This is a genomic window from Haemophilus sp. HMSC066A11, assembly GCF_001811665.1.
Classification (GTDB): domain Bacteria; phylum Pseudomonadota; class Gammaproteobacteria; order Enterobacterales; family Pasteurellaceae; genus Haemophilus; species Haemophilus influenzae.
Window position 1 is genome coordinate 388,440 of sequence record NZ_KV805866.1, and the last position, 44,689, is coordinate 433,128.

The following is a 44,689-nucleotide window of genomic DNA, read 5'->3' on the forward strand; positions in this document are numbered from 1 at the left end:
AATAAAATTGATACGATGAGCGATGAAGAAGCTGAAGAGCGGGTTCGAGAAATCACTGAACAATTAGGTTGGGAAGAAGACTATTACCTGATTTCAGCTGCAACAGGGAAAAATGTTCCACCACTTTGTCGTGATATTATGGACTTTATCATAGCAAATCCACGCGAAGCTGAAACACAACAAGTTGCACCTGAAGAAGTAAAATTCAAATGGGAAGATTATCATCAGGAACAACTAGCGGAGTATCAATTTGATGATGACGAAGATTGGGATGATGATTGGACTGAAGAAGATGATGAAGGAATTGAGTTCATCTATAAACCTTAAGAAAGTCTAATTTTGTAAGCATTAAAACTTTAAAAGCACCTAAAACTTTTAGGTGCTTTTTGCTATCAATTAACGCTCAAAAATTTCACAATCAGTAAAGAAATAAGCAATTTCACGATTTGCATTTTCTATACTATCTGATCCGTGAACCGAATTCTCACGCTGACTCAATGCAAACTCTTTACGAATTGTCCCTTCTGCGGCAGTTTCTGGATTCGTTGTACCAATCAAAGTGCGGTAATCTTTCACTGCATTTTCTTTTTCAAGAACAGAAACCACTATCGGCGAAGACATCATATATTCAACTAAAGGAGCAAAAAATTCTTTGCCTTGATGCTCTGCATAAAAGCCTTCAGCCTGCTCACGAGTTAAGCGTACCATTTTAGAGGCTATGATTTTAAAGCCATTTTGCTCAAAACGAGTTAAGATTGCTCCAATAAGATTACGCTTTACCGCATCAGGTTTAATAATCGAAAAAGTTCTTTCTGTCATCATATCTCCTTACTTCAATGATTTTGATAACATTAAATTTGCTAAAGTTTGCACACCAATCCCTGTCGCCCCAACAGCCCATAAATCACTACTAGATTTACGATAAGTTGCGGAACAATCAATATGCAACCAATTTTGTTGATAATTTTTTACAAAATACGATAAAAATGCCGTTGCTGTACTTGCCCCCGCCCCAACTGGAACAGAACCAATATTAGCAATATCTGCAAAAGATGAATTAATTTGTGAGCGATGAAAATCTTCAAATGGTAAACGCCAGAAAGGTTCATTTTCTTCTTTTGCTGATTGGAAAAGATTCTTCAAGAGATCATCATCCATAGATAATACCGAATGATAGTCATTTCCTACTGCCATTTTTGCTGCACCAGTTAAAGTTGCACAATCAATAATAAAATCTGGATTTTGGCTGTCCGCTTCAATCAATCCATCAGCTAACACCAAACGCCCTTCAGCGTCAGTATTCAGCACTTCTGCTGTCACGCCATTTTTATAAGTAATAATATCGCCTAGTTTAAAGGCATTATTGCTTATCAAATTCTCTGCGCAACATAAATACAGTTTAACGCGTTGATTTAATCCACGAGCGATAGCGAAACCTAAAGCCCCCGTTAATAATGCTGCCCCACCCATATCAGTTCGCATTGTGCTCATTCCATCACTTGGTTTGATACTGTAGCCGCCACTGTCAAAAGTAATCCCCTTACCAACTAAACAAGCTAACACTGGCGCATTCGGATCTTGTGTTGGATTGAAATCAAGTTGCAACATAGCTGGCAAGTTAGCAGAGCCTTTACCCACAGTCCAAATTCCGTGATAACCCTGTTGTTCAAGATCTTCTCCAGAAATAATCTTAAAACTTACCGCACTTTTTTCATTATAAATATCAGCTTGGTTTAAGATAAATTCAGCCGCTCGTTCTGCTAATTTTACTGGTGTTAGGCTTTGTGCTGGCTCATTAATAATCCCACGCACAAAATCGCCACATTCAATACGCGCTAATAATTCATCTTGCGGTTCATCATCTAAATGCGGAAACTCAATCCCGTAATCTTGTTTTGCGGTATAAAAACCTTGATAAAACGCCCAGCAAAATTCCAAATCCCATTCTTCACCGACTAATTCCACATTTTTAATTCCCTGCCCACGCAATTTACGAGCAGCTTGTTGAACTAAAGTGCGGTCAGTTTTTTCATTATTTTTTAAATGAATTATTGCTTTATTAGAGTCAAAGCTCAAAATAGCATTTTTTCCCCAAGCATCATTCGCTAAGTTATTTGAAAGTGTAATTTGCATATTTATTCCCCCATGTATAAACAAAATAAATTTAGAAACTATACCAGCTTTATACCTAATTTCACATCATTCAATCATAAATAACAAGCATTTTACAAATATTTAAGGTAGAATCTACTCAATTTAAGTTTGCACATGCTTTTATTCGTATGATTCAAGAAAAACATCTAACGTTTACAATTAACTTCTTAGTTTCTCTATTTTTCTTAACTGTTTTAATCGTTCCAAAGGGCTATAACTATGCACCAATAATATTAAGCGCGATTGGATTGATTTATTTCATACCATTAAAGAAAAAACTATCTTTTAGCTCTGAAGATAAAAAACTGATTTTTTCTTTTTTATTTTATTTCTCCACATTCTTATTATCTATCATTATCAATAAAGATGGGATTAGAGAAATAGATAATCCAAGCCGACTTCTATTATTCATTCCTCTACTACTTTTATTCAAAAACTTTCCAATAAAAAGGAAAACAATTTTATACGCAATTCCTTCTAGTGCATTAATTACTGGATGCGTTGCGTTATTTCAGAAGTTTGTATTAGGGTATGAAAAACCATTTCCTGAAATAATGCACATACAAATGGGCAACATTGCGATCTCTTTAGCCACATTCACCCTTGTTATCACTCTTCACTTCTTCATCAAAAAACAATATAAGTCTACATTATTTGGGTTTGTAGCCATTATACTTGCTATCATGACTAGTGCATTATCTGGGGCTAGAGGTGGATGGATTGGCTTACCCGTTGTAATTGGTATAATTTTATTTCTATACAAAGAAGACATTAATAAGAAACTTATTATAACTTTAGTTACAGTTATTACCATTGGATTAACCGCACTCATTGCCAATCCTAAATTCGGAATTGAAAAACGATATAACGCAGCAAAATCAGATATTGTTAGCTATTTAGAAAAAAACAATAGAAACACCTCATTAGGTGCGAGATTTGACATGTGGGAAAATGCCTTAATTGCTATAAAGGAAGCGCCTATCTTTGGCCATGGGAGTAATGGATACGAGGAGTTTAGACATAAACAAGTAAAATCTAAACAAATGGCTAAAACCACTTTACATTTTGGAAGTTTACATAATCAATATTTAGAATCTTGGGTGAAACGTGGTTTAGTTGGATTTATAGCATTAATCCTGATTATTCTAACTCCAATATTTTTCTTTATTAAAAATTTAAACACCCATAATTTAGAAACAAAATGTATTTGTATTTTAGGAATTATACATATTGTTTCCCATATATTTTATTTCACAAGCCAGTCATTCTTGGCTCATAACTCAGGCAATATTTTTTACTTCTTCAACTATCTTATATTTTATTGTCTAATAAAAAGAGAAAAAATCACAAGATAGATAAACATTCTTATCTTTTACCCTATTTAAGAAGATTAACTGTTAAACAAATACCATTGTACTGTCTGGCTAAGTCCTCGTTCAAAGGTTATTTTCGGTTGCCAACCTAATTCTGCATGAATTTTGGAACAATCCAATGAATATCGCACATCGTGACCAGGTCGGTCTTTTACAAAAATAATTAAATCATCGTAATACTTAATATTATTAGGCTTATTTGGTGCAAGTTCTTCGAGTAATTGACAAATTGTTTTAACCACTTCAAGGTTTGTTTTTTCACAATTTCCACCGATATTATAGTTTTCCCCGACTCGACCTTTTGTTAAAACTAAATATAAGGCTTGAACATGCTCTTCCACAAATAACCAATCGCGAATCTGCTGCCCATCACCATAAATTGGCAAAGGCTTCCCCATCAGTGCATTTGAAATCACTAAAGGGATGAGTTTTTCCGGATGTTGGTAAGCTCCATAGTTATTGGAACTGTTTGTAATAATCACCGGCAAGCCATAAGTGCGATGCCAAGCATAAACTAAATGATCACTCGCTGCTTTTGATGCTGAATAAGGGCTGCTTGGATGATAAGGAGAATATTCGGTAAAAGCAGGTTCTGAAAGAGATAAATCACCATAAACTTCATCAGTAGAAATATGGTGGAATCGAAAGGTCGTTTTTTTAGCTTCGTCTAAGGTATGCCAATAATTCTTAGCAACCTCTAACAACGTATAAGTACCAACAATATTGGTTTGAATAAAATCAGCTGCTCCAGAAATAGAACGATCGACATGACTTTCTGCCGCCAAATGCATCACTGCATCAGGCTGATATTTCTCGAAAACGCTTTCTATCGCCTTAAGATCACAGATATCAATTTGCTCAAAAGCATAGCGAGGATTATTTTCAACCTCTTTCAAAGCTGATTGATTTGCCGCATAGGTCAGTTTATCAATATTGATAACGGAATCTTGAGTCTGATAAATGATATATCGAATAAGAGCGGAACCGATGAAGCCGGAACCGCCGGTGATTAAAATATTCATCTTGTTGAGTTAATAAATTTAAAGTAATACAAATAGAAGAAATCTCGCTTAAGAAATAATTAAATAAAACATTAATAAGCTCCATCTCGTTTTAAAACTACATTTACAGTTTTGAACAAAATAGCAATATCATTCCAAAGTGACCAATTTTTTACATACCAAGAATCAAAATAAATGCGAGTATTATAATCGACATTATTACGTCCGCTGACTTGCCAAAGCCCTGTCATACCGGGTTTTGCCATTAAGTAATAATCTACGTTTTCTTCATAACGCTCTAGCTCATCAATTACAATTGGGCGAGGCCCAACTAAACTCATTTCACCTTTTAAAACATTAAATAATTGAGGTAATTCATCTAAACTTGTTTTGCGAATAAAAGCACCGATTTTAGTAATTCGAGGATCATTCTTTAATTTAAAATCTTTTTCCCATTCTGCTCTTGCTTGAGGATCTGTTCTTAGCAATTCATCAAGCACCTCTTTGGAATTTACAATCAATGATCTAAACTTTAAGCAGTTAAATGTCTTCCCATTACGACCAATTCGAGGATGTCCATAAATAGCATTACCACCATCTTTTTTTACTGCAAAATACAGATAAAGCAACACAGGGGAAAATATAATAATAGCTAAGGAACCAACAACAATATCCATGGTTCGTTTCAAAATACGAGAAGATAGTTTAGCCAAATTATTATTCATTCGTAATAACATCATTTCATGGCTAAACATAAAAGACATGTCCGTACTATATAAAGGTAAGCCTCTCAATGTAGGAATAACAGAAACAGAACGATATCCATTTGTGGAAAAATAACGTAACCAATTATTCCTATCTACTTCTTCATTATCCTCAAGAGCAATAATAAATTGATCTGACTTCTTCATTCTTGATTTCCAAGAATCAGTATTATCTAAAATAGGAATATCCAGTGATACCACATTGACATTAGTAGTATTTGATACAGAAATAAAACATATTACCTTTAAACCTAAATAAGGTTCATCTTTCAAGGCATTATATATATCAAAAGCATTATCTCTAGCACCAATTATGACGGTATTTCTAACAAACCAACTAAGCTTTATTAATAAATGCTTTACAAATACTCTTGCAAAAGGGAAAATTAGAAAAGTGATTCCCCAAGTAAGAAACCATAAATATCTAGAGAAATATAATTTAGAAAATGCAACAATTGCAAGTTCAAAGACCGCAAAGATAAGAAGTGTTCTAAAAATCTCTTTTAACTCAAACCAAAAAGGTTTTCTATAAGTATAATGTCTTAGCCTAATAGCAAACCATCCAACACAAAGAAAACCTAAAAGCGTATGAATGTAATATCTATCATCCACTTCGTAAACAGGTAAATATTGATCATATCCATGATGATAATAGGATATTATTAGTAAAGATAATGAAAAAGAAGCATTAAATGTAATAAAATCTAATAAAGCTAAAATAAATTTAGACAAAAATAACTTATTCATATTCTATCCTTCCAAATCTTGATAATAATTTAGGGTGTATTTTTGTACCATAAAAAATAATATCTTCTTTTGGGTATACATATACAGCCGTTGAGAAAATTGTTACCACTTTTTCAAATCTTATGCCTAATACATCTAAAATCTCAGATGGGTAATTTTCACTAAAAACCTCAATATTAGGGAAATAATTTCGATAGTTTGTAGTTTCTCTTGGATGTGTTTTAATTACAAGTTTCTCTTGATCATAATTTCCTATTATAGTTTTATAAAGAGCGATTTTCTCTTCCTCAGTTAAAACATTATCTTCTGAAAGTGGCTGTGTAAATAAAACGATACTTTTATGCTTTAAATTTTCTAATTTATTTTTATCTACACTTAGTAAAAATAAAATCTCATCTTGTTCTTCTTTTGTTTTATTTTTCCAAAGTTGATGAATATTAATTACTTCAACTTTTTCTTTAATACAATCAGGAATATTATCATTCCTTGTTAAATAAATTTTCTTAACATTTTTATGCATTCCAAATTTAGGTAGTGAAAACAATCTATTTTTTAAACTTCTTTTATAATTTTTAGTTTGATAGTTCTCAGTGCCATCTTCAATTAAATAAAAAAGACATTTACTTAAAAAAAATGAAGAGCCTAAAATATGGTCAGCACCATAAACAACAGTTTTTTTAAATTCTATTTTATTTTTATAACAAAAATATATTAATTTAATTTCAGAAATAATTTTTTTAAATAGTAAATCAAAGATAGAATCAGCACTATGAAACTCAAATGCAGATTTAATTTTAGATTCAACTTTATTAGAAAATATAAAAACATCCCCTAATCTCCTTTTATCTATAAGAAGAAATAAAAATAACATCCTCATATTACTGATAATTATTACTCTTTTATTCATTCCCCCTCCTGAAATATGTTAACTGTCTTATAGTTTAATTCATATAGCAAATAATTTAGCTTATTAGTTAACGGATGAACATCATGAATATTCTTAACAAAAATACTAAGTTAGAAAAAACATATATAAAATAATAAGTAATCTATTTCTCTTAAATTTTAAGTTACAAATTAGAACAGAGAAAAATATTGCATAAGATACCAATAAAATTCCTGAAACCCTATTTGCTAACACTCCCACATTAGAGAATATAAAGAAAAGACTAACATATAAGAGCAGTAAGTTAGAATAAGTATAGGGGATTCTTTTATAAAATAGGAATAGTATAAATAACATTATTGCTCGTTGCATGTAAGGTATAGCAGACATTTTTAAATTTGCATCATGCTTATTAAAATAATAGTGAAACACCCATCTAAAAACAGCCACATTAGAGAAATTCTCATTACACCACTTAATAACTATACCTATTAAGTCAAAAGAAGATATAAATAATGCAATTACAACCATGTAAAATAGAACAGATACTTTAAATTCTTTTCTTATAAAAAAATAAAGCGGAATAAGTATAATGGCTATCTTATGAAATAGCGAGGCTAAAATAACCAGCAAAGTATACTAAATAATTTATCCTCATGGATCAGTATGATAGCATAATATATTATGCACATTGCCACACCTTGTCTGTGCACACTAAAAATATATTCTAAAAATATAAAAGAATAGAAAATAAGCAACTGTATATTTCTATATAAACCAGTATTGTTTATTGCCTTATATAGAAAAAGGAACATTGCAAAGACATAAAAAACAAGAAAAACAAGGTGTTCATCAGTAAAGTATTTAATTACTGATTCAAAAAACAAATAACCATACTCAATATCATGAACATTATCCTTAAAATAAGAAATTGATATCTTATTTATTGGTAACACTTGTTTAAATAATTCTTCATATTGAAAATACTCTTCACCTACGCCATATCTAAAAACAGTAAAAAAAATAGATAATTAAAATATTAAAAATAAAGAGTTGGCTAGATAATTTATTATATTTTAACCCCATCAACGAAGAAAGAGAAATAAATAAAAATAATACCAATCAAATAATCATTAATAATATAATCTACCATCAACAAATTTAATATATCTAATTGTTTTATCTGATACTACCTTTCTTTTTAAACTAAAAATTTCTGATAATACTTTTACAATATCTAGAATTTCTCCGTTCATTTTTACAAGATAAAAAATAGACCAAACAAAATTAGAAGTTAATCGATATCTCATTGGCATATATCTATTTAAAACAATAAGTTGATTTCTATATCTAAAGAAGTTTTCCTTTTTTCTCATCATTCTTCCATTTGGTGAAACCTTATGATAAATCACAATATCACTTGCATAAAGTATCTGATAGCCTGCTTCTAAAATCCTAAATGACAAATCTCTTTCTTCACCACCATATAGGCCAAGATCCTTAGGGTAAAACCCCGCTTTTTGATAGACTTCTTTCCTTATTGCATGCCCAGCACCAATAAAATAATAAGTCAGTAAATTCTGTGAAAAATCTAACTTTTTATTACCATGTGGGATCTCGTGTGATAATGCTTTACGAGTAAAATAGTTTTTAATATTAAAGGCTAACGCTCCTACTTTAGCATTATTTGCCATATAATCAGTCACTTTCTGAATTAAAAGAATAATATCTTCAATTTCAATATCGTCATCAAGTGTAATTAAAATATCTCCTTGAGCTTTTTCAATTAAAAAATTACGTCCTTCAGCAACACCTAGATTCTCACCGGTATGAAAATAGCTAAATAAAATGCTACTATTATTTTCTACAATAGAAGATAGAGCTGTTTCCAACTCTCTTGCTGGATTATTATCAAGGAAAAGTAATTCAATTTTTTTACCATGATATTTATTGACACATGCAAACGTTTCCAATACTTCTTGACAACGCCCGAAGCTAATAATAAGTAATGAAATCATATTTTTATTTCTTGTATTTAATAAATCCATTATAGGCATAGAGGATAAAATAATAAATTGATTTTACTACACCTAGTTTCTCTCTTTTAAAATAGATATTAAATGTCCAGATTGCACTTTTAAATTTATTTGATGAAACGCTGACTTTACCGATTCTTACAAATGAACTTGCCTGATGGCTATATAGTATAGATTGTTTAACTTCTTTTAAACAATCTAAAAAGAAGGCATAATCTTCGTGTTTAATATTAGGAAACCTAAGTAATTTAATAGATTCTCTTTTAACAAGTACGGTCATTATTTTAAATTGGTTACCTTGTAATAAGGTTAAATAATCAATTTTTTTACTAGTCGTAACTAATTTTATCTGATTTCCTTCCAAATCACAGAAAGCATAGTTGCCATGCGTCATTACAAGATGATTTTGCAACATAAAATTAAGTTGTTTTTCTAATTTATCATTTGCAATAAAATCATCACTATCTAAGAATGTAATATAGTCACCTTGTGCTTTTTCTAACCCTATATTTCTTGCCGCTGCAGGCCCTTGATTAGTTGGGGTAAAGAAAAGTTTAACTCGCTTATCTTTATCAATGATGTTATTTATTATTTCAATACTTTTATCTGTTGAACCATCATCAATTAAAATTAATTCAATGTTTTGATAAGATTGATTTAAGCAAGATAAAATACCTTGATTAAGGTAACATTCTGCATTATAAACAGGCATTATTATACTAATGAGTGGCATATTCATTTTCTTCTACTCTTTTTGTTATTTTATATAATACAGGTAAAATCCCCAACGCCCCCAATACACTAGCATAAGGAATATAAACTACATCCGTAAAAATTAATCCCCCCAATGCTCCCAAGTAAATCATTGTTGATAATACAGAGCAAAACGAAATTTCTTTAGTTTTTCCGTGATAAAACAAATAATTTACTAAGAACAAATAAGGGATGGTTAAACTCGTAGAGAGTAAGAATACTATAATGTAGTATTTTACCCCGATAAAATGTTTGCCTAAGAAGAACAATAGCCATTGTTCCGGAACAATTAAGGTAACAAGTGATGGAATAGGCACGATCAATAATGAAAGTAACGACCATCTATGTAAATCTTTTAACTTAACACTACCTTGTTTTAATTTCTCAAACAGATAGGGAACAAGCGCTTTATTTATCGCTAAAATAAAAACTGATAAGATAAATGCAATTTGCGCTCCCATTGCATATAAACCTAATTCCGCTTCGCTAAAGCGATGAAAAATAAAGATTCTATCCAATTGCCCTTTAATAAAAAAGCTACCGTGATGAAAAATCATCGGAAAACCAAAAGACATTATATAGAAAAAAGCTGTTTTATATTTTAAAAAATAAAACTTTTTATTATTTACTCTTTTTCTATAGATTAAATAAGAAAGTAAAGCTACAAAAACATTACTTATTAAAATTGCTAAAATACGTTTTTCTACCAAATCTGTTTGATAGAATTCAAGCATTAATATAGTAAGTGCTGCATTTGTAATCGTTGAAGAAACTTGAATAAAAGTATAGGGAATCGCTTGTTTTTGACATTGTCTAATGCTGAGCTGAACTGAAAGAAACACCTGAAATATCGCACTTAATACTAAGTAAAACATTATTTCAGATTGCATTAACCAGCAAAAAAGCAAACCTAATCCACCAATACTAAGCGTATAGGCATAGCCTGTCTTCACAACTAAATTTAATGAGCGTTTACCATACACATAAAAATAGCGAGCAACAGCGCCATCTTGGCTTAGCCCAATAAAAATTACAAATAAAGGTAAAAACGTTTGATAGTAAGAAAGCTCACCAAATCCTTCTACCCCTAATTTACGCGATAAATAGGGTAGTAATAGAAAAGGTACACATTTTGCAGATAACTCTCCGATTAAATAAATAGAACTATCTTTAATTAAGCTCATTCTTTATTCCTTACAGATCATAAAAGCATTTAGTTTTCCTTTTATTCTCACCAGCTAAGAACGCCTTAATCAGTTCATAATCCTTTTCAGATCAGCTCTCTTGAAAATATGGATTATCCATTGCAGGCAAACATTTTCGGAAAGCATCATAAATTTTGCTAGTACACCAGCTATAACAGGGATTTAATATTTTAAAGATAATAACCGCTCCCGTACTGATAAAAATAGCCTTTTTCTTCATGACTGCTTTTTATTAGTTTGTATAACCGAACCTAATAAAATAAAGAAAGTAGGTAACAGAATACCGATAATAAACCCGATAGCAAGAATCAACGCCCTCTTAGGATTATCTTTAACCACAGGATAATCAGGAGAGCTTAAATAATAATACGTTTTTACATCCTCAACTAATTCCAATTGTGAAGCTAATTTATTTAATTTAAATAACTGTCTATCTGTAATATAATAATTAGCTGGGTAAACAACAGGTGTGTTTTTAGCAATATCTAGTTGCGCCTGTAAATATTTTTCAGCGAGTATAAATAAATATGTACCATCTGCTAATTTAGAATCAGAGATATTATTTCCTCTTGAAAAATCTTTAATACCCGCTTTTTTAGCAATATCTAACGCATTTGTTAAGTTTTCAACTTGAACCTTTTTTGCTTCTGTTAGATTCTCTTCAATTTGTTCTTTACTAAATCTCAGCTCATCTAAACGGAGGTTAAATCCCTGTTTAAACTCTTGGTTTGTTTGGTTAAGACTATATTGATTTACAAAATTTACATTCTCTGTCAATACAGATTGTGCATATTTTGGAGTTTCTGCTGAAAAGGTAATTTTTAAAGCTATTTTATCCAACTCAGTTAAATCTTTTTTCTTCGGATCAATTTCGTGAACAACTAAATACTTAGAGACTACATTTTCAATATAAATATGTCTTTATTCTTCTGTCATCTCCTTAGTATAATTTTCACCCATACAGATTGTTTTAAGAACTGGCGTTTTAAATCTCTAGAAAGAAGGAAGTGCCTAAATTGACCATACAATGAACCTGATAACGCTACAGAAGAAAATTCACTGTCGCCAATAATGTGGCATATTCCACACGTGTAGGCTGTAAGTTACCGAAATCGGTTGAACGAGGCACAACCCAATATCAGTTGAAGTCCACTGCTCTTTTGCCGTACAGGCCTATACGCCAGCTATTGCTATGAATACGCAGAAAAGCTCCATTAAATCAATCTAGTCATTCTTTTGAGAAGAAATCTTAGTCATATTTACTCCTTTAAAAAAATACGGCGAAATTTCACCGCATTGTTCTTGTTTATATATCATTACGCATAATACATTTCAAATTCAACTGGATGTGGTGCCATATTTAAACGTTCCACTTCTTTACGTTTGATACTGATAAACGCATCAATAAAATCTTTAGCAAATACGCCACCTTGAGTTAAAAATTCATAGTCTTTTTCTAATGAATTCAATGCTTCTTCTAAAGAGCTTGCAACCGCTGGAATATCTTTTAATTCTTCTGGTGGAAGATCGTAAAGATTTTTATCCATTGCATCGCCTGGATGGATTTTGTTTACTACACCATCAAGGCCTGCCATCAATAATGCAGCGAATGCAAGATATGGGTTTGCTAAAGGATCAGGGAAACGCGCTTCTATTCGAATCGCTTTCGGATTTGTTACGGCAGGGATACGAATCGAGGCAGAACGATTGCTTGCAGAATAAGCCAACAATACTGGTGCTTCATAACCAGGCACTAAACGTTTATATGAATTAGTACTTGGATTAGTGAACGCATTTAAGGCTTTAGCGTGCTTAATGATACCGCCGATGTAGTAAAGTGCGGTTTCAGAAAGGCCTGCATATTTATCGCCTTGGAAAATATTTTTTCCGTCTTTACTTAACGACATATTACAGTGCATACCCGAACCATTATCTCCAGTAATTGGTTTGGGCATAAAACACGCCGTTTTACCGTGCTCTAATGCAACGTTTTGTACGACATGTTTATAAATTTGAGTCTCATCCGCTTTTAAAGTTAGCGTATTAAATTTAGTCGCAATTTCGTTTTGTCCCGCAGTCGCCACTTCATGATGATGGGCTTCAATCACAAGTCCCATTTCTTCTAAAATCAAGCACATTTCAGAACGAATATCGTGCGCACTATCAATCGGTGCAACGGCACAATATCCGCCTTTTTTCAATGGGCGATAAGCATTATTGCCTTCTTCATATTTTTTATTCGTGTTCCAAGCAGCTTCTATATCATCAATAGAAAAAGATGCTTTGTTCATTGATACATTAAAACGCACATCATCAAATAAGAAGAATTCAGGTTCAGGGCCAAAAAAAGCTTGATCCGCAATACCAGTTGAACGCATATAATTTTCTGCACGAATTGCAATAGAGCGCGGGTCACGATCATAGCTTTGCATTGTCGTTGGTTCATAAACACTACAACGAATAGAAAGCGTTGGGATTTGCGCGAATGGATCGACAACTGCCGTTTCAGCCATTGGCATAAGCAACATATCGGCTTTATTAATAGTCTTCCATCCTTCTACAGAGGAACCATCAAACATCTTGCCGTCTTCAAACATATCTTCATCAACAAGGCTAACTGGGATAGAAACACCATGTTCTTTACCTTTAATATCGGTAAATCGAAGAAGTACAAATTTCACATTATTTTCTTCAATTAGCTTAAATACATTGGCGATTGCATTTGCGTTTGGCATTAGAAAATCCTCTATGGTTAGTCTTATTAAGATAAGCACGCATTATAACGTAGCCATGCTATTTTTTCATGAAATTTATTTTTCTTATTCTAGCCATAGCAGAAAAAGAAAAATACATGTATAATTTTTGCCTTTTCGACAAATGTAGAAATGTAGGGTGCAATTCATTGCGCCATTTTTTATGTAACAATGCAATAAAAATTGCATCTTATCCAATTAAAGCATTAAACAATGAAAAACGAAATTGATATTAAAAAACTCCGTAACATCGCCATTATTGCGCACGTAGACCACGGTAAAACCACCCTTGTAGATAAACTTCTTCAACAATCTGGTACTTTTGAATCTGCTCGTGGCGATGTAGATGAACGCGTTATGGACTCAAACGATCTTGAAAAAGAACGTGGCATTACCATTCTTGCAAAAAATACTGCGATTAACTGGAATGACTACCGCATTAACATCGTGGATACTCCAGGGCACGCAGACTTCGGTGGCGAAGTTGAACGTGTACTTTCTATGGTGGATTCTGTTCTATTAGTTGTTGATGCGTTTGATGGCCCAATGCCACAAACCCGTTTCGTTACACAAAAAGCATTCGCTCACGGCTTAAAACCAATCGTCGTAATTAATAAAGTTGATCGCCCTGGTGCACGTCCAGACTGGGTTGTGGATCAAGTATTTGACTTATTTGTCAATCTTGGTGCAAGCGATGAACAATTAGACTTCCCAATTATCTATGCTTCAGCGCTAAATGGTGTTGCAGGTCTTGAACACGAAGATTTAGCGGAAGATATGACGCCATTATTTGAAGCCATTGTGAAATATGTAGAATCGCCCAAAGTAGAACTTGATGCACCATTCCAAATGCAAATTTCACAATTAGACTACAACAACTATGTAGGTGTTATCGGCATTGGTCGTATTAAGCGTGGTTCGATTAAACCAAACCAACCAGTTACTATCATCAATAGTGAAGGAAAAACTCGTCAAGGTCGTATCGGTCAAGTACTTGGACATCTTGGTTTACAACGTTATGAAGAAGACGTTGCTTATGCTGGCGATATTGTTGCTATCACTGGTTTAGGAGAATTAAATATTTCTGATACGATTTGTGATATTAACGCAGTTGAAGCACTGCCATCATTAACGGTTGATGAACCAACGGTAACCATGTTCTTCTGTGTAAATACCTCTCCATTTGCAGGGCAAGAAGGAAAATATGTCACATCACGTCAAATTCTTGAACGTTTAAATAAAGAATTAGTCCACAACGTGGCGTTACGAGTAGAAGAAACCCCAAACCCAGATGAATTCCGTGTTTCTGGTCGTGGCGAATTACATCTTTCCGTGTTAATCGAAAATATGCGTCGTGAAGGTTATGAGCTTGCGGTTTCTCGTCCAAAAGTAATTTATCGTGATATTGACGGTAAAAAACAAGAACCATACGAACAAGTAACTATCGATGTGGAAGAACAACATCAAGGTTCTGTGATGGAAGCATTGGGTATCCGTAAAGGTGAAGTTCGTGATATGTTGCCTGACGGTAAAGGCCGTGTTCGCTTAGAATACATCATTCCTAGCCGTGGATTAATTGGCTTCCGTGGCGATTTTATGACCATGACTTCTGGCACAGGCTTACTTTACTCAAGTTTTAGCCACTATGATGAAATCAAAGGTGGAGATATCGGTCAACGTAAAAATGGTGTGTTGATTTCTAATGCAACAGGTAAAGCACTGGGCTATGCATTATTTGGCTTACAAGAACGTGGTAAGTTAATGATTGATGCAAATGTAGAAGTTTATGAAGGTCAAATTATCGGTATTCATAGCCGCTCAAATGACTTAACCGTAAACTGCTTACAAGGTAAAAAACTAACTAATATGCGTGCGTCAGGTAAAGACGATGCGATTGTGCTAACTACACCTGTAAAATTCAGTCTTGAACAAGCGATTGAATTTATCGATGATGATGAACTAGTGGAAGTAACACCTGAGTCGATTCGTATCCGTAAAAAACTTTTAACGGAAAACGATCGTAAACGTGCAAATCGTACAACAACAAGTACTAGCACGCATTAATAAATAAAGCTAAACGCTAAAATTTAGAAAAAATTAACCGCACTTTCGGGATACAACTAAAGTGCGGTTATTTTTATGCTCAATTTACTAAGGAGAAAGTCTTTCTCTAATCCAATTATCACTTTCTTTACGATAACGAATGCGATCGTGTAAACGGCTTGGACGCCCCTGCCAAAATTCCACGGTTTCTGGCACCACTAAATAGCCGCCCCAATAATCTGGTCGAGGCACGTTTAATGGATGTTTAGCGGCAACCAATGCGGCTTTTACTAGCAAAGATTTATAATTAGAAATCACCGCACTTTGCTCACTTGCCCAAGCCCCTATACGACTGGTGTAAGGTCGGGTAGCAAAATATTTATCGGATTGTTCTGCTGGAATTTTAACCGCCTTACCTTCAATCCGCACTTGGCGTTCCAATTCAGGCCAAAAGAAAGTCAGCGCGACATAAGGATTGCGCTCAATACAGCTACCTTTTCGACTAAGATAATTCGTAAAAAAGACAAAACCTTGCTCATTGACTTCTTTCAACAAAACCATTCGGCTATTTGGGCGACCTTGTTCATCAACAGTCGCAATATTCATTGCGGTTGGCTCATTGACTTGAGCATGAATAGCCTCTTTCTGCCACTGTTCAAATTGCGAAATTGGATTTTCATGGCAATCATGTTGTGAAAGCACTCGTTTAGTATATTCATCACGAATATTGTGTAACTCCATTTTCTCTCCTTTCAAATTTGATGAAAAACGCAAATAGAATAAAGGCTGTAAAATCATTCGTCAATTTTCATAAAATATAAAACTCAAATGCCATCGACTCTTGCAATTATTAGAAATATGCGTATCATCTAGCTCCCTATATTCAGCCTCGGGTTCCCTAACCCCGATTTATTTAAACTAAAAAGGTACAACATGAAATTAACCTCTCCGATCTTTAATGATCAACAAAAACGTCGTGCAATCATCTGGCTCAGCTTTTTCCACATATTCATCATTGCCGCGAGCAATTACTTTGTACAAATCCCTTTTGAAATCACGCTAAAATTAACCGCACTTGGTGCAGCAAACGATTTTTCTTTCCACAGCACTTGGGGAACGCTCACATTCCCATTTATCTTTTTAGCTACCGATTTAACCGTACGCATTTTCGGTGCGGAAGATGCGAGAAAAATCATCTTCGTGGTGATGTTTCCTGCACTTATTGTAAGTTACGTCATATCTGTTTTATTCTCTGAAAGCAAATTCCAAGGTTTCGAATCATTAACGCATTTTGATCTGTTTGTATTCCGTATTGCTATTGCGAGCTTTGCCGCTTACGTGGTAGGACAATTGCTTGATGTGATCGTATTTAACCGCTTACGCCAGTTAAAAACATGGTGGGTGGCGCCAACTAGCTCAATGACATTCGGTTCAATGGCGGATACGTTTGTTTTCTTCAGTATCGCCTTCTACCAAAGTGCAGATCCGTTCATGGCTGAACACTGGGCACAACTCGGTTTTGTAGATTACCTATTTAAGCTATTTGTCGGCATTATATTATTCGTACCAGCCTATGGCGTAGTATTAAATGTTATTTTACGAAAATTACAAATGCTCGTAACAGAACGCGTTCCTGCATAAAATTTTTACCGCGCTTTTCATACTTTAAAAATATCTAATAAAAAGATATTTTTATTCAAATTTCACAATACATTTCAATTTCATTTTTGCATTTTTTTCTGCTCGCTCTTTTCTCTTTTTTAGCATTCTCTGTGGCTTAGTAAATATATGATATACTTTTTCTCTCCAAGTTTTCTTTTTTCTAGCCTTTTCAGCTAATCGATAATTTTTTCGCTCAGATTCTAACTGACTGTCCAATAGAGATTCATTTTCGTTCAATTGTAACTCTTGGATACAAAGTGCAGGCGAGAGTTGATAAACCATCAATTCTTCACCGGCAAGAAAACGATTAAAAATCAAATGATCGATAGGAAAAATATTATTACTTTCCATATTTTTGAATATCTCTAATAAATATTTAGCTGCCCCCTTACATACAAACTGCCATTTATGGTGTAATATTAATTACACGCGGTGTCAGTCCTTGAACTTGATAGCGGCGTGGCTTCAAATCGAGGTTTTCTATGAAACAAGGTATTCATCCTAATTATGTAGAAGTTACAGCAACATGTTCTTGCGGTAATGTCATTAAAACTCGCTCAACTGTGGGTAAAGATTTAAACTTAGACGTCTGTGGCAACTGCCACATTCTATACAGGTAAACAACGTGTTGTTGATACCGGTGGTCGTGTAGAACGCTTTAACAAACGTTTTAGTATTCCAAGTACGAAATAAAATATGAAGTTAAATTAAACCCTGTTTTTTACAGAGTTTAATTATATATAAGGACGGATCAAATGGAACAGTTCCCCCCAATTTTCGTTATCAGCCTCAAAAACTCTCCTCGACGAGATATAATCGCTCAACGGTTAAATGGTTTAAAACTCAACTTTAAGTTTATTGATGGTATTAATGGCAAAACACTTTCTCAGGATGAATTAAATAACATAGATTACACGTTTTGCCCACAACGATTTGCTCGTAAACCTCTGACAGTCGGTGAAATAGGTTGTGCTATGAGCCATTTATCTATTTACCAAATGATGTGCAATGAAAAGATAGCGCGTGCTATTATTCTTGAAGATGATGCGATTGTATCGCACGAATTCGAAGCAATTGTAAAAGACAGTTTGAAGAAAGTTTCAAAAAATGTTGAAATTTTATTTTATGATCATGGTAAAGCAAAAAGTTATTGCTGGACAAAAACACTTGTCAAAAATTACCGTTTAGTTCACTATCGTAAACCCTCTAAAACGTCTAAACGTGCAATCATGTGTACAACAGCTTATTTAATTACTTTATCTGGCGCTCAAAAACTCCTACAAATAGCCTATCCTATCCGTATGCCTGCTGACTACTTAACTGGCGCGTTACAACTCACTGGATTAAATGCTTATGGCGTTGAACCCCCTTGCGTATTTCGAGGTATCGATTCTGAAATTGATGCAATGGAGCAACGCTAACAATGAAATTAAAAAATAAATTACAAATGTTAAGGTTGGGTCTAGGCAAATATTTCCTTGATAAAAAAAACGGATTAAACAGAATAACAAATGTTCCTAGAAGCATCCTCTTCCTCCGCCAAGACGGAAAAATTGGGGATTATGTGGCGAGCTCATTTGTATTCCGTGAGATAAAAAAATTTAATCCCCACATTAAAATTGGTGTAATTTGTACCAAACAAAATGCTTATCTTTTTAAACAAAATCCATATATCGATCAACTTTACTATGTAAAAAAGAAAAGTATTTTGGATTATATCAAATGTGGTCTAGCAATTCAAAAAGAACAATATGATTTAGTGATTGATCCGACGATTATGATTCGTAATCGCGATCTTTTACTTTTACGCTTAATCAATGCCAAGCATTATATTGGCTATCAAAAAGCCAATTATGGTTTATTTAATATCAATCTGGAGGGACAATTTCACTTTTCGGAACCCTATAAACTCGCCTTAGAAAAAGTGAATATTACGGTACAAGATATAAGCTATGACGTCCCATTTGATGAGCAAAGTGCGGTCGAAATTTCTGAATTTTTACAGAAAAACCAACTAGAAAAGTATATTGCTATTAATTTTTATGGTGCTGCAAGAATCAAAAAAGTAAACGATGACAACATCAAAAAATATTTAGATTATCTCACGCAAGTCAGCGGAGGAAAAAAGCTGGTGCTATTAAGCTATCCTGAAGTAACAGAGAAATTAACACAATTGTCAGCCGATTATCCGCATATTTTTGTCCATCCAACAACCAAGATCTTTCATACCATTGAATTGATTCGCCACTGTGATCAATTAATCTCTACAGACACGTCTACTGTACATATTGCTTCAGGTTTTAATAAACCAATTATTGGTATTTATAAAGAAGATCCTATTGCGTTTACACATTGGCAACCCAGAAGTCAGGCAGAAACGCACATACTTTTCTATAAAGAAAATATTAATGAGCTCTCACCTGAACAAATTGACCCTGCATGGCTTGTCAAATAGTCCTATCTCTTCTGACACTTGGGGCAATAGAAACTATTTCGTTGCCCTATCACTAAACTTTCTATTTTTGTGCCACATGTTGGACAAGGCTTATCCTTATTACCATAAACCCGCAATTCTTGGACAAAATAGCCTGGACGCCCATCCGGTTGGAGAAAATCTTTTAGCGTCGTACCACCTTGTTGGATTCCGTTAGACAGCACTTGTTTTATTTGTTCTACTAACTGCCCACATTGTGCCTTAGTTAAACTCCCTGCTGTTTTTTTGCGGATGTAGGTTACAAAGAAATAACGTTTCATTCGCATAGATATTCCCAACGCCAACGACGACAGCATTATCCATTAAAAAAGTTTTAAGTGCGGTCTGTTTTTTACGACTTTTTTGCCACAAGTAATCAGAATCAAATTCCTCAGACAGAGGCTCTGGATCTAATTTCAGAAAAAGAGGAAATTCATTCAACTTCTCTGTCCACAACCACGCGCCAAAACGACGAGGATCGTTATAACGCACAACTTTTCCGTTATTCACTACGATATCAAGATGATCATGTTTATCAATAAGATCCCCTTTCTCCACAACTCTCAATGACCCTGACATCCCTAAATGTCCAATCATATAGCCTGTTTCAAGTTGGATAATTAAATACTTCGCACGGCGACTTAATGCGATGACTTTTTGTTGTGTAATTTGCGCTAATTCTTCGCTTACCATCCAGCGTAATTTCGGTTGGCGAACAACAATTTTTTCAATGATAGCCCCTTCAAGATAAGGGCTAATTCCATTTTTGTGGTTTCAACTTCAGGTAATTCTGGCATGGGTTATATATCCATAAATCTTATAATTGATAATATCCAAACTATTCATCAGATATGATTGGCAGGCAAAAAGCCGCAATCGCGTAAATATTTTTGTCCGCAAGTCAAACAAAGCAAGGAGTCCACAAGGCGTAATGCTTCCGCAGTAAAAGCTGCTAATGTATAGTTCGCCCTCACATTATACTCATCAGGAATATCCAAAACACAAATATCAGAATGCTGACACAAAGATTGATGATTACTCGCATAACCAATGAAAAGATCAGCATAATTCTGCTCAAAAAGCCACTCTGCGGTATTTCGTCCTGTTGGAATAGTGATAGAATCCGGACCACCAACTATTGCCATTGCTTTTTCTTTTAATTCCGAGCCATAGCCCATATGCCGTTTTTCAATATTCGAAAATAATGCCAAAGTATAATCTCCACAAGGATCTGCCTTAGGTGTCGATACTCCTAAGCGTAAGTGGGGCGACATCAATAATGTCAACCAATTCTCATCATGGTGAGTAATCACCGATTTCTTTGCAATTAAACATAAACGATTTGTAGCAAAAGGCACAAGTTGAATATGAGGATATCGCGCTTGTAAATGCCTAAGATGCGCATCATTGGCAGAGGCAAACAAATCCACTTTTTCCCCTTGCTCAATGCGTTGGCACAACAACCCCGCCGGTCCAAATTCAATTTCGACTTGTAGGTGATACTGTTGGATTAATGCTTGTTGCCATAACGTAAAAGGCTGGCGTAAACTCCCTGCGGCTAAAATTCTCATGCGATATGTTTACTGTATGGTAAAGATGGGGACTAAAACCTGCTGTTCTTCAATCATAGAATATTTAATCGGTACATTATACGCTTGTTTCAAATGAGATTCCGTTAAAATTTGACTGGCTATTCCATATTTCCATTGTTGGTTAGGCAATAGCAATAACACATTATCTGCCACACATAAACTGTGATAAGGATCATGAGTGGAAAAAATAATGGTCATTTTTTGTTCCGTTGCAAGAAAACGTATAAGTTGTAAGACACGCTATTGATTATAAACATCCAATGCTGCTGTAGGTTCATCTAAAATGAGGACCTGACATTCTGTCGCAAGTGCACGAGCGATGAGCACAAGTTGGCGTTGACCGCCCGAAAGCATATTGATATTGCGCTCAGCTAAATGCAGGATGTCTAAGCACGCCAACATCTGTAATGCGACTGTTTCATCCGTTTTACTTGGTAAGTTAAATGCTCCAATTTTGCTTGCTCGCCCCATTAAAACAATCTCTAACACGGGATAATCTGGCGACGAAAAAGACTGTGGCACAAAACCAATATGACCTTGTTGCCTAATCTGTCCAGACATAACAGGTAACACATGAGCAAGAGAATGCAATAATGTGGTTTTACCTTTTCCATTTGTTCCAAATACCGAAATAACCTCTCCTTTCTTACATTGGAAAGTAAGTGGTAAATACAACGGCTTATCATAACCAAATAACAGCTTATCTGCATCTAAACTCAATTCATTCATAATGACTTCTTTCGATAAGTTTTTAATAGGAGCAAGGTAAAAATGGGTGCTCCTAAAAGAGCGGTGATAATACCTACAGGAATTTCTGCAGAAGTTAACGTACGTGCAAGTGTATCAATAACAATCATGAAAATCCCACCAATCAAAAAGGAGGCGGGCAATAGATAACGGTGATCACTTCCTACAAAAAAACGTGTCAAATGAGGAATAACAAGCCCTATCCACCCAATACTCCCACTAACAGCGACTTGTGTTGCTACAAGCAATGCACAAAGTAGCAAAACAAACCAACGCATTTTCTTAATGGAAACGCCTAACATTTTTGCTTGCATATCACCTAGCGATAACACATTAATATGCCACCGTAAACGGAATAATAAATAAGCTGCAATAAAAACGCAGGGTAACAATATAGCTAGTTTTGCCCAACTAGTGGTGGCAAAACTTCCTAATAACCAAAATACAATGCTCGGCAGAACTTCTTCTGCATCCGCTAAATATTGGATTAAGCTCACTAGAGTGCTAAAGAAACCACTTAAAATGACACCCGCTAAAACTAATACAATACGATTGCCTTTTCCGATGAACATTGTGGTTACATAGATCAAGAATAATGTCAATAAACCAAAAGAAAATGTGGATAGAATCAATAAATAAGATGGGAATCCTAATAAAATTGCTAAACTGCCTCCAAAAACTGCCCCTGATGTGACACCAATAATATGAGGATCAACAAGGGGATTATGAAACACGCCCTGTAGTGTTGCACCACTCATCGCTAAGATCCCCCCTGAAAAAAATGCCATAATAATGCGTGGTAAGCGTACATGCCAAACAATATGGTATTCCATGGGTGTAAAAGACGCGTGTTGCGAAAGAAAAGGCTTAGATAAAATGGACAGCACTTTTTCGGTTGATAACGAAAAAGCGCCAATATTTAAAGTGAACAATACGATGATAAACAAGATAAAAATCAGCGATGTTATAAAACCTCGCTGATTTGCTAACATAGACTTCATCGTTATTACTGGTTATATGGCATACGGTAGAACAGTTTATAGTATTGGTTTACTTTTTCTTCCTCTAAATCAACATCTGCAAACAATTCAGGGTAAAGTTGTTTTGCTAACCATAATTCACCAATCGCTAATGCTTCAGGCATTGGATATCCCCACGCTTTTGCATATTCCGGCATTAAATAGATACGTTGATTTTTCACCGCATCAATAATTTGCCAAGAGGGATCCTTTTTAATTTGCTCGATAAGCTGAGGATAACGCTCCTGTACGAAGATAACTGCAGGATTCCAATGAATCACTTGCTCAATCGAAACTTGTTTAAAACCTTTTATTGTTTCAGCTGCTACATTCTTCGCTCCAGCATGAAGCATCATTAACCCTGTATATTTTCCAGAACCATAAGTCGCTAAATCTGGATTTGCAATATAGACCCTAACACGCTGCTCATCAGGCACCTTACTTAAACGTTGACTCACTAATTCACGCTGTTCAAAAGTGTAAGTAACTAGCTTTTTGGCTTGCGCTTGTCGATTAACTACTTCACCAATTAAATAAGTGCCTTGTTTCAAACCATTATTATAGGCAACTTCTTCATCTTCCATTTCTGGGTTGACTTTTCCTTCTTCACCTTTTTTATCTTCACGCAAAGAAATGGCTACAACAGGCACACCAGCCTGTTCGATTTGCTCAATCATTTCTTTTGGTGCATAGTTTGCCACAAACACAAGTTGAGGTTTTAAAGCAAGTAGACTCTCAATATTTACTTGAGTTAAATCACCTGGTTGTGGCATCGTTTCTAACTCTGGCATAAAACGTGAATAGTTTTTCCCTAATTGTTTTTTCCAACTTGATAACACTCCGACTACACTTTCCTTTGCATCAAGCTGGGCAAGGAGATTTAAAGTCTGATGCTGTAAGACAACAACACGATTAACTTCATCTGGGATAGTGACCTTTCGTCCTAATTGATCAGTAATAACACGTGCTGCAAACGCATTATTGATAGAACCTAAGAAAAGTAATAAAGCAATACTGACTATTTTAACGTAGCGTTGAATCATAAGAGTCCCTTAATATCATTATATAAATATACAATACTCTTATTTAGCTCATAAAGTAAACAGAAAACAAATTTGTCGTCATGAACAGAGCGATAAAAAGGGCGTACATCACGCCCTTAATCACTTAGTTTAAAGATTATTTTCTTAATGCTTTTTTCAATTCAGCCAATTCTTTTTGCATTGCCGATATTTCTTGTCGCAGTTGCAAAACTTCCGCAGAATTGACCGCACTTTGTGTTGAAACCGCAGGTTTGGATTTGCTGCCGAATTTCCAAGAAACACCTGCACCAACGATTTTTTCTGAGCCTGAAAAACTACCTGCTACATTGAGTAGTACGTTTTCAGCTGGCTTAAACACTGCACCCATTGCCATCGCCTGAGCATTTTTATAACTACCAACGCCCAAAGACAATGCAAATTTATCATCTTCGCCTAATTGTGCAGGTTTTAATGAAGCCAACGCCGTAGCACTTGCGCCAACGCGGTTAATACGTAAATCTGTTCGATTTAAACGGGTATCAACTTGTGTAAATTGATTATTCACTTGACCTCTTTTAGCATCTAAACCTTGGCCTGTTTGTAACTGCCAAGTTTTATCAGAACTATCTGCCACAAAAGATTGAACAGAATAAAAAGAAGTGGAAATAAGTAGACTAATTAAAGAAAGGCGGATTAAACTATTTTGCTTGCTTAATGATTTTCATAATATTGTTCCTTTTGTCATGAATAATAATTAAGGGTTTGAAACTTTAACAAAAAATAAAAAAGAAAAATAGGTGTTTATTTGCACATTGAAAAAGTTCATTGGTTTTACTGATAAATAAACCTCCCCCGTCTTGCATTATCCCCCTTACAGTGTCAAACTCTCCGCACTTTTTAAAACTGTAAAAAATAATGACAAAAAAACGTAAAAACTTAATCAGCCAAGATCCTCATTACAAACGAGAATTGGAAAAATACGGCAATCCAATCCCGAGCCGTGAATTTATTTTAAGCGTTATTCGAGACAATAATGCACCGATGAATCGGGATGAAATTTTGACCGCACTTTCCATTCGAAATGAAGAGCAAATAGAAGCGATGCGTCGCCGATTACGTGCGATGGAAAATGATGGGCAATTAGTGTTCACCAAACGTAAACGCTATGCCTTACCAGAAAAATTAGATTTATTTAAAGGCACGGTAATTGGTCATCGCGAAGGTTTTGGTTTTTTACAGGTCGATGGCAAAAAGGATGATTTATTCATTCCGAACCATCAAATGCAAAGAGTCATGCATGGAGATTTTGTCTTAGCGCAACCTGCTGGATTAGATCGTCGTGGTCGCCGTGAAGTGCGAATTGTGCGCGTATTAGAAAGCCGTAAAAAACAAATTGTGGGTCGCTTTTTCTTAGAAAACGGTTTTAGCTATGTGGTGCCTGATGACAGCAGAATTGGCAGAGATATTCTCGTGCCTAATGAACATCGTAATGGTGCTCGCATGGGACAAGTTGTGGTTGTCGAGTTGCAAGAACGTTCTGCCAGTTTTAACCAGCCAATTGGCGTGATCACTGAAATCCTAGGCGATAATATGGCGAAAGGAATGGAAGTGGAAATCGCCTTGCGTAACCACGATATTCCCCATAAGTTTCCAAGTGCGGTGGAAAAATACGTAAAAAAATTCACTGAAGAAGTGCCTGAAGAAGCAAAAAAAGGTCGTGTGGATTTACGCAATTTACCGCTTGTGACTATTGATGGCGAAGATGCGAGGGATTTTGATGATGCCGTTTATTGTGAAAAACACGGCAAAGGCTGGAAACTTTGGGTGGCGATTGCGGATGTTAGTTATTACGTACGTTTACGTTCCGCTTTGGATGTAGAAGCACATAATCGTGGTAACTCAGTCTATTTTCCGAACCGAGTTGTACCAATGCTACCTGAAATTTTATCGAACGGCTTATGCTCTCTTAACCCACAAGTGGATCGTTTGTGTATGGTGTGTGAGATGCAAATTTCTGCCAAAGGTAAGCTCACAGATTATCGCTTTTATGAAGCGGTGATGAATTCTCACGCCCGCCTCACTTATACCAAAGTAGCAAAAATGCTTGAAGGCGATGAAGAATTACGCACTCGTTATTCTACGCTTGTGCCTCATTTAGAAGAGCTTTATAAACTCTATCAAGCGTTGCTTGGTGCACGTCATCAACGTGGTGCGATCGATTTTGAAACCATTGAAACTAAGTTTATTTTCAATGCAATGGGGAGAATTGAGCGTATTGAACCCGTTGTTCGCAATGATGCCCACAAAATCATTGAGGAATGTATGATTCTTGCGAATATCGCAGCAGCTAATTTTATGGAAAAACATAAAGAGCCTGCGTTATATCGTATTCATGCCACCCCGAGCGAAGAAAAATTAACATCGTTCCGCACTTTCTTAAGTGAGTTTGGTTTAACTTTAGAAGGTGGCTTAAAACCAACCACAAAAGACTATGCTGCTCTCTTAGAAAAAGTTAAAGAACGGTCTGATCATGAACTTATTCAAACAATGTTGCTACGTTCATTAAGCCAAGCTGTCTATCACGCTGATAATATTGGGCACTTTGGTTTGGCTTTGGAAGAATATGCTCACTTTACTTCGCCAATTCGCCGTTATCCAGACTTAACACTTCATCGAGGTATCAAATATTTACTCGCTAAAGAACAAGGCGCAAAACGTAAAACTACCGATACAGGCGGTTATCATTACTCTTTTGATGAAATGGATTTACTTGGCAATCATTGTTCAATGACAGAACGCCGCGCCGATGACGCCACTCGTGAAGTGGCTGATTGGCTGAAATGTGAATATATGCAAGATCATGTCGGTGGCGAATTTAGCGGTGTTATTTCATCTATGACGGGATTTGGTTTATTTGTACGCTTAGATGATTTATTCATCGATGGTTTAGTCCATATTTCCACCTTAGAAAACGATTATTACCAATTCGATGCAGCAAAACAGCGTTTAATTGGCGAAAATAGCGGAATGCAATATCGCTTAGGCGATAAAGTTCGCATCAAAGTTGAAGCGGTACATTTAGAAAATAAAATGGTCGATTTCTCGCTAATAGGTAGTGAACGTAAGCCTCGTCGAGCTGGAAAAACGGCGAAAGAAAAAGCTAAGAAAGTTTTTAAAGAGCTACCGTCCAAAGCCTCCAAAAAACGAAAAAGTGCGGTAAAAAAGAAAGAAATTTCGAAGAAAACATCTAGAAAACGAAAATAATTCACTTCCTATTGTAAGAATGAATTAAAAATTCAAATAAGAAAAAGAGAAATTTATGTCAGAACAAATCTACGGCATTCATGCTGTTAATAGTATTTTAACCCATTCACCAGAACGTTTAATTGAAGTCTTCGTACTTAAAGGCCGTGAAGATAAACGTCTACAGCCACTCTTAAACGAACTGTATTCCCTAGGCATTGGTGTGCAATTCGTTAATCGACAAACACTTGATAAAAAAGCCGATGGTGAGGTTCATCAAGGTGTCATTGCTCGAGTACAAGCGGCAAAAGAACTTAATGAAAATGATCTTGATGAAATTCTTGCGAATAAACAAAATCCGCTTTTATTAGTTTTGGATGGCGTGACGGATCCACACAACTTGGGAGCATGTTTGCGAACAGCGGACGCAGCGGGTGCAGTGGCAGTGATCGTACCGAAAGATAAATCCGCACAATTAACATCTATCGCACGTAAAGTTGCTTGTGGCGCGGCAGAAACCGTGCCGTTAATTCGTGTAACCAATCTTTCTCGCACACTACGCAATTTACAACAAAACCATAATATTTGGGTGGTTGGCACTGCTGGCGAAGCAACTGAAACCATTTATCAAAGCAAACTGACAGGGCCACTAGCACTTGTTATGGGAGCTGAAGGCGAAGGAATGCGTCGTTTAACACGTGAACATTGCGATCAACTGATTAGTATTCCAATGGCTGGTTCAGTTTCATCATTAAATGTATCTGTCGCAACAGGGGTATGTTTATTTGAAATTGTACGTCAGCGTTTAGGTTGATAAGAAAAGTGCGGTAAATTTTACCGCACTTTTTTAACACCTATTGTCTAGCTTGAACTTCTGCGTTGGCATAATCAATGGTAACAACCTTACCAGGTAATAACGCACCAGATAGAATTTGTTGTGCCAAGCTGTTTTCAATTTCTTGTTGAATTGCACGTTTCAATGGACGTGCACCATAAATTGGATCGTAACCCACTTCGCCAATGAAGTCTAATAAAGCGTCGGTAAACACCAATTCGTAACCACGAGTTTCCATACGTTTTGCTAAGCGTTCTAATTGGATACTTGCAATCGCACGAATATTCTCTTTACCAAGTGGATGGAATACCACTGTTTCGTCAATACGGTTGATAAATTCTGGGCGGAAATGTTGGCTAACCACTGACATCACTAAGGCTTTCATTTCGCTATAGCTTTCGTCTTTATTACCTTGGATTAAATCAGAACCCAAGTTAGAGGTCATAATTACCACCGTATTACGGAAGTCCACAGTACGACCTTGCCCGTCAGTTAAACGACCATCATCCAAGACTTGTAATAAGATATTGAATACATCCGCATGGGCTTTTTCAACTTCATCTAATAAGATCACTGAATATGGACGACGACGAACAGCCTCAGTTAAATAACCGCCTTCTTCATAGCCGACATAGCCTGGAGGCGCACCCACTAAACGAGAGACACTGTGCTTTTCCATAAACTCTGACATATCAATGCGCACCATCGCATCTTCACTATCAAACAAGAATTTAGCCAAAGTTTTGCAAAGCTCTGTTTTACCCACACCTGTTGGCCCTAGGAACAAGAATGAACCAATTGGGCGATTAGGATCGGAAAGACCAGCACGACTACGACGAATCGCGTTTGCTACCGCATCAACTGCTTCTTCTTGACCAATCACTCGTTTATGTAGTTCATCTTCCATGCGCAAGAGTTTTTCTTTCTCGCCTTCCATCATTTTGGATACAGGAATACCTGTGGCTTTAGAAAGCACTTCTGCGATTTCTTCATCCGTGACACGATAGCGTAAAAGCGTCATTTCTTTTCCTTCGCTGGTTTCAGCTTGCTCGAGTTGCTTTTCAAGAGCAGGGATGCGTCCATATTGCAACTCTGACATTTTCGCTAAATCACCCGCGCGACGAGCTTGTTCTAGTTCGGTTTTTGCAGTATCTAATTCTTGTTTAATATGTTGAGAGCCAGAAAGCGTTGCTTTTTCAGATTTCCATACTTCTTCAAGTTCGGCGTATTCACGTTCTTTTTCAGCCAATTCTTTCTCTAACATTTCTAAACGTTTGCGACTTGCTTCGTCTTCTTCTTTTTGTAATGCCTGTTGTTCCAATTTTAATTGGATAATTCGACGTTCAAGGCGATCAAGCGGTTCAGGTTTAGAATCTATTTCCATACGAATGCTAGACGCCGCTTCATCGATCAAATCAATGGCTTTATCCGGCAATTGACGATCGGAAATATAACGATGTGAAAGCGTTGCGGCAGCGACAATCGCAGGGTCAGTAATATCCACGTGATGATGAATTTCATAGCGTTCTTTCAAACCACGTAAGATAGCAATGGTATCTTCTACACTTGGTTCGTCCACAAATACTTTTTGGAAACGGCGCTCAAGTGCGGCATCTTTTTCGATATATTGACGATATTCGTCTAACGTTGTTGCACCCACGCAATGTAATTCACCGCGCGCTAAACTTGGTTTTAATAAGTTACCCGCATCCATCGCACCATCGGTTTTACCCGCGCCGACCATAGTATGAATTTCATCAATAAAGAGGATCACGCGACCTTCTTCTTTAGAAAGTTCATTGAGCACCGCTTTTAAACGTTCTTCAAATTCTCCGCGATATTTTGCACCAGCAATCAATGCGCCCATATCTAATGAAAGCACACGTTTATTTTTCAAACCTTCTGGCACTTCGCCGTTTACGATACGCTGTGCCAAGCCTTCGACAATCGCCGTTTTCCCTACACCTGGTTCACCAATTAACACAGGGTTATTTTTGGTACGACGTTGTAATACTTGAATGGCTCGACGAATTTCTTCATCACGCCCAATTACAGGATCAAGTTTGCCACTTTCTGCACGAGCGGTTAAATCAATCGTATATTTTTCAAGAGCTTGTCTGCTTTCTTCTGCATTTTGATCGTTCACGTTTTGTCCCCCTCTAATGTGCTGAATAGCTTGCGAAATTTGTTCTTTTTTCGCACCGCACTTTTTCAAAATATCGCTGATCGTTCCTCGTTCTTCTAAAGCTGCAAGCAAAAACAATTCGCTCGAAATAAATTTATCTTGGTTTTGCTGTGCGAATTTATCGCATAGATTAAGTAAATTAATAAGCTGGCGTGAAAGTTGTACATCTCCACCATTGCCAATCACTTGCGGCAATTTATTTAGTTCTGTCTTTAATTCATTACGCAATAAAGCCACATTTACGCCACTTGCTGTCAAAATTGGCGCAATAGAGCCGCCCTGTTGATTTAAAAGTGCGGTCAATAAATGCACGGGTTCAATAAATTGATTGTCTTTTCCGATAGCAAGTGATTGTGCTTCGCTTAACGCTTCTTGGAATTTTGTCGTAAATTTTTCAATGTTCATACGCTTTCCTCAATTTGATTTCGGCTTTCGCCATTCGCATAAACTAAGTAAGCTCGGTTGAATAAATTTCAAGAGAAAAAATGAAATATTTTGATTTTATCTATCAATAAGATTTTGATGATAGGTTTTAATCCACCAAAATATCAAACAGTGGCACATCCCAATGCTCAGTGGGAAGATTTTCTACTTGCTGACATTGGTGCGCTAAACCAACTGGAATAAAAGACTTATTTTGCCAATTCTGCAACGTGCGATCATAAAATCCACCGCCCATACCAAGGCGATTTCCTTTTTTATCAAAAGCCACCAATGGCGTAAATAAAATATCCAGTTCATTTAATGGCAAAACATTTTGAACATTTAGCTTTGGCTCCCAAATGCCAAACTGATTTTGTTTCATTGGCGTATCAGGTAAATAGCGTAAAAACAATAAATAGTGTTTAGTAAAAGGATGTAAAACAGGCAAATACACATTTTTATTTTGCATCCACAGGGATTGGATTAAGGCTTTTGTTGAAATTTCACCATCAAAAGAAAAATATAATGCAATATTTTTGGCTTGTCGTTGCTCGATAAGATTTAACGCCTGTTGAGTAACCGATTGTTCAGCTTTTTTCTGTTGAAGTGCGGTTAAATTTGCTCGTATTTTTCGAATGTCAGAGCGGATTTGCTGGCGTTTTTGAGTATTCATAGAAATGAAAAGGAAGACCCCAGAGTGCCGCTGCGGGCAGTAGTCCTTGAACCCGACGGTTCAAGGAAATCAGTTGATACCGTTTTCAGGTTTCTTAGCCCAATGAACGAGTCAAAGGTTAAGCCTACACACCAACGATAGGAAACCAATTTATAAGATTTAAAGTATCGGCTCAGGGACATAGCCTACTGACGAACACTCCAGGTAATTCTTATGGGTTTATACTAGCCCAAATTCTCAGTATTGACTAGCATTTATTTGTCAAATTTAACGAGTTGCTTATAAAACGACAAAATGACTCTAATTTGATCATTAATTTAATGCGGTTCTTTTGTAACACGAATATTTTCTAATGAATGATCTAATTGTTGGATACCCGTTCTCAATACCTCTTCAATTTTAGCCGTTTTATTTTTTTCTTGGCTTAATTCAAAACTCAAATTGAGTGCCACAATAGAAAGCACACGATCAAGCTGAATAAGGCCTGTCTTTTCTTTCATTTCGGAAACCAATATATCTAAATTACGTGCAGCTTGGCGCAGTAATTCTTCTTGTTCAATGGGTACATTTAAACGCAAAACCTGACCCAAAACTAAAATTTCGACCAATTTTAACGACATTTGATTTCCTTAAATTAAATATTTGAATGGCTGATATTATGCCATAGCAAAAAATATTCGTCATAAATTTTACATTAAACCCGCCATTCGCTCATCACCATAAATTACGCTATAATGCGGGTATTTTTCAGTTTAAAACGAGATTTTTATGGCCCAAATTGCAACAAATCCGCTTGTGCTAGTGGATGGTTCTTCTTATTTATATCGTGCATTTCATGCCTTTCCTCCTTTAACTAATGCCGCAGGTGAGCCAACAGGTGCGATGTACGGCGTGTTAAATATGTTAAAAAGCCTCATCTCACAAGTACAGCCCACTCATATAGCCGTTGTTTTTGATGCAAAAGGGAAAACATTTCGCGATGAAATGTTTGAACAATATAAATCTCACCGTCCACCAATGCCTGATGATTTACGCAAACAAATTCAGCCTTTGCACGATATGATTCGTGCATTGGGCATTCCGCTTTTAGTGGTGGAAGGGATTGAGGCAGATGATGTAATCGGCACACTCGCACTACAAGCATCTCGTTTGGGTAAAAAAGTGCTCATTAGTACTGGCGATAAAGATATGGCACAGTTAGTTGATAACAATATTATGCTCATCAACACCATGAATAATAGCCTATTGGATCGTGAGGGTGTGATTGAAAAATACGGTATTCCACCTGAACTCATTATTGATTATCTCGCACTTATGGGCGATAGTGCAGATAACATTCCTGGCGTTGCTGGCGTGGGCGAAAAAACCGCACTTGGTTTACTACAAGGCATAGGAAGCATGGCTGAAATTTATGCCAATCTTGAAAAAGTAGCGGAACTGCCAATTCGTGGTGCGAAAAAACTAGGTGAAAAATTATTGGCTGAAAAATCCAATGCCGATCTTTCTTATACATTAGCAACTATCAAAACCGATGTTGAACTTAACGTGACAACTGATGAATTGTTGCTTGGAGAAAGCCAAAAGGATCAACTCATTGAATATTTTGCTCGCTACGAATTTAAACGCTGGCTTAATGAAGTGATAAATGGGGCAGATTCTATTACCCAAACCACTGAACAGCCAGTGAAAATGAACCAGTATCAGGCGACCTCACAAGATCAAAGTGCGGTGGAAAATACGCCTAAAATTCAAATCGATCGTACAAAATATGAAACCTTACTCACTCAAGCGGATTTAACGCACTGGATTGAAAAACTCAATACAGCAAAACTCATTGCGGTCGATACTGAAACAGACAGTCTTGATTATATATCTGCGAATTTAGTGGGTATCTCTTTTGCTCTTGAAAATGGCGAAGCCACTTATTTACCATTGCAATTGGATTATTTGGATGCGCCAAAAACACTCGAAAAATCGACCGCACTTGCCGCTATCAAACCAATCTTAGAAAATCCTAATATTCACAAAATTGGACAAAACATTAAATTTGATGAAAGTATTTTTGCCCGTCATGGCATTGAATTACAAGGTGTTGAATTTGATACGATGTTGCTTTCCTATACGCTAAATAGTACGGGTCGTCATAATATGGACGATTTAGCTAAACGTTATTTAGGGCATGAGACTATCGCATTTGAAAGCCTTGCAGGAAAAGGGAAAAGTCAGCTTACGTTTAATCAAATTCCCTTAGAACAAGCCACTGAATACGCAGCAGAAGATGCTGATGTGACCATGAAATTACAACAAGCACTGTGGTTGAAACTGCAAGAAGAACCAACGCTTGTTGAATTGTATAAAACAATGGAATTACCATTGCTTCATGTGCTTTCTCGTATGGAACGTACGGGCGTGTTGATTGATAGTGATGCCCTCTTTATACAATCTAACGAAATTGCTACAAGATTAACCGCACTTGAAAAACAAGCTTACGCATTAGCGGGTCAGCCATTCAATTTAGCATCCACCAAACAATTACAAGAAATTTTGTTCGATAAACTTGGGCTACCTGTTTTACAAAAAACGCCAAAAGGTGCGCCATCAACAAATGAAGAAGTATTGGAAGAATTATCCTATAGCCACGAATTACCCAAAATTTTGGTTGAACATCGTGGGTTGAGCAAACTTAAATCCACTTACACGGATAAACTACCTCAAATGGTCAATTCACAAACAGGCCGAGTGCATACCTCTTATCATCAAGCGGTCACGGCGACAGGGCGTTTATCATCAAGTGATCCAAACCTACAAAATATTCCAATTCGGAATGAAGAAGGTCGTCGTATTCGACAAGCATTTATCGCGCATGAAGGTTATTCTATTGTCGCCGCTGACTATTCTCAAATTGAGTTACGCATTATGGCGCATCTTTCTGGCGATCAAGGCTTAATTAACGCTTTCTCGCAAGGCAAGGATATTCATCGCTCCACCGCAGCTGAAATCTTCGGTGTATCATTAGATGAAGTCACCAGCGAGCAACGTCGCAATGCTAAAGCAATTAATTTCGGCTTAATTTATGGAATGTCCGCCTTTGGACTTTCACGCCAACTTGGCATTTCCCGTCCAGATGCACAAAAATACATGGATTTATATTTCCAACGCTATCCTAGCGTACAACAATTTATGACTGATATTCGTGCAAAAGCGAAAGCACAAGGCTATGTGGAAACACTATTTGGTCGCCGTTTATATTTACCAGATATTAATTCTAGCAATGCAATGCGTCGTAAAGGAGCAGAACGCGTAGCGATCAATGCACCGATGCAAGGCACAGCTGCGGATATTATTAAACGAGCGATGATTAAAATTGATGAAGTAATCCGTCACGATCCAGATATTGAAATGATTATGCAAGTACATGATGAATTAGTGTTTGAAGTGCGGTCAGAAAAAGTCGCGTTTTTCCGTGAACAAATTAAACAACACATGGAAGCCGCTGCTGAATTAGTTGTCCCATTGATTGTGGAAGTAGGTGTTGGACAAAATTGGGATGAAGCGCATTAATTGGATAGGTAATAATGAATTTAGAAAGACTTAACGAAATTGAAAAACCATTACTCCACATTGTTAAACATGATGTTGTGCCAGCCCTAGGCTGTACCGAACCCATTTCTCTTGCGCTCGCATCTGCTACAGCTGCGAAATATTTAGGCAAAACACCTGAACGTATTGAAGCCAAAGTATCTCCTAATCTGATGAAAGACAGGTTATCGAAATTATGGTGAGTAAACCTTGTCCTTAATGAAAATAAAGTGCGGTAAAAAATAAAGAAATTTCAATTTCATTGGAATTTATCGTAAACAAAAGGGTGAGTATAAATTTACACTCAACCCTTTATCTTCATTAAGAGACAATATTATTTATCACTTTCTTTTTCATGTGGATTGCCTTTGACACCAATATGAGAAATTTCCCCATTAGCATCAATCAAATAAGCTTGGCCAAAACCTCTTACAAAACGGCCTGTTCCAAATGTAAGTTCAACTAAATCAAAATCAGTAAATTCACGAATTGTTTTAATTCCGCCTACATCATTCATAGTTTCGGCTAATTTATCTAAGACTTTTTCAACAATTGGATCTTCACGAGGAATAAAACGTGCACTTGCTTTATAACGTAAGCGAGTACGCACAATAATTGACTTCGCTTTGTTTTCATCTTCTAAAAACATCACTTCTACTTGATTTGGATTGCGTTTTAAATTCTCATAATGCTCTGCAATGGCACTGATATAAATATAATATTTTCCATCAAAGAAAATAATTGGTGCATAAGACGCCATCGGTAAGCCATCTTTATCTAAAGTAGAAAGCACACAGCTTTTAAACTCTTGACGAAATTCATCAATTTTAGCCTTGATACGATCGTAATTTGCAACTGGTTTATTTTCTACACAAAGATTGATGATTACTTGTTTAATTGAACCTGCGTCAGCTTGTTGTGGAAATTCCACACGTAATGTTTTGCCACCATTATATTTAAAATCTAAACCAGCAAAATCTACATTAACTAACGTCACATCTGTAATTTCCTTTTCGCCACCAAATTTTTTACAAAGGGCAGCCATATCATCTTGATGATGATCATTCATATGAGTAATAATTCGATTGAAATCCATTTTTGTTCCTTATATTAACAATTAATTTTTATTATTCTACGGAATCATATCCGATAGAAATAATGCTGAGCATTATACTCAAGTTAAAGTTATTTAACATATTTTTTACAGAATAATCCTTGATAAATAAAAAGCCCTTATAAATAAGGGCTTAAAATAAGTAAATCAATATGAATTATTTACCATCAACACTCACACCATAAAAAGCGTCATAGCCAAATGGGCTTTGTACATAACCTTTTACACGAGGACTAAGTGGCGCAAAACCAACAGAGTGGGCAACTGGAATCCAAGGTGCTTGATTATGGACAATAACTTGAGCTTGTTTATAAAGTTTCGCACGTTCTTCCTTATTGGTTAATCCAATAGCCTCATTGAGTAAAGCATCAAATTCTGAATTATTGAAACGTGCCATATTAGAATTACCTATATTTGAGCTACCTAATAATGGGGATAAGAAATTATCAGGATCGCCATTGTCGCCAGACCAACCAAAGATACCCGCAGTTAATTCTCCCTCTTTTGCTCGTTTTCTATAATCAGCCCATTCATAAGTCACTGGGTTAGTTTTTACACCAATTTTCGCCCAATCCGCCATAATTAATTCAGCCATACGTTTTGGATTTGGATTAGAAGCACGAATAATAGGTTGAATCCAGAAATCAGTTTCAAAACCATTTGGATAACCCGCTTCTGCTAAAAGTTGTTTTGCTTTTTCTGGATCGTACGGATAATCTTGAATTTCATCATTATAACTCCAAATTGTTGGAGGAAGTGGGTTTTTAGCTGATGTTCCTGCGCCTTGATAAACCGCTTCAATAATCGCTTTTTTATCCACTGCGTAATTCAACGCTTGGCGCACTTTGACATTATCAAACGGTGCTTTTTCGGTATTGAATGCGATATACGCTACGTTCAAACCTTTTTGTTCCAAAAGTTGTACTTTTGGATCGGTTTTCATTTTGGCTAAATCCGCTACATTTGGGAATAAAATTAAATCGCAAGTACCCGCCTGTAATTTTGCATAACGTGTTGTTGCATCAGGCACAATGCTAATGACTAAACGATCTAAAGGTGTTCTACCTTTCCAATAATTTTCATGCGCAACATATTGTATGGCTTGATCTGTTTTATAATCCACAAAAACAAAAGGGCCTGTCCCCACTGGGCGACTATCAAGCGTTTCTGGTTTACCCGCTTTCAGCATTGAATCAGCATATTCTGCAGAATAAATAGAAATAAAATCCATACCAAGACTAGCCAAGAAAGTCGCATCTGTCTTGTTTAAGGTAATACGAATTGTGTTATCGTCTACTTTCTCCACTGATTTCAACAATTCAGGGAATTTCATTGCTTTAAAATATGGATAAGTCCCCTTAGATACATTGTGATATGGATGATTTGGATCTAACTGACGTTGGAATGAAAATACAACATCATCTGCATTAAAATCACGTGTCGGGGTAAATTCTTTTGTTGTGTGGAATTTAACCCCTTTTCTCAAATGAAAAGTATAACTTAAGCCATCATCGCTAATTTCCCAGCTTTCAGCTAAAGCTGGTTCAATATCCGTTGAGCCTTTTTTAAATTCAACTAAGCGGTTATACACTTGTTGTGAGCTTGCATTATAAGAAGTACCTTCAATTATTAACGCAGGGCTAAATCCCAATGGAGCTTTCGCTGTGCAATAAACGAAAGTATTATTTGACGAGGATTTTGCTTCAGTTTGAGCGGTAGATTTATTTGCCGAGCTAGATTGATCACAAGCTGCCAAAACAAGAGTTGCAGCGGCGAGAGTTAATGTTGCTTTTAGTTTCATAAGCATACCTCAATGTTAGGCAGGGAATGCCCCACCATTTATGGTTAAACGATGGAGCTATCTCCACCAACAAGAAATATCAATAAGATATAAGCAAATTTCCCTTTTTTTAAATAAAAAAATTCTATGGATTATAACAAATTAATCTAAGGCATTTTTCGTAAATGATCGCCATCATTTTTGTGTAATTTCATAAGCGACCAAACTAAGGCGATTGCAAAAAGTGATGAGGTTAAAAAAGTATAGCTAAAAGCCTGTTGTAAACCATCACTTGCGCTAAAAAAATGTCTATAGAGATTTAGAATTATCGATGAAATAGCAATACCAAATCCAATCCCAACTTGCTGTACAATACTTAATACGGTAGAGCCTGTGCCAGACTGTTGTTTTGAAAGATCGCCTACAGCCAGCGTATTAATTGAAGTAAAAATGATCGACATACAAGCCCCATACCACATAAGATTACAAATAATCCAAGTTAGAGAACTTTGTTTATCTAACCAAGCCATTGAAATCACAGAACCTGCCATCAAAAGTGCGGATGAAATTAACGTGGTTTTATAGCCCCAACGATTTAAAATTCGTCCAATTAATATTTTCAACATCACAGAAATTAACGCAATCGGTGCTAATAGCCAGCCAGACATTTCAGCACTGTAACCGAAAGATAATTGGAACATCAAAGGCAATAAAAAGGGAACGCCAGATGCAGATAATCGGATAAAAATATTGGCAATAATACCTAATCTGAATGTACGAGTTCGGAAAAGGGATAAAGGTAAAATGGCATTTTCATTGTTTTTAGCATAGCCACAATAAGTTACGAGTAACAGAATACCAACAACTAATATGCTATAAGTTACACTTGAATTATGCTGACTTTCTCCGAGTAAATCCAAACCAAGCGTAATACCAACTAACCCCAATGCAAAGAGTAAAAAACCTGTCCAATCTAATTTCTCTGCCTTGCCCTTGATATTGTTCATCACGCTGCCCGATGCCAAAATTCCTAGCACACCAATTGGAATATTAATTAAAAAAATCCAGTGCCAACTGGCGTGAATGACTAACCATCCACCTAAAATAGGCCCTAGAATTGGCCCAATCAAACCTGCAGTTGCCATTAAATTCCAAGCATTCACTAATTGTTGTTTGGGGACAGCTTGAATAATAGCTAAACGTGCAACAGGCATCATAAAGGCACCACCCATTCCCTGAATTACTCTGGCTAAAATTAAACTTTCTAAATTAGGCGCAGCAGCACAAGCGATAGATCCTAAAATAAACGTGAAAACTGCACCACGAAAAACAGTCAATGTCCCAAATTTTGTCGCAGCCCAAGCGGTAAGAGGAATAAATAATGCAACGGCTAAAGAATAAGCGATGATCGCCATTTGCATTTCAAAGGCGGATTTATGTAAATCGGAAGATATCGCGGGCAAAGCTGTATTTAGAATGGTCGCATCGAGGCTTTGCATAAAAAGTGCCATTGCTGCTACCCAAGCTAAACCGCGATAGGCATTGGATTCAGTCATCGTGCTCCGTGAAAATGGTGCAACCAATTTTCAATAAAATCGGCAATTTGCGGAATGCGGTTAATATCCAACAAAGTGCGATCAATTTCAAGGGGATAATTTGTCGCAACCGCCACTACATATTCGTCAATTTCGGGTAAAGGTTTTGTCATTTCTTGACGATGGAGCAAAATCTTTGGAATTGGCTCTTGTTTAAAGCCTTCCACCAACACTAAATCTGTTAAAGTGCGGTCAAATTGTTGCGCTAAATAATCCAATGAAACAGGCTTTGACGTTTCCGTCATAATCGCCCAGCGTTCATCATTCGCTAAAATGACTTGAGAAGAACCCGCCTCTTTCATACGCCAGCTATCTTTTCCTTCTTTATCAACTTGCATATTGTGATGGCTATGTTTAATCACTGAAACGCGAATGTGACGAGCGATCAGTTCTGGGAGAAGTTTTTCTAATAATGTTGTTTTACCACTACCGCTATAACCGGTAATTCCAAGTAAAGGAATCTGATTGTTCATAAAAATAACCTTAAAAATCACCGCACTTTAGATACGGAAAACCCCGAAAGATCGGGGTTAATAAATTAAGAATGTTTTGCTGCATAATTGGCAAAAATAAGTCCACCGATAGCAAGAAGAGCAACAATGCCAAGCCCTATAGTAAGCCACATATTATTTTCCTTCCACTAATTGACGAAATTTACGCCCCATCACAAGGCAAACATAAGCAATAATGAGCAAAAAAACTAATATTTCATCCTTTTAGGAAAAGCGGTTGCTCGCCATAAAGTATAACAGGCATTGCTAGAATAGCAACTTTTGCCACATCATCACTAAGTTTTGACCAAGCCTCTAAAGAGCTTTTTTTCAATGGGTAATTTAAATAACTAGCTTTATAGTTTGCGATCTAAATCGCAGAAATAATAAAAAGCGAATAAAAAACTTAAGATAATATGCGCAATAAAACAGGCTGAAACTCTGTTTGCTGCCCTAATTTTCTGCTATAAGATTTGACAAAAATGAAAGAAAGTGCGGTTAATCCGAAGATTAAAATTGCACGCAGGATTTCATTATCGCTTATGTAATCGGACAACATAGTCACAATCAATAAGGTCAAAAGCGGTACAACATACATCAATAATGCCGACAACAACATCGACTTTTCTTCTAATCCAATTTCAACAATTTGACCTTCGCGTAATGGCATTAATGCTTCCACATTAAAAATATGCTCGCCACGTTTACCGTTTAATTCGGAAAGGCTTGATGTTCCACAACTGTTTTTAGCTGCGCATTGGCCACAGGCACTTTGGGATTGGCATTTCACTTTGGCAATGCCATTTTCATAGCTAATAACAACGGCACTTTCTCTTAGCATTGGGATGCTCCCATATAAATATCAAAGCGATGATTTTTCGTTTCACGGCTAAAGTGCGGTTGTTTTTCACAAAGAAATTCCGCATAGTCAGGACGCTTCACGACCACACGTTTTTTAGCTAATTGTAGTGCAGGTAAAAGCAATTCATCAGCATCTAAATCAGCCCCGACTAAATGCTGGAATACGTGCATTTCCTTTTTTACTAGTGCAGATTTTTGTTTATGCGGATACATTGGATCGAGATAAACCACATCGGCATAATCGCTATTAGGATCAAGTTCATTAATATGCTGAACATTCAGCAAGCACAAATTTTGTTGCAACATCTCGCCGATTTCCTCATCTTGATAAGCACGATTTAAACCATCTTTCAGAAGTAAAAAAACAACAGGATGGCGTTCAACTAAACGAACTTGGCAGCCAATCGTGGCTAACACAAAGGCATCACGTCCTAGCCCTGCTGTGGCATCAATAACCGTTGGCAATGCCGAACCTTTAATTCCTACCGCTTTCGCTATGGCTTCACCGCGACCACCACCGAATTTACGGCGGTGAGCCATTGTACCACCAACAAAATCAACATAAACCGCTCCGAGTTTAGGTTCGTCTAGTTTACGAAGTTCTAAACGTTCATCGGTTTGAACAAGCGCAAGTGGGCTCTTTTCATGATGAATAATGTTGTGTTCAGCACAAAGTGCGGTCAATTCTGCTAATGTTTTTTCTGTCGATTCAGAAATCAGCTGAATTCCTACTTGCGAATGAGCCATACGCCGCTTTCCATGTGGTCAGTGTAAGGGAATTGGTCAAATAACGCCGCTTTTTCAATGCGGTGCGTTTTTGATAGTTCAACAAGATTATCACACAGCGTATGTGGATTACAGGAAATATACAAAATGCGATCGTAATTTTGTACAAGTTTCACTGTATCAGGATCAAGCCCTGCGCGAGGTGGATCGACAAAAATGGTATTACATTCATAAGATTTTAAATCAATTCCTTTCAAGCGGTTAAAGGCTCTAACCCCATTCATTGCCTGCGTAAATTCCTCTGCCGACATACGGATAATTTGTAAATTATCCACTTTATTTTCAGCAATATTAAATTGTGCGGCGGCTACGGAAGGTTTGGCAATTTCTGTTGCCAATACCTTACGGAAATTTTGTGCAAGTGCGATAGAAAAATTACCGTTTCCGCAGTAAAGCTCTAATAAATCACCTTCGCTATTTTGGGTACAATCAATTGCCCATTCAAGCATTTTGCAGTTTACCGTTGCGTTTGGCTGGGTAAAACTATTCTCGACTTGGCGATAAACATAATTTCTGCCATTCACAGGTAAAACTTCATCCACATAATCTTGCTCAAAACAGATTTTTTGTTTACTTGCACGCCCGATTATTTGAACATTAAAACCTTGCTTTTCGAGTAAATCTTTTAGATTTTTAGCCGCACTTTCCCATTCTTCAGTGAGTGTTTTATGATAAAGCAAGCTCACAATAATCTTATTACTCAAGGTGCTAAGGTAATCAATTTGGAATAATTTTTTGTGTAGCACTTCTTGTTGTTTTAACAAAGGTAATAAGGTTTGCATCATACGATTAATTAGCATGCTGGCGATTGGAAATTCATCCACGCGATAACGCTGCAACGTCGCTTGATCAAACATAATATGGTAAAAATCATCTTGCTCGTGCCAAATACGAAACTCCGCACGCATGCGATAATGACTTGTTGGAGAGTCAAAAACTTGAATATCGGGTGCATTGAAAGGGCGCAAAAGTGCGGTTAATTTTTCAAGTTTTTTTTGTAGCAGTTCGTTGTATTGAGAAATCGGTAATTGCATAGAAATTAGTATTCGTAGGGCGTATGAAGACGAATCGTTCATACAAAGATAGGAGAATAAAGTTATCAGCCGTGAATTACGCGTGATTTCACAAGCTATTCAAAAAAAAAGGCAGACTTCCGCCTGCCTTATTTAACGTATCTTATTCGCCGGAATAATCTTCACCGCCAGAAGCAGCTTCACTCACATCACCAGATAAGGTGTAAACACGTTTTTTAGTGTTAATACGAGTACGATATTTATTCCAAGTTTTTTCAAAGAAAGTCTCTGCTGCACGCTCACCACGGCAAAAAGCGACAAAATCTTTTTCTTCTTTAGTCGCTGGCTCACGTTCCCCTAAGTCTAATGCTTTGAACGCTTGACCATATTGCTCAAGCACCTGTGATTCTTTGATTGTGTAATCACCGTGACGGGAAAAACCACGTGGGTAGTTTTTATCGTCAAAGAAACGACGCATTACGCTAAAACTTGCAGCCATAATATTCTCTCTTCTTTCATTAATATTTACAAAATAGGGCAGGCATTAAACCAATTTTTCGTTATTTTTGCAATAAACCTTTTACGGTTTGCACATAATCTTTCACGAAATCATCGTAATTTAACCCTTCAGGGTTTACACGGAATTTTCCATTTACATAAAAATCAGGTACGCCACGCACTTTAAATTGTTCTGCGGCATTTACTTGTTTATTGACTAAACCATTTACTGCAAAACTATTAATGCCACCATCAAATTGCTCGGCGGTTATGCCATTCGATAAGAAGATAGCTCGAATATCATCCATTGATTTCAAGGCATCCTTTTGAGCCGCTTCAAATAATGGTGATTTTACTTTACTTTCTGCACCTAATGCCATTGCTAACGCCCAAGCACGTGTTAAGTTTTCAGATTGATGACCTAAGAAATTTACATGATATTGTTTAAATTTCACATCTTTTGGTAAAGCATCTACGACTTGTTGTGGAATTTTGTATTCCATTTCAAAGGCGTAACAATGCGGGCAATAGAATGAGAAAAACTCAATCACTTCTTTTTGCTGTGAAGCCTGTTGACTCACTTGAACATATTGTTTGCCTTCTTGTAAATCTGCGGCAAAACTATTTACAGACATAAGCGTGCTGACACCTAAACCTAACGCAAGTAATACTTTTTTCATTTCTTTCCTCTTATTTAATGATACCGCGAGCACGGAGCAATGCGGTTTTAAAATCTTCTTCGTAATCTTTTTTGAGACCAGGAATTGGCTCATATTTATCTGTACCATCCATTTTTAACTGATAAATAATCACTTCATCAGTTAATTCATTTAATGGTTTTTGGAAACCTGATTCATTGGCAATTTTTTGCAAAATTTCCATTAAACTCAAATCCGAGTCTTTAGACCAATAAAACTGTAAAAGTTCCAAAACTTCATTTAAACGCTTACATTTCATTGCTATTTCCTTTTTAATCGTAAAAAATAGGCAAATGATACTTGAAATAATGATAGATTAAAATATGACAATTACAATAAGTGCGGTAATTTTGGCAGGTGGCAAGGCTCGTAGAATGGGCGGGCAAGATAAAGGATTACAGATTTTAGGTAAACAATCTTTAATTGAACATGTTATTAATCGCTTACAACCACAAATTCATCAGATTTCAATTAACGCTAACCGAAATCAAACAGAATATGCAAAATTTGGCTTTCCTGTTTTCTCCGATGAACTGCCCGATTTTCAAGGACCATTAAGTGGCATGCTAACAGCTCTAGAAAAGACAAAAAGTGACTTTATCCTTTTTACACCTTGTGATACGCCTTTTTTTCCTATGAATCTTTTAGATAAACTCAAAAGTGCGGTTAAAAATGACCGCACTTT

General features: G+C 36.2%; 41 protein-coding genes, 1 other RNA gene and 4 pseudogenes (1 of these 46 running past the window's edge). 12 read left to right on the forward strand and 34 right to left on the reverse strand.

The genetic code is table 11. The annotated features are described in order from the left end of the window. Nucleotides 1-327 carry the final stretch of an Obg family GTPase CgtA gene (cgtA, locus tag HMPREF2813_RS04835; protein ID WP_014551025.1) on the forward strand. It extends 846 nt beyond the left edge of the window, so only the last 327 of its 1,173 coding nucleotides appear in the window; the start codon falls outside the window, past its left edge; it ends in the stop codon at nucleotides 325-327. 69 nt (nucleotides 328-396) lie between these two features. Here the strand turns inward: cgtA and ndk are convergent, their stop codons facing one another. Together ndk and pepB are read right to left on the reverse strand one after the other, a co-directional pair. Further along, complete coding sequence (gene ndk / locus HMPREF2813_RS04840; protein WP_041174641.1) at nucleotides 397-819, reverse strand: nucleoside-diphosphate kinase; 423 nt, start codon at nucleotides 817-819, stop codon at nucleotides 397-399. 9 nt (nucleotides 820-828) lie between these two features. Beyond that, nucleotides 829-2,133, reverse strand: coding sequence for an aminopeptidase PepB (gene pepB, locus HMPREF2813_RS04845; RefSeq protein ID WP_005651400.1), 1,305 nt, complete (start codon nucleotides 2,131-2,133; stop codon nucleotides 829-831). A 149-nt stretch (nucleotides 2,134-2,282) separates the two neighbouring features. Between pepB and HMPREF2813_RS04850 the strand changes: the two genes are divergently transcribed. Further along, nucleotides 2,283-3,509 (forward strand): O-antigen ligase family protein, encoded by a 1,227-nt coding sequence (locus HMPREF2813_RS04850; RefSeq protein WP_014551027.1) that lies wholly within the window; start codon nucleotides 2,283-2,285, stop codon nucleotides 3,507-3,509. A gap of 35 nt (nucleotides 3,510-3,544) precedes the next feature. Here HMPREF2813_RS04850 and rfbB read toward each other — a convergent pair whose 3' ends face one another. From rfbB to glnA, 9 genes and pseudogenes are all read right to left on the reverse strand, one after another. After that, nucleotides 3,545-4,549, reverse strand: a complete 1,005-nt coding sequence (rfbB, locus tag HMPREF2813_RS04855) for a dTDP-glucose 4,6-dehydratase (RefSeq protein WP_005651396.1) — start codon at nucleotides 4,547-4,549, stop codon at nucleotides 3,545-3,547. A 71-nt stretch (nucleotides 4,550-4,620) separates the two neighbouring features. Next, a complete protein-coding gene (wbaP, locus tag HMPREF2813_RS04860) occupies nucleotides 4,621-6,039 on the reverse strand; it encodes an undecaprenyl-phosphate galactose phosphotransferase WbaP (RefSeq protein WP_042611048.1) in 1,419 nt (472 codons plus the stop codon). Continuing rightward, on the reverse strand, nucleotides 6,032-6,946 hold the full coding sequence (locus tag HMPREF2813_RS04865) for a sialyltransferase SiaA (RefSeq protein ID WP_005655765.1): 915 nt from the start codon (nucleotides 6,944-6,946) through the stop codon (nucleotides 6,032-6,034). Before HMPREF2813_RS04865 ends, wbaP begins: the two co-directional genes overlap by 8 nt. A gap of 105 nt (nucleotides 6,947-7,051) precedes the next feature. Continuing rightward, a pseudogene (locus tag HMPREF2813_RS10125) lies at nucleotides 7,052-7,950 on the reverse strand (EpsG family protein). A 108-nt stretch (nucleotides 7,951-8,058) separates the two neighbouring features. Continuing rightward, nucleotides 8,059-8,943 carry a glycosyltransferase family 2 protein gene (locus HMPREF2813_RS04880; protein ID WP_005686079.1) on the reverse strand — a complete coding sequence of 295 codons (885 nt, stop codon included), beginning with the start codon at nucleotides 8,941-8,943 and terminating at the stop codon, nucleotides 8,059-8,061. 4 nt (nucleotides 8,944-8,947) lie between these two features. After that, on the reverse strand, nucleotides 8,948-9,700 hold the full coding sequence (locus HMPREF2813_RS04885; protein ID WP_005686078.1) for a glycosyltransferase family 2 protein: 753 nt from the start codon (nucleotides 9,698-9,700) through the stop codon (nucleotides 8,948-8,950). Next, on the reverse strand, nucleotides 9,681-10,898 hold the full coding sequence (locus HMPREF2813_RS04890; protein WP_070646992.1) for a flippase: 1,218 nt from the start codon (nucleotides 10,896-10,898) through the stop codon (nucleotides 9,681-9,683). Before HMPREF2813_RS04890 ends, HMPREF2813_RS04885 begins: the two co-directional genes overlap by 20 nt. Before the next feature lie 237 nt (nucleotides 10,899-11,135). Then, complete coding sequence (locus HMPREF2813_RS04895) at nucleotides 11,136-11,759, reverse strand: LPS O-antigen chain length determinant protein WzzB (RefSeq protein WP_048946863.1); 624 nt, start codon at nucleotides 11,757-11,759, stop codon at nucleotides 11,136-11,138. Nucleotides 11,760-12,235: 476 nt separating this feature from the next. Then, complete coding sequence (gene glnA / locus HMPREF2813_RS04900) at nucleotides 12,236-13,654, reverse strand: glutamate--ammonia ligase (RefSeq protein WP_048946862.1); 1,419 nt, start codon at nucleotides 13,652-13,654, stop codon at nucleotides 12,236-12,238. A 231-nt stretch (nucleotides 13,655-13,885) separates the two neighbouring features. Here glnA and typA point away from each other — a divergent pair, with 231 nt between their 5' ends. Next, nucleotides 13,886-15,736: a translational GTPase TypA gene (typA, locus tag HMPREF2813_RS04905; RefSeq protein WP_011272253.1), complete on the forward strand. Its 1,851-nt coding sequence runs from the start codon at nucleotides 13,886-13,888 to the stop codon at nucleotides 15,734-15,736. 87 nt (nucleotides 15,737-15,823) lie between these two features. On the opposite strand, the gene pdxH is transcribed toward typA, so the two are convergent. Beyond that, complete coding sequence (pdxH, locus tag HMPREF2813_RS04910) at nucleotides 15,824-16,456, reverse strand: pyridoxamine 5'-phosphate oxidase (RefSeq protein ID WP_005663708.1); 633 nt, start codon at nucleotides 16,454-16,456, stop codon at nucleotides 15,824-15,826. 192 nt (nucleotides 16,457-16,648) lie between these two features. Here pdxH and HMPREF2813_RS04915 point away from each other — a divergent pair, with 192 nt between their 5' ends. After that, the gene (locus HMPREF2813_RS04915; RefSeq protein WP_005663711.1) at nucleotides 16,649-17,356 is read left to right on the forward strand and encodes a 7-cyano-7-deazaguanine/7-aminomethyl-7-deazaguanine transporter; all 708 of its coding nucleotides are present in this window, start codon (nucleotides 16,649-16,651) and stop codon (nucleotides 17,354-17,356) included. 51 nt (nucleotides 17,357-17,407) lie between these two features. On the opposite strand, the gene HMPREF2813_RS04920 is transcribed toward HMPREF2813_RS04915, so the two are convergent. Further along, the gene (locus HMPREF2813_RS04920; protein ID WP_005648241.1) at nucleotides 17,408-17,728 is read right to left on the reverse strand and encodes a glycosyltransferase family 25 protein; all 321 of its coding nucleotides are present in this window, start codon (nucleotides 17,726-17,728) and stop codon (nucleotides 17,408-17,410) included. A 131-nt stretch (nucleotides 17,729-17,859) separates the two neighbouring features. Between HMPREF2813_RS04920 and rpmE the strand changes: the two are divergent. From rpmE to HMPREF2813_RS04930, 3 genes and pseudogenes are all read left to right on the forward strand, one after another. Further along, nucleotides 17,860-18,070 (forward strand): annotated as a pseudogene (gene rpmE, locus HMPREF2813_RS09560) (50S ribosomal protein L31). A 62-nt stretch (nucleotides 18,071-18,132) separates the two neighbouring features. Then, the gene (locus HMPREF2813_RS04925) at nucleotides 18,133-18,798 is read left to right on the forward strand and encodes a glycosyltransferase family 25 protein (RefSeq protein WP_048946861.1); all 666 of its coding nucleotides are present in this window, start codon (nucleotides 18,133-18,135) and stop codon (nucleotides 18,796-18,798) included. Between the two features lie 2 nt (nucleotides 18,799-18,800). Continuing rightward, nucleotides 18,801-19,832, forward strand: a complete 1,032-nt coding sequence (locus HMPREF2813_RS04930; RefSeq protein WP_014551036.1) for a glycosyltransferase family 9 protein — start codon at nucleotides 18,801-18,803, stop codon at nucleotides 19,830-19,832. 2 nt (nucleotides 19,833-19,834) lie between these two features. Here HMPREF2813_RS04930 and mutM read toward each other — a convergent pair. From mutM to HMPREF2813_RS04960, 7 genes and pseudogenes are all read right to left on the reverse strand, one after another. Next, nucleotides 19,835-20,647 (reverse strand): annotated as a pseudogene (gene mutM / locus HMPREF2813_RS04935) (bifunctional DNA-formamidopyrimidine glycosylase/DNA-(apurinic or apyrimidinic site) lyase). Between the two features lie 48 nt (nucleotides 20,648-20,695). Then, nucleotides 20,696-21,421, reverse strand: a complete 726-nt coding sequence (locus tag HMPREF2813_RS04940) for a molybdate ABC transporter substrate-binding protein (RefSeq protein WP_014551037.1) — start codon at nucleotides 21,419-21,421, stop codon at nucleotides 20,696-20,698. 9 nt (nucleotides 21,422-21,430) lie between these two features. Continuing rightward, nucleotides 21,431-21,640 carry an ATP-binding cassette domain-containing protein gene (locus HMPREF2813_RS09990; RefSeq protein WP_228840865.1) on the reverse strand — a complete coding sequence of 70 codons (210 nt, stop codon included), beginning with the start codon at nucleotides 21,638-21,640 and terminating at the stop codon, nucleotides 21,431-21,433. Nucleotides 21,641-21,682: 42 nt separating this feature from the next. Next, nucleotides 21,683-22,171 (reverse strand): ABC transporter ATP-binding protein, encoded by a 489-nt coding sequence (locus HMPREF2813_RS04945; RefSeq protein ID WP_228840866.1) that lies wholly within the window; start codon nucleotides 22,169-22,171, stop codon nucleotides 21,683-21,685. Then, a complete protein-coding gene (locus HMPREF2813_RS04950) occupies nucleotides 22,168-23,181 on the reverse strand; it encodes a FecCD family ABC transporter permease (RefSeq protein ID WP_041174643.1) in 1,014 nt (337 codons plus the stop codon). The genes HMPREF2813_RS04945 and HMPREF2813_RS04950 overlap by 4 nt, the downstream gene beginning before the upstream one ends. A 14-nt stretch (nucleotides 23,182-23,195) precedes the next feature. Next, nucleotides 23,196-24,251, reverse strand: a complete 1,056-nt coding sequence (locus HMPREF2813_RS04955; protein ID WP_005663731.1) for an ABC transporter substrate-binding protein — start codon at nucleotides 24,249-24,251, stop codon at nucleotides 23,196-23,198. A 136-nt stretch (nucleotides 24,252-24,387) separates the two neighbouring features. Next, the gene (locus HMPREF2813_RS04960; RefSeq protein WP_014551039.1) at nucleotides 24,388-24,864 is read right to left on the reverse strand and encodes a YadA C-terminal domain-containing protein; all 477 of its coding nucleotides are present in this window, start codon (nucleotides 24,862-24,864) and stop codon (nucleotides 24,388-24,390) included. Between the two features lie 281 nt (nucleotides 24,865-25,145). On the opposite strand from HMPREF2813_RS04960, the gene rnr reads away from it, so the two are divergent. Together rnr and rlmB are read left to right on the forward strand one after the other, a co-directional pair. Beyond that, complete coding sequence (gene rnr, locus HMPREF2813_RS04965) at nucleotides 25,146-27,494, forward strand: ribonuclease R (RefSeq protein ID WP_014551040.1); 2,349 nt, start codon at nucleotides 25,146-25,148, stop codon at nucleotides 27,492-27,494. A 55-nt stretch (nucleotides 27,495-27,549) separates the two neighbouring features. Then, nucleotides 27,550-28,287 carry a 23S rRNA (guanosine(2251)-2'-O)-methyltransferase RlmB gene (gene rlmB / locus HMPREF2813_RS04970; RefSeq protein ID WP_014551041.1) on the forward strand — a complete coding sequence of 246 codons (738 nt, stop codon included), beginning with the start codon at nucleotides 27,550-27,552 and terminating at the stop codon, nucleotides 28,285-28,287. A 40-nt stretch (nucleotides 28,288-28,327) separates the two neighbouring features. On the opposite strand, the gene clpB is transcribed toward rlmB, so the two are convergent. The 4 genes from clpB to HMPREF2813_RS04990 all read right to left on the reverse strand — a co-directional run bounded on the left by clpB (nucleotide 28,328) and on the right by HMPREF2813_RS04990 (nucleotide 32,209). Beyond that, nucleotides 28,328-30,898 carry an ATP-dependent chaperone ClpB gene (gene clpB / locus HMPREF2813_RS04975; RefSeq protein ID WP_011272249.1) on the reverse strand — a complete coding sequence of 857 codons (2,571 nt, stop codon included), beginning with the start codon at nucleotides 30,896-30,898 and terminating at the stop codon, nucleotides 28,328-28,330. A 127-nt stretch (nucleotides 30,899-31,025) separates the two neighbouring features. After that, nucleotides 31,026-31,589: a 5-formyltetrahydrofolate cyclo-ligase gene (locus HMPREF2813_RS04980; protein WP_014551042.1), complete on the reverse strand. Its 564-nt coding sequence runs from the start codon at nucleotides 31,587-31,589 to the stop codon at nucleotides 31,026-31,028. Nucleotides 31,590-31,601: 12 nt separating this feature from the next. Next, a non-coding RNA gene (gene ssrS / locus HMPREF2813_RS04985) (6S RNA) lies at nucleotides 31,602-31,799 on the reverse strand. Nucleotides 31,800-31,906: 107 nt separating this feature from the next. Then, the gene (locus HMPREF2813_RS04990; protein ID WP_005651366.1) at nucleotides 31,907-32,209 is read right to left on the reverse strand and encodes a cell division protein ZapA; all 303 of its coding nucleotides are present in this window, start codon (nucleotides 32,207-32,209) and stop codon (nucleotides 31,907-31,909) included. Nucleotides 32,210-32,357: 148 nt separating this feature from the next. Between HMPREF2813_RS04990 and polA the strand changes: the two genes are divergently transcribed. Continuing rightward, entirely contained in the window at nucleotides 32,358-35,150 is a 2,793-nt protein-coding gene (gene polA / locus HMPREF2813_RS04995; RefSeq protein WP_005686066.1) for a DNA polymerase I, read from the forward strand. A gap of 14 nt (nucleotides 35,151-35,164) precedes the next feature. Further along, a pseudogene (locus HMPREF2813_RS05000) lies at nucleotides 35,165-35,356 on the forward strand (tRNA (uracil-5-)-methyltransferase); the annotation flags it as partial. A 146-nt stretch (nucleotides 35,357-35,502) separates the two neighbouring features. Here the strand turns inward: HMPREF2813_RS05000 and HMPREF2813_RS05005 are convergent. The 10 genes from HMPREF2813_RS05005 to HMPREF2813_RS05050 form a co-directional block, all read right to left on the reverse strand. Further along, a complete protein-coding gene (locus tag HMPREF2813_RS05005) occupies nucleotides 35,503-36,264 on the reverse strand; it encodes a HugZ family heme oxygenase (RefSeq protein ID WP_005648282.1) in 762 nt (253 codons plus the stop codon). A 175-nt stretch (nucleotides 36,265-36,439) separates the two neighbouring features. Next, the gene (locus tag HMPREF2813_RS05010) at nucleotides 36,440-38,083 is read right to left on the reverse strand and encodes an ABC transporter substrate-binding protein (RefSeq protein ID WP_005655693.1); all 1,644 of its coding nucleotides are present in this window, start codon (nucleotides 38,081-38,083) and stop codon (nucleotides 36,440-36,442) included. Nucleotides 38,084-38,229: 146 nt separating this feature from the next. Continuing rightward, entirely contained in the window at nucleotides 38,230-39,618 is a 1,389-nt protein-coding gene (locus HMPREF2813_RS05015) for an MDR family MFS transporter (RefSeq protein ID WP_014551044.1), read from the reverse strand. Further along, nucleotides 39,615-40,130, reverse strand: a complete 516-nt coding sequence (gene mobB / locus HMPREF2813_RS05020) for a molybdopterin-guanine dinucleotide biosynthesis protein MobB (protein ID WP_005655689.1) — start codon at nucleotides 40,128-40,130, stop codon at nucleotides 39,615-39,617. Before mobB ends, HMPREF2813_RS05015 begins: the two co-directional genes overlap by 4 nt. 424 nt (nucleotides 40,131-40,554) lie before the next feature. After that, nucleotides 40,555-40,989 carry a SoxR reducing system RseC family protein gene (locus tag HMPREF2813_RS05025; protein ID WP_005655685.1) on the reverse strand — a complete coding sequence of 145 codons (435 nt, stop codon included), beginning with the start codon at nucleotides 40,987-40,989 and terminating at the stop codon, nucleotides 40,555-40,557. Next, a complete protein-coding gene (locus HMPREF2813_RS05030) occupies nucleotides 40,983-41,756 on the reverse strand; it encodes a class I SAM-dependent methyltransferase (protein WP_014551046.1) in 774 nt (257 codons plus the stop codon). Before HMPREF2813_RS05030 ends, HMPREF2813_RS05025 begins: the two co-directional genes overlap by 7 nt. Next, nucleotides 41,738-42,829: a tRNA (uridine(54)-C5)-methyltransferase TrmA gene (gene trmA, locus HMPREF2813_RS05035; protein ID WP_041174644.1), complete on the reverse strand. Its 1,092-nt coding sequence runs from the start codon at nucleotides 42,827-42,829 to the stop codon at nucleotides 41,738-41,740. Before trmA ends, HMPREF2813_RS05030 begins: the two co-directional genes overlap by 19 nt. Nucleotides 42,830-42,971: 142 nt before the next feature. Further along, on the reverse strand, nucleotides 42,972-43,307 hold the full coding sequence (locus tag HMPREF2813_RS05040) for a MaoP family protein (protein WP_005655680.1): 336 nt from the start codon (nucleotides 43,305-43,307) through the stop codon (nucleotides 42,972-42,974). A 61-nt stretch (nucleotides 43,308-43,368) separates the two neighbouring features. Then, the gene (gene dsbA, locus HMPREF2813_RS05045; protein ID WP_005693196.1) at nucleotides 43,369-43,986 is read right to left on the reverse strand and encodes a thiol:disulfide interchange protein DsbA; all 618 of its coding nucleotides are present in this window, start codon (nucleotides 43,984-43,986) and stop codon (nucleotides 43,369-43,371) included. A gap of 10 nt (nucleotides 43,987-43,996) precedes the next feature. Beyond that, complete coding sequence (locus HMPREF2813_RS05050) at nucleotides 43,997-44,263, reverse strand: YihD family protein (protein WP_005648308.1); 267 nt, start codon at nucleotides 44,261-44,263, stop codon at nucleotides 43,997-43,999. Between the two features lie 64 nt (nucleotides 44,264-44,327). On the opposite strand from HMPREF2813_RS05050, the gene mobA reads away from it, so the two are divergent. Beyond that, nucleotides 44,328-44,689 (forward strand): molybdenum cofactor guanylyltransferase MobA (mobA, locus tag HMPREF2813_RS05055; protein ID WP_070646993.1); only part of this gene is annotated, 362 nt, incomplete at its 3' end.

Coding starts and splice junctions, on each gene's coding strand:
- ndk (WP_041174641.1), bottom strand. CDS start 819: ATGACAGAAAGAACTTTTTCGATTATTAAACCTGATGCGGTAAAGCGT.
- pepB (WP_005651400.1), bottom strand. CDS start 2,133: ATGCAAATTACACTTTCAAATAACTTAGCGAATGATGCTTGGGGAAAA.
- HMPREF2813_RS04850 (WP_014551027.1), top strand. CDS start 2,283: ATGATTCAAGAAAAACATCTAACGTTTACAATTAACTTCTTAGTTTCT.
- rfbB (WP_005651396.1), bottom strand. CDS start 4,549: ATGAATATTTTAATCACCGGCGGTTCCGGCTTCATCGGTTCCGCTCTT.
- wbaP (WP_042611048.1), bottom strand. CDS start 6,039: ATGAATAAGTTATTTTTGTCTAAATTTATTTTAGCTTTATTAGATTTT.
- HMPREF2813_RS04865 (WP_005655765.1), bottom strand. CDS start 6,946: ATGAATAAAAGAGTAATAATTATCAGTAATATGAGGATGTTATTTTTA.
- HMPREF2813_RS04880 (WP_005686079.1), bottom strand. CDS start 8,943: ATGATTTCATTACTTATTATTAGCTTCGGGCGTTGTCAAGAAGTATTG.
- HMPREF2813_RS04885 (WP_005686078.1), bottom strand. CDS start 9,700: ATGAATATGCCACTCATTAGTATAATAATGCCTGTTTATAATGCAGAA.
- HMPREF2813_RS04890 (WP_070646992.1), bottom strand. CDS start 10,898: ATGAGCTTAATTAAAGATAGTTCTATTTATTTAATCGGAGAGTTATCT.
- glnA (WP_048946862.1), bottom strand. CDS start 13,654: ATGCCAAACGCAAATGCAATCGCCAATGTATTTAAGCTAATTGAAGAA.
- typA (WP_011272253.1), top strand. CDS start 13,886: ATGAAAAACGAAATTGATATTAAAAAACTCCGTAACATCGCCATTATT.
- pdxH (WP_005663708.1), bottom strand. CDS start 16,456: ATGGAGTTACACAATATTCGTGATGAATATACTAAACGAGTGCTTTCA.
- HMPREF2813_RS04915 (WP_005663711.1), top strand. CDS start 16,649: ATGAAATTAACCTCTCCGATCTTTAATGATCAACAAAAACGTCGTGCA.
- HMPREF2813_RS04920 (WP_005648241.1), bottom strand. CDS start 17,728: ATGGAAAGTAATAATATTTTTCCTATCGATCATTTGATTTTTAATCGT.
- HMPREF2813_RS04925 (WP_048946861.1), top strand. CDS start 18,133: ATGGAACAGTTCCCCCCAATTTTCGTTATCAGCCTCAAAAACTCTCCT.
- HMPREF2813_RS04930 (WP_014551036.1), top strand. CDS start 18,801: ATGAAATTAAAAAATAAATTACAAATGTTAAGGTTGGGTCTAGGCAAA.
- HMPREF2813_RS04940 (WP_014551037.1), bottom strand. CDS start 21,421: ATGAGAATTTTAGCCGCAGGGAGTTTACGCCAGCCTTTTACGTTATGG.
- HMPREF2813_RS09990 (WP_228840865.1), bottom strand. CDS start 21,640: ATGACCATTATTTTTTCCACTCATGATCCTTATCACAGTTTATGTGTG.
- HMPREF2813_RS04945 (WP_228840866.1), bottom strand. CDS start 22,171: ATGAATGAATTGAGTTTAGATGCAGATAAGCTGTTATTTGGTTATGAT.
- HMPREF2813_RS04950 (WP_041174643.1), bottom strand. CDS start 23,181: ATGTTAGCAAATCAGCGAGGTTTTATAACATCGCTGATTTTTATCTTG.
- HMPREF2813_RS04955 (WP_005663731.1), bottom strand. CDS start 24,251: ATGATTCAACGCTACGTTAAAATAGTCAGTATTGCTTTATTACTTTTC.
- rnr (WP_014551040.1), top strand. CDS start 25,146: ATGACAAAAAAACGTAAAAACTTAATCAGCCAAGATCCTCATTACAAA.
- rlmB (WP_014551041.1), top strand. CDS start 27,550: ATGTCAGAACAAATCTACGGCATTCATGCTGTTAATAGTATTTTAACC.
- clpB (WP_011272249.1), bottom strand. CDS start 30,898: ATGAACATTGAAAAATTTACGACAAAATTCCAAGAAGCGTTAAGCGAA.
- HMPREF2813_RS04980 (WP_014551042.1), bottom strand. CDS start 31,589: ATGAATACTCAAAAACGCCAGCAAATCCGCTCTGACATTCGAAAAATA.
- HMPREF2813_RS04990 (WP_005651366.1), bottom strand. CDS start 32,209: ATGTCGTTAAAATTGGTCGAAATTTTAGTTTTGGGTCAGGTTTTGCGT.
- polA (WP_005686066.1), top strand. CDS start 32,358: ATGGCCCAAATTGCAACAAATCCGCTTGTGCTAGTGGATGGTTCTTCT.
- HMPREF2813_RS05005 (WP_005648282.1), bottom strand. CDS start 36,264: ATGGATTTCAATCGAATTATTACTCATATGAATGATCATCATCAAGAT.
- HMPREF2813_RS05010 (WP_005655693.1), bottom strand. CDS start 38,083: ATGAAACTAAAAGCAACATTAACTCTCGCCGCTGCAACTCTTGTTTTG.
- HMPREF2813_RS05015 (WP_014551044.1), bottom strand. CDS start 39,618: ATGACTGAATCCAATGCCTATCGCGGTTTAGCTTGGGTAGCAGCAATG.
- mobB (WP_005655689.1), bottom strand. CDS start 40,130: ATGAACAATCAGATTCCTTTACTTGGAATTACCGGTTATAGCGGTAGT.
- HMPREF2813_RS05025 (WP_005655685.1), bottom strand. CDS start 40,989: ATGCTAAGAGAAAGTGCCGTTGTTATTAGCTATGAAAATGGCATTGCC.
- HMPREF2813_RS05030 (WP_014551046.1), bottom strand. CDS start 41,756: ATGGCTCATTCGCAAGTAGGAATTCAGCTGATTTCTGAATCGACAGAA.
- trmA (WP_041174644.1), bottom strand. CDS start 42,829: ATGCAATTACCGATTTCTCAATACAACGAACTGCTACAAAAAAAACTT.
- HMPREF2813_RS05040 (WP_005655680.1), bottom strand. CDS start 43,307: ATGGCTGCAAGTTTTAGCGTAATGCGTCGTTTCTTTGACGATAAAAAC.
- dsbA (WP_005693196.1), bottom strand. CDS start 43,986: ATGAAAAAAGTATTACTTGCGTTAGGTTTAGGTGTCAGCACGCTTATG.
- HMPREF2813_RS05050 (WP_005648308.1), bottom strand. CDS start 44,263: ATGAAATGTAAGCGTTTAAATGAAGTTTTGGAACTTTTACAGTTTTAT.